Origin of the sequence: Nonomuraea sp. NPDC001636 (genome assembly GCF_040298265.1) — a bacterium.
Taxonomy (GTDB): Bacteria; Actinomycetota; Actinomycetes; order Streptosporangiales; family Streptosporangiaceae; genus Nonomuraea.
This window is the reverse complement of the sequence record NZ_JBEOZT010000038.1, coordinates 1-54877: the sequence shown is the minus strand read 5'-3', so window position 1 is coordinate 54877 and position 54877 is coordinate 1. Positions and strand designations below refer to the sequence as shown.

Annotated in this window: 53 protein-coding genes and 2 pseudogenes (1 of these 55 cut by a window edge); 39 read left to right on the top strand and 16 right to left on the bottom strand. The window is 72.3% G+C overall.

The window, feature by feature from the left end; translation table 11 throughout:
- From ABT158_RS45175 to ABT158_RS45155, 5 genes are all read left to right on the top strand, one after another.
- A protein-coding gene (locus ABT158_RS45175) for a 3-hydroxyacyl-CoA dehydrogenase NAD-binding domain-containing protein (protein WP_352364592.1) crosses the window boundary here: on the top strand, positions 1 to 876 show its 3' portion. The gene continues 72 nt to the left of window position 1, outside the view; 876 of the gene's 948 nt are visible here — the last part of the coding sequence; its start codon lies off the left edge, out of view; its stop codon occupies positions 874 to 876.
- 17 nt (positions 877 to 893) lie between these two features.
- Positions 894 to 1790, top strand: coding sequence for an amidohydrolase family protein (locus ABT158_RS45170; RefSeq protein ID WP_352364590.1), 897 nt, complete (start codon positions 894 to 896; stop codon positions 1788 to 1790).
- An 81-nt stretch (positions 1791 to 1871) separates the two neighbouring features.
- Positions 1872 to 2801 carry a phosphotransferase family protein gene (locus tag ABT158_RS45165; RefSeq protein ID WP_352364588.1) on the top strand — a complete coding sequence of 310 codons (930 nt, stop codon included), beginning with the start codon at positions 1872 to 1874 and terminating at the stop codon, positions 2799 to 2801.
- A gap of 106 nt (positions 2802 to 2907) precedes the next feature.
- On the top strand, positions 2908 to 3120 hold the full coding sequence (locus ABT158_RS45160; RefSeq protein WP_352364586.1) for a hypothetical protein: 213 nt from the start codon (positions 2908 to 2910) through the stop codon (positions 3118 to 3120).
- Positions 3108 to 3464 (top strand): hypothetical protein, encoded by a 357-nt coding sequence (locus tag ABT158_RS45155; RefSeq protein ID WP_352364584.1) that lies wholly within the window; start codon positions 3108 to 3110, stop codon positions 3462 to 3464. The genes ABT158_RS45160 and ABT158_RS45155 overlap by 13 nt, the downstream gene beginning before the upstream one ends.
- Before the next feature lie 218 nt (positions 3465 to 3682).
- Here the strand turns inward: ABT158_RS45155 and ABT158_RS45150 are convergent, their stop codons facing one another.
- Both ABT158_RS45150 and ABT158_RS45145 read right to left on the bottom strand, forming a co-directional pair.
- Complete coding sequence (locus ABT158_RS45150; protein WP_352364582.1) at positions 3683 to 6397, bottom strand: outer membrane protein assembly factor BamB family protein; 2715 nt, start codon at positions 6395 to 6397, stop codon at positions 3683 to 3685.
- On the bottom strand, positions 6361 to 7245 hold the full coding sequence (locus tag ABT158_RS45145; protein ID WP_352364580.1) for a hypothetical protein: 885 nt from the start codon (positions 7243 to 7245) through the stop codon (positions 6361 to 6363). Before ABT158_RS45145 ends, ABT158_RS45150 begins: the two co-directional genes overlap by 37 nt.
- 506 nt (positions 7246 to 7751) lie before the next feature.
- Here ABT158_RS45145 and ABT158_RS45140 point away from each other — a divergent pair.
- A complete protein-coding gene (locus tag ABT158_RS45140; protein ID WP_352364578.1) occupies positions 7752 to 8252 on the top strand; it encodes a tellurite resistance TerB family protein in 501 nt (166 codons plus the stop codon).
- A 116-nt stretch (positions 8253 to 8368) separates the two neighbouring features.
- Here ABT158_RS45140 and ABT158_RS45135 read toward each other — a convergent pair whose 3' ends face one another.
- Positions 8369 to 9202, bottom strand: a complete 834-nt coding sequence (locus ABT158_RS45135) for an ABC transporter permease (protein ID WP_352364576.1) — start codon at positions 9200 to 9202, stop codon at positions 8369 to 8371.
- Positions 9199 to 10092: an ABC transporter ATP-binding protein gene (locus tag ABT158_RS45130; RefSeq protein WP_352364574.1), complete on the bottom strand. Its 894-nt coding sequence runs from the start codon at positions 10090 to 10092 to the stop codon at positions 9199 to 9201. The genes ABT158_RS45135 and ABT158_RS45130 overlap by 4 nt, the downstream gene beginning before the upstream one ends.
- Positions 10093 to 10463: 371 nt before the next feature.
- On the opposite strand from ABT158_RS45130, the gene ABT158_RS45125 reads away from it, so the two are divergent.
- Both ABT158_RS45125 and ABT158_RS45120 read left to right on the top strand, forming a co-directional pair.
- Complete coding sequence (locus tag ABT158_RS45125) at positions 10464 to 11972, top strand: alpha/beta fold hydrolase (protein WP_352364572.1); 1509 nt, start codon at positions 10464 to 10466, stop codon at positions 11970 to 11972.
- A 29-nt stretch (positions 11973 to 12001) separates the two neighbouring features.
- Entirely contained in the window at positions 12002 to 12832 is an 831-nt protein-coding gene (locus ABT158_RS45120) for a S1 family peptidase (RefSeq protein WP_352364571.1), read from the top strand.
- Positions 12833 to 12857: 25 nt separating this feature from the next.
- Here the strand turns inward: ABT158_RS45120 and ABT158_RS45115 are convergent, their stop codons facing one another.
- Positions 12858 to 13793, bottom strand: a complete 936-nt coding sequence (locus ABT158_RS45115; RefSeq protein WP_352364569.1) for a DUF2332 domain-containing protein — start codon at positions 13791 to 13793, stop codon at positions 12858 to 12860.
- 32 nt (positions 13794 to 13825) lie between these two features.
- The gene (locus ABT158_RS45110) at positions 13826 to 15085 is read right to left on the bottom strand and encodes an MFS transporter (protein WP_352364567.1); all 1260 of its coding nucleotides are present in this window, start codon (positions 15083 to 15085) and stop codon (positions 13826 to 13828) included.
- Between the two features lie 58 nt (positions 15086 to 15143).
- Here ABT158_RS45110 and ABT158_RS45105 point away from each other — a divergent pair, with 58 nt between their 5' ends.
- Together ABT158_RS45105 and ABT158_RS45100 are read left to right on the top strand one after the other, a co-directional pair.
- Positions 15144 to 16127, top strand: coding sequence for a helix-turn-helix domain-containing protein (locus tag ABT158_RS45105; protein ID WP_352364565.1), 984 nt, complete (start codon positions 15144 to 15146; stop codon positions 16125 to 16127).
- Positions 16128 to 16262: 135 nt separating this feature from the next.
- The gene (locus ABT158_RS45100) at positions 16263 to 16505 is read left to right on the top strand and encodes a DUF6289 family protein (RefSeq protein ID WP_352364563.1); all 243 of its coding nucleotides are present in this window, start codon (positions 16263 to 16265) and stop codon (positions 16503 to 16505) included.
- Here ABT158_RS45100 and ABT158_RS45095 read toward each other — a convergent pair.
- Together ABT158_RS45095 and ABT158_RS45090 are read right to left on the bottom strand one after the other, a co-directional pair.
- Positions 16502 to 18880: a glycoside hydrolase family 65 protein gene (locus ABT158_RS45095; protein ID WP_352364561.1), complete on the bottom strand. Its 2379-nt coding sequence runs from the start codon at positions 18878 to 18880 to the stop codon at positions 16502 to 16504. The two genes, ABT158_RS45100 and ABT158_RS45095, sit on opposite strands and share 4 nt — an antisense overlap.
- Positions 18877 to 19641 (bottom strand): beta-phosphoglucomutase family hydrolase, encoded by a 765-nt coding sequence (locus ABT158_RS45090; RefSeq protein ID WP_352364559.1) that lies wholly within the window; start codon positions 19639 to 19641, stop codon positions 18877 to 18879. Before ABT158_RS45090 ends, ABT158_RS45095 begins: the two co-directional genes overlap by 4 nt.
- A gap of 153 nt (positions 19642 to 19794) precedes the next feature.
- On the opposite strand from ABT158_RS45090, the gene ABT158_RS45085 reads away from it, so the two are divergent.
- The 5 genes and pseudogenes from ABT158_RS45085 to ABT158_RS45065 all read left to right on the top strand — a co-directional run bounded on the left by ABT158_RS45085 (position 19795) and on the right by ABT158_RS45065 (position 24044).
- On the top strand, positions 19795 to 20019 hold the full coding sequence (locus ABT158_RS45085; RefSeq protein ID WP_352364557.1) for a tautomerase family protein: 225 nt from the start codon (positions 19795 to 19797) through the stop codon (positions 20017 to 20019).
- A gap of 84 nt (positions 20020 to 20103) precedes the next feature.
- Positions 20104 to 20517, top strand: a pseudogene (locus tag ABT158_RS45080) (alpha/beta fold hydrolase); the annotation flags it as partial.
- Positions 20518 to 20527: 10 nt separating this feature from the next.
- A complete protein-coding gene (locus tag ABT158_RS45075) occupies positions 20528 to 20653 on the top strand; it encodes a hypothetical protein (protein WP_352364553.1) in 126 nt (41 codons plus the stop codon).
- A gap of 109 nt (positions 20654 to 20762) precedes the next feature.
- Complete coding sequence (locus tag ABT158_RS45070; RefSeq protein WP_352364551.1) at positions 20763 to 21515, top strand: hypothetical protein; 753 nt, start codon at positions 20763 to 20765, stop codon at positions 21513 to 21515.
- Positions 21516 to 21641: 126 nt separating this feature from the next.
- Entirely contained in the window at positions 21642 to 24044 is a 2403-nt protein-coding gene (locus ABT158_RS45065) for a glycoside hydrolase family 5 protein (RefSeq protein WP_352364549.1), read from the top strand.
- A 25-nt stretch (positions 24045 to 24069) separates the two neighbouring features.
- Here ABT158_RS45065 and ABT158_RS45060 read toward each other — a convergent pair whose 3' ends face one another.
- Positions 24070 to 25008 (bottom strand): MBL fold metallo-hydrolase, encoded by a 939-nt coding sequence (locus ABT158_RS45060; RefSeq protein ID WP_352364547.1) that lies wholly within the window; start codon positions 25006 to 25008, stop codon positions 24070 to 24072.
- Between the two features lie 75 nt (positions 25009 to 25083).
- Between ABT158_RS45060 and ABT158_RS45055 the strand changes: the two genes are divergently transcribed.
- The 7 genes from ABT158_RS45055 (at position 25084) to ABT158_RS45025 (ending at position 31565) form a co-directional block, all read left to right on the top strand.
- Positions 25084 to 25755, top strand: coding sequence for a TetR/AcrR family transcriptional regulator (locus tag ABT158_RS45055; protein ID WP_352364545.1), 672 nt, complete (start codon positions 25084 to 25086; stop codon positions 25753 to 25755).
- Positions 25756 to 25855: 100 nt separating this feature from the next.
- Positions 25856 to 26437, top strand: a complete 582-nt coding sequence (locus tag ABT158_RS45050) for a DUF998 domain-containing protein (protein WP_352364543.1) — start codon at positions 25856 to 25858, stop codon at positions 26435 to 26437.
- Complete coding sequence (locus tag ABT158_RS45045) at positions 26434 to 27534, top strand: sensor histidine kinase (protein ID WP_352364541.1); 1101 nt, start codon at positions 26434 to 26436, stop codon at positions 27532 to 27534. The genes ABT158_RS45050 and ABT158_RS45045 overlap by 4 nt, the downstream gene beginning before the upstream one ends.
- Positions 27531 to 28193 carry a response regulator transcription factor gene (locus ABT158_RS45040; RefSeq protein ID WP_352364539.1) on the top strand — a complete coding sequence of 221 codons (663 nt, stop codon included), beginning with the start codon at positions 27531 to 27533 and terminating at the stop codon, positions 28191 to 28193. Before ABT158_RS45045 ends, ABT158_RS45040 begins: the two co-directional genes overlap by 4 nt.
- Positions 28194 to 28336: 143 nt before the next feature.
- Positions 28337 to 28804, top strand: coding sequence for a SigE family RNA polymerase sigma factor (locus ABT158_RS45035; protein WP_352364537.1), 468 nt, complete (start codon positions 28337 to 28339; stop codon positions 28802 to 28804).
- Positions 28801 to 30072 (top strand): TolB-like translocation protein, encoded by a 1272-nt coding sequence (locus ABT158_RS45030; RefSeq protein ID WP_352364535.1) that lies wholly within the window; start codon positions 28801 to 28803, stop codon positions 30070 to 30072. Before ABT158_RS45035 ends, ABT158_RS45030 begins: the two co-directional genes overlap by 4 nt.
- A gap of 158 nt (positions 30073 to 30230) precedes the next feature.
- Entirely contained in the window at positions 30231 to 31565 is a 1335-nt protein-coding gene (locus ABT158_RS45025) for an erythromycin esterase family protein (protein WP_352364533.1), read from the top strand.
- Positions 31566 to 31720: 155 nt separating this feature from the next.
- Here the strand turns inward: ABT158_RS45025 and ABT158_RS45020 are convergent, their stop codons facing one another.
- Positions 31721 to 34057: a hypothetical protein gene (locus tag ABT158_RS45020; protein ID WP_352364531.1), complete on the bottom strand. Its 2337-nt coding sequence runs from the start codon at positions 34055 to 34057 to the stop codon at positions 31721 to 31723.
- Positions 34058 to 34142: 85 nt separating this feature from the next.
- Between ABT158_RS45020 and ABT158_RS45015 the strand changes: the two genes are divergently transcribed.
- The 7 genes from ABT158_RS45015 to ABT158_RS44985 all read left to right on the top strand — a co-directional run bounded on the left by ABT158_RS45015 (position 34143) and on the right by ABT158_RS44985 (position 41792).
- On the top strand, positions 34143 to 35378 hold the full coding sequence (locus ABT158_RS45015) for an ROK family transcriptional regulator (RefSeq protein WP_352364529.1): 1236 nt from the start codon (positions 34143 to 34145) through the stop codon (positions 35376 to 35378).
- Entirely contained in the window at positions 35375 to 36598 is a 1224-nt protein-coding gene (locus ABT158_RS45010; protein ID WP_352364527.1) for a 6-phospho-beta-glucosidase, read from the top strand. The genes ABT158_RS45015 and ABT158_RS45010 overlap by 4 nt, the downstream gene beginning before the upstream one ends.
- On the top strand, positions 36595 to 37599 hold the full coding sequence (locus ABT158_RS45005) for an N-acetylglucosamine kinase (protein WP_352364525.1): 1005 nt from the start codon (positions 36595 to 36597) through the stop codon (positions 37597 to 37599). The genes ABT158_RS45010 and ABT158_RS45005 overlap by 4 nt, the downstream gene beginning before the upstream one ends.
- Positions 37600 to 37676: 77 nt before the next feature.
- Complete coding sequence (locus ABT158_RS45000; RefSeq protein ID WP_352364523.1) at positions 37677 to 38903, top strand: beta-N-acetylglucosaminidase domain-containing protein; 1227 nt, start codon at positions 37677 to 37679, stop codon at positions 38901 to 38903.
- Positions 38897 to 40135 carry an ABC transporter substrate-binding protein gene (locus tag ABT158_RS44995; RefSeq protein WP_352364521.1) on the top strand — a complete coding sequence of 413 codons (1239 nt, stop codon included), beginning with the start codon at positions 38897 to 38899 and terminating at the stop codon, positions 40133 to 40135. The genes ABT158_RS45000 and ABT158_RS44995 overlap by 7 nt, the downstream gene beginning before the upstream one ends.
- Positions 40132 to 40989: a carbohydrate ABC transporter permease gene (locus tag ABT158_RS44990; RefSeq protein ID WP_352364519.1), complete on the top strand. Its 858-nt coding sequence runs from the start codon at positions 40132 to 40134 to the stop codon at positions 40987 to 40989. The genes ABT158_RS44995 and ABT158_RS44990 overlap by 4 nt, the downstream gene beginning before the upstream one ends.
- Positions 40986 to 41792, top strand: coding sequence for a carbohydrate ABC transporter permease (locus ABT158_RS44985; protein ID WP_352364517.1), 807 nt, complete (start codon positions 40986 to 40988; stop codon positions 41790 to 41792). The genes ABT158_RS44990 and ABT158_RS44985 overlap by 4 nt, the downstream gene beginning before the upstream one ends.
- Positions 41793 to 41810: 18 nt before the next feature.
- On the opposite strand, the gene ABT158_RS44980 is transcribed toward ABT158_RS44985, so the two are convergent.
- Positions 41811 to 42467, bottom strand: a complete 657-nt coding sequence (locus ABT158_RS44980) for a TetR/AcrR family transcriptional regulator (protein ID WP_352364515.1) — start codon at positions 42465 to 42467, stop codon at positions 41811 to 41813.
- 65 nt (positions 42468 to 42532) lie between these two features.
- Positions 42533 to 43333: an alpha/beta hydrolase family protein gene (locus tag ABT158_RS44975; RefSeq protein ID WP_352364513.1), complete on the bottom strand. Its 801-nt coding sequence runs from the start codon at positions 43331 to 43333 to the stop codon at positions 42533 to 42535.
- Between the two features lie 114 nt (positions 43334 to 43447).
- On the opposite strand from ABT158_RS44975, the gene ABT158_RS44970 reads away from it, so the two are divergent.
- Positions 43448 to 44569, top strand: coding sequence for a PucR family transcriptional regulator (locus ABT158_RS44970; RefSeq protein WP_352364511.1), 1122 nt, complete (start codon positions 43448 to 43450; stop codon positions 44567 to 44569).
- On the opposite strand, the gene ABT158_RS44965 is transcribed toward ABT158_RS44970, so the two are convergent.
- Positions 44541 to 45935 (bottom strand): carboxylesterase/lipase family protein, encoded by a 1395-nt coding sequence (locus tag ABT158_RS44965; RefSeq protein ID WP_352364509.1) that lies wholly within the window; start codon positions 45933 to 45935, stop codon positions 44541 to 44543. The genes ABT158_RS44970 and ABT158_RS44965 overlap by 29 nt on opposite strands.
- Positions 45936 to 46051: 116 nt before the next feature.
- On the opposite strand from ABT158_RS44965, the gene ABT158_RS44960 reads away from it, so the two are divergent.
- From ABT158_RS44960 to ABT158_RS44950, 3 genes are all read left to right on the top strand, one after another.
- On the top strand, positions 46052 to 46585 hold the full coding sequence (locus ABT158_RS44960; protein ID WP_352364507.1) for an RNA polymerase sigma factor: 534 nt from the start codon (positions 46052 to 46054) through the stop codon (positions 46583 to 46585).
- The gene (locus ABT158_RS44955; RefSeq protein WP_352364505.1) at positions 46585 to 47517 is read left to right on the top strand and encodes a CU044_5270 family protein; all 933 of its coding nucleotides are present in this window, start codon (positions 46585 to 46587) and stop codon (positions 47515 to 47517) included. The genes ABT158_RS44960 and ABT158_RS44955 overlap by 1 nt, the downstream gene beginning before the upstream one ends.
- Positions 47518 to 47647: 130 nt before the next feature.
- On the top strand, positions 47648 to 48010 hold the full coding sequence (locus ABT158_RS44950) for a nuclear transport factor 2 family protein (protein WP_352364503.1): 363 nt from the start codon (positions 47648 to 47650) through the stop codon (positions 48008 to 48010).
- Between the two features lie 162 nt (positions 48011 to 48172).
- Here the strand turns inward: ABT158_RS44950 and ABT158_RS44945 are convergent.
- Positions 48173 to 48538: pseudogene (locus tag ABT158_RS44945) on the bottom strand (serine hydrolase); the annotation flags it as partial.
- Between the two features lie 177 nt (positions 48539 to 48715).
- Here ABT158_RS44945 and ABT158_RS44940 point away from each other — a divergent pair.
- The 5 genes from ABT158_RS44940 (at position 48716) to ABT158_RS44920 (ending at position 52741) form a co-directional block, all read left to right on the top strand.
- Entirely contained in the window at positions 48716 to 49726 is a 1011-nt protein-coding gene (locus ABT158_RS44940; protein ID WP_352364501.1) for an aldo/keto reductase, read from the top strand.
- Positions 49726 to 50325 (top strand): TetR/AcrR family transcriptional regulator, encoded by a 600-nt coding sequence (locus ABT158_RS44935; RefSeq protein WP_352364499.1) that lies wholly within the window; start codon positions 49726 to 49728, stop codon positions 50323 to 50325. The genes ABT158_RS44940 and ABT158_RS44935 overlap by 1 nt, the downstream gene beginning before the upstream one ends.
- Positions 50326 to 50421: 96 nt before the next feature.
- Complete coding sequence (locus ABT158_RS44930; protein WP_352364498.1) at positions 50422 to 51357, top strand: NADP-dependent oxidoreductase; 936 nt, start codon at positions 50422 to 50424, stop codon at positions 51355 to 51357.
- A gap of 125 nt (positions 51358 to 51482) precedes the next feature.
- The gene (locus tag ABT158_RS44925; protein WP_352364496.1) at positions 51483 to 51944 is read left to right on the top strand and encodes a nucleoside deaminase; all 462 of its coding nucleotides are present in this window, start codon (positions 51483 to 51485) and stop codon (positions 51942 to 51944) included.
- Between the two features lie 263 nt (positions 51945 to 52207).
- A complete protein-coding gene (locus ABT158_RS44920) occupies positions 52208 to 52741 on the top strand; it encodes a DUF2165 family protein (protein WP_352364494.1) in 534 nt (177 codons plus the stop codon).
- Positions 52742 to 52757: 16 nt separating this feature from the next.
- On the opposite strand, the gene ABT158_RS44915 is transcribed toward ABT158_RS44920, so the two are convergent.
- Positions 52758 to 53321, bottom strand: coding sequence for a TetR/AcrR family transcriptional regulator (locus tag ABT158_RS44915; protein ID WP_352364492.1), 564 nt, complete (start codon positions 53319 to 53321; stop codon positions 52758 to 52760).
- Between the two features lie 150 nt (positions 53322 to 53471).
- Between ABT158_RS44915 and ABT158_RS44910 the strand changes: the two genes are divergently transcribed.
- Positions 53472 to 54281, top strand: coding sequence for a nuclear transport factor 2 family protein (locus ABT158_RS44910; protein WP_352364490.1), 810 nt, complete (start codon positions 53472 to 53474; stop codon positions 54279 to 54281).
- Between the two features lie 108 nt (positions 54282 to 54389).
- On the opposite strand, the gene ABT158_RS44905 is transcribed toward ABT158_RS44910, so the two are convergent.
- On the bottom strand, positions 54390 to 54877 hold a 488-nt coding region (locus ABT158_RS44905; protein WP_352364488.1), incomplete at its 5' end, for a proprotein convertase P-domain-containing protein.

The window sequence follows — 54877 nt, the reverse complement described above, 5'->3', positions numbered from 1 at the left end:
TTCCTCGCCCACGGCCTCGACGTCACCGCCTTCGACCCCGCTCCGGACGCCGAGGAACGGTTGCGGGCCGCGCTCGACCTGGCCTGGCCCGCGCTCACCCGGCTCGGCCTGGCCGACGGCGCCTCCCGCGACCGGCTCACCTTCACCGCGACCTCCGGTGACGCCGTCGCCGGAGCGCGGTTCGTCCAGGAGAGCGGGCCGGAGCGCGCCGACCTCAAGCGGGCACTGCTGGCCACGCTGGACGAGGCGGCTCCGCCGAGTGCCCCGATCGCCAGCAGTTCGTCGGGCCTGATGCCCAGCCACCTCCAGGAGATGTGTCCCGCGCATCCCGAAAGGGTGCTCGTCGGACATCCCTTCAACCCCGCCCACCTGATCCCGCTGGTGGAAGTCGTGCCCGGCGAGCGCACCGGCCCCGACATCACCCGCCAGACCATGGACTTCTACCGCTCCCTCGGCAAGCGGCCGGTGCTCGTGCGGCGTGAGGTTCCCGGGCACCTCGCCAACCGGCTTCAGTCCGCCCTGTGGCGGGAGGCGTACTCGCTGGTGGAGCGGGGAGTCGCGAGCGTCGCCGACATCGACGCCGCCATCGCGCACGGCCCCGGCCTGCGGTGGGCCCTGCTCGGCCCGCTGGTCAACCAGCACCTCTCGGGCGGACCCGGCGGGATGGCGCACACCCTGCGCCACCTCGGCCCGCCCGCCCAGACCTGGATGGACGACCTCGGCACGCCGCGGCTCACCCCCGAACTCGCCGGCCTGCTCGTCGACGGCGTGCGCGCCGAGCTCGACGGCATCGACCAGGAAGCCATGGCGGCCGACCGCGACGCGCTGCTCGTCGGCCTGCTGCAGGCCAAGCGCCGGCACCACGACCTTCCCTGACGCACCGAGAAGGAACGATGACCTACACCCCGCGCATCGACCCGGACGCCATCGTGGCCCTGGACGTCCACGCCCACATCGAGGCCGACCACCACGGCCGCCTCTCCCTCGACGCCGAGCTGATGGCGGCCTCGGCGAAGTACTTCAAAGCCGGTCAGGACCGCACCCCGACCATCGACCGCGTCGCCGCCTACTACCGGCAGCGGAACATGGCCGCCGTGGTCTTCACCGTCGACGCCGCCACCGAACTCGGCCACCCGGCCCTGTCCAGCGAGGAGATCGCCCGCCAGGCGGCCGAACACGCCGACGTCCTCATCCCCTTCGGGTCCGTGGACCCGCGCCGCGGCCCGGCCGCCGTCGCCCAGGCCCGGCGGCTCGTGCGGGACTTCGGCGTGCTCGGCTTCAAGTTCCACCCGAGCCTGCAGGGCTTCACCCCCAACGACCCTGCCCACTATCCGCTCTGGCGGGCGCTGGAGGATATGGGCAGCGTCGCGCTGTTCCACACCGGGCAGACCGGCATCGGCGCCGGCCTGCCCGGCGGGCGCGGCATCAAGCTGCGCCACTCCGACCCGATGCTGCTCGACGACGTCGCCGCTGATTTCCCCGGGCTCACCATGATCCTCGCGCACCCGTCCGTGCCCTGGGTCGACGCGTCCCTGTCCATCGCCGGCCACAAGTCCAACGTCTACCTCGACCTGTCCGGCTGGTCGCCGAAGTACTTCCCGCCGCAGCTCGTCCGCCAGGCCGCCGGGCCCTTGCGGCACAAGGTCCTGTTCGGCTCCGACTACCCCGTCCTCACCCCCGACCGCTGGATGGCCGACTTCGCCTCCCTGGACGTCAAGGACGAGGTCAAGCCACTCATCTACAAGGAGAACGCCCTACGCGTTCTCGGCCTGCGCGCGGCGGGCCGATGAACCCGGCCCGTCGTGGCCGAGCACCCAGACGCGGAACGCCTCGTTCGCCGCTTCCGGCCGTCCGTGCCAGCATGATCGATCATGTCGGCATACGAGACGAGTGACGCGACCCTGGCCGCCATCGCCGGCCTGCTCGGGACCACCGCCGAGCACATACGGCCCCTCCCGCAAGGGGTGGCCAACCATGTCCTCCTGCTCGGCGACGACCTGGTCCTGCGCATCCCGCGGACCGAGCAGTTCCTTCCCGACCTGGTCAAGGAGGCCGCGGTCATCCCATACGCCCGGCGCGCCGGCGTACGCACCCCGGAGATCGTCGCCTTCGACGACACCTGTTCGGTGGTGGACGTCCCCTACATGGTGCTCACCCGGACGCGGGGAACGGACGTCGCCTGCCTTGAGCTGCCCGACGCGGACGCCGCACGTCTCTACCAGCAAGTCGGGCGGGAGCTGGGCAAACTCCATCGGCTCACTCCGGACACCGCCCCCGACCTTGTCGGCGTCCCCGCGAACGACGGCAACGCGGACCCCTGGGCACTCACCGGCCGCCTCCTCAAGGACGGCTGGCTCGACGCCGAGACCGCCCGCTGGCTCACCGGATGGTTCGACCGGCTCTCACCACATCTTCCCGCGAGCCCGCCTCCGGTCCTGATCCACGGCGACATCGCCGCCCAGAACCTGCTCGTCTCCCCGGAGACGGCCCGGCTCAACGGGATCGTGGACTGGGGCGACGCCGAATGGTCCGACCCCGCCGCCGACTTCGCCAAGGTCCCCCTCACCGGCATCCCGGCCATGCTCGACGGCTACCGGCAGGAAACCGGCATCGCCACGAGCCCGCCGAGCTGGGAGGCTCGCGTGTTGTGGTTCCACCTCACCTGGGCGCTGGGACGCCTGAAAGATCCCGTCCCGCGCCCGGGCGAACGTCACTGGACCGCCCCTCCCGCCAGCCGACTCCTCAGCCTGCTCCGCTTCTTCACCTCGGCCCCACCCGCCCCTTGGGCCGATCTGACCTGAAAGCCCGCCACCTGGCAGGGCCGCGCCGCTCAGACTCAGCGCCTGGAGGCCATGGCGCGGCCCAGGGCAGCCATCGGGGGGAATTGCTGTTCGCTCGCCTCCTCAGATGCAGCCCCCGGCCCCCGCCCCGGCCGACGGCACACCGGGCCCGCTGCCCGACGTCGCCCAGTACACCGGCATCTACCGGACGGCCCTGGCCGCCGACATGACCGACCTGGGCAAGCTCGGCTCGCTCACCAGCACCGTGACGGTCAGCGCGACCGGCGAGGCCGTGCCTGGTACCAGCCGCCCACGGTGCATCTCGGCGTGCTCGGCGTGAGCCTGACCGTGCTGCTGCTGTCGGCTGTGGGCGGACCCCTCGCACATGCCGTACGCCTCGCGCGCCGCCGCCGCAAGCCCGGCGGATCCAGTGACGGACCCGCACCCGCGGGCGCTTTCGGGGCTGCCGCCGAAGCCGGGCGGACGGCGCACCGGCGGCCGGTTCGCGGGCCACGCCTGGCCGGGCTGCCCACGTGGATCACGGCGGCGCTCGTCACGGCCTCCGCCGGATCCCTCGTAGCGATGTTCGCCGACTTCGACGCCAACCAGGCCGAGTTCTTCCTGGGCGGTCCTCGCCGGACTCGCCTACCTGAGTGGGCCGCCGCCTACGACCTGGTCGGCTGAGAGCCTCCGGAGACTCCCGCCGGACACGCCGGCGGCGCGCGGCCGGGACCGGGGCCCTTGATGCGCCATCGTCGCCTTTGGGAAGCGGTTCAGCGAGTCCAACGGTGGGCGGCGGCGTCGTGTTCGGCGGAGATGCGGGCGGAGGTTTCCTCGCCGAGGCGGATGTAGCGGCCGAGGCTGGCCAGGCGCTGGTGGCGGACGACAGTGCCGGTCAGGCGTCAAGGGGTGAGGCGCAGGGCGTGGATGTCGCCGCCGGCGCTCACATAAAGGAGGCCGCCGGCGGCGACGACACTGGGCGCCCGGCCGCCAGTAGGTATGCGCCATTTGCGCGCGCCGGTCATGCCATCCAGCGCGTGCACGGCGCCGCCGGCACCGGCGTACACGGTGCCGGCGTGCACGATGGGGCCTGAGACTCTGTCGGTGCCCACGGACTGCTTCCACCGTTCCACGCCGGTGACGGCATCCAGGCAGTGAAGGACGCCGTCGCCGTCGGCCAGGTAGACGCCACCCCGATCGACGGCCATCTCGGCGGGGAAGGAGACCGCGCCGGGCGCGAAGGTCCACCGTAGCCTGCCGGTGCGGGCGTCGAGCGCGTACAGGACGCCGCCCGCGCCCCAGGCGTAGACGGCGTCGCCGGCGGGCAACGGGGGGAAGGAGACGTCGGAGCCGACCTGGGTGGTCCACCGTCGGGCGCCGGTGGCGGCGTCCAGTGCGCGCAGGCGACGGTCGCCGCCGATGACGTAGACGACCTTGCCGGCCGGCGCGGTCGCGACACGGTGGCTGCCGGCCTTAGCGGTCCCGGTCCGCACGCTCCACCGGCGGCGGCCGGTGACGACGTCCAGCGCGTGCACAGTGCCACCGGCGTCGTCGATGTAGACGGTTGCCCCGTCAATCATGGGACGAGATCTGGAGAATGTGTCCGCGCTGTGGAAGCGCCACAGCTCGCGGCCGGAGACCGTGTCCAGGCCGACGGCCGTCTCGCCGTCGACGAGGATGACGCGCCGCTTGGCCACCACGAAGGTCGGGTCCTGCCGCACCGGATGCCGCCACCGCCGACGGCCCGTGCGGGCGTCCAGGGCGTGAAGGGCCCCCGGTCCGCCGACGAACACCAGGCCGTCGGTGACCCTGAGCGGCCCGCCGACGAACTCGGCGATCACGGTGGTCCACAGCGGGCGGCCGGAGGAGGCGTCCATCGCGTGGACCCGGCCGGCGGCGATGGCGTAGACGGCTCCGCCTGCCACCACCGGATCGTCGCGCAACTGGCCGTCGGCGGGGAAGGTCCAGCGCAGGTTGGGCAGGGCGGTGGATACGGGGCGGGGAAGCCGGTAGCGGGCCAGGAGTTCGTCCCGTACGAGCGGGGTCAGGAGCCGCAGGGCCGATCGCGAGGCGGAGGCGAGCCGGACGATGACCGGGCCCACGTTGACGAGCACTTCGGGCGCGCCGCCGGTGCCGGTGGCGGTGGACCGGATGTAGTCGAGGAGGTACGCGTCCTCCGTCATCGCGTCGTAGGTCTCCGTCCGCTTGATGTGGGCGGTCTCGGTGGCGAAGATCCGCGCAGCGACAGCGCTGGAGGAGGAGACCCACTCCACCGAGAGGGAGACGACCGGGGCGTCGTCCACGGGCGGTATCCAGTCACACTGGACGGGCTTGGGCAGCCGCTCGCCGAACAGGGTCGGCGTCCGGGGCGTGGGCACGTAGCCGTCCGCGACGGGGCGCAGGTCGGCGGCGGTCAGCAGGCCGCACGCGTCCGGCCAGGCGTCCGCCGGGACCCCGTCGAACAGCTCGTGCCCGCCGGGGACGCCGTACGTCAGGGTGTAGGCGGCGACGCGGCCGGTGGCGGACCGTACGAAGGCCATGCCGGGGGTCGTGCCCACGAGGGAGACGTCGGTGGAGGGCACGTCTAACGGCAGCGCACGCAGGCGGCCGGAGCCGGCGTCGACGGAGACCAGAAACGCCGGAAGCGGCCACAGCCTGGAGGCGTCGCCCCAAAGTGAGCCGTCCCCACCCGTCGCGGCCTCCTGGTTGAGGCGCATCGGCCGGCTCCAACGGCTGTCCCGGGCGGAGCCGGCGGCGCGCAGCGCCTCCTGCCCGGTGGACAGGAGGCGACCGTCGGGCCCGTAGAACGCCGAGACGTCGCCCACCGATATGCCTGTGTACCCGTCGCCGCTGACGACGAGATGGAGCGAGGGGGACCCGCTGTCCGTCAGGGTGCGGGGCGGTGAGGGCAGTGTACGCGTCCAGTTCGGCTGCAGCGTGGACGGGTCCACGGACGCGAGCCGGAGGCGGTTCCCCGCGCAATGGTCGAGCAGCATCACCGACCGGGCTGTGGCGGCGGCCGCCAGGGCGCAGCCCCGTGGACGATCCGTCCTTGCCACCGGCGTGCCCGTACGCGGATCCAGGGTGCGCAGCGCAGGGGGTTCGGCGAGCACGATGCCGCGCTCGGTCACCAGGATCGGCGGCCCTGAGTAGGTCCCGGCGTCCGGCGCCCGGTTCTGCCGTGAGGCAATGGTGACGGAACGCCGCCACAGCAGCGCGCCCGTGCGCGCGTCGTAGGCGTGCAGTCGCTGGCCGCCCGAGCTCTGGTCGTCGGTGAACACGACGACCGTGCCGGACGTCATCCACACGCCGGAGACGGGATCGCGCGAGTAGTTCCCGGACGTCGCCGGCGCCACGGACAGGGTGCGGATGAGCGCGCCGGTGCGGGTGTCGTGCACGCGTACGGTGCCCTGGCCGGCCGCCATGGCCAGCGCCTGCTGCGAGACGCCATAGTTCGGGGTGCCGTGCTCGTAGTTCACGAGGTCCGCCTCGGCGGGCGCCGACCAGGCCATGCGCCACCGGACGGGCGCCGGCCTGCCGTCGGGGGTGTCGGCGGCCGTTCCCGTCAGCAGCGCCGCGGTCAGCAGGACGACGGCGGCGGCGCGGGTGAACAGCATTTGTCCGAGGTCGTGCAGGTCTGGTCGGTTGGCATCGGCACCCAGCCGCCGCCGTAACCGGTCGCGCGGTAGGCGGTGCGGTAGGAGCTCGCGCGGCCCGTCAGCCGGAACGGGACGCCACCGGGCCCGTGGATCACGATCTCTTCCGACTTGTCCGCTGTCAGCACCGTGGCCACGAGGTCGAACTCGTAGTACGCCGTCTTGCCGACTATCGAGAGGCTGAGCGTGACTCGTTCATCCCGTTTCAAGTCAATCTGTTTCGTCCTGAAGTACGGGGTGCGCAATTCCTTTTTCGTGACGAAACGGACCGGCCGCCGATCGAGGTCCGCAAAGAGCTCGACGGTACCGGTCTGCCCGGCGCTCCCCGGGTTCAGGTAGGCGCCCTGCGCCGGCGGTGCCCGGGTGAGCACCCGCGGCTTGATGTCGATGATCCGCAGGCTGCTGCGGTTGCCGACCAGCACCACGGTGGCGGTCATGTCCCCGATCGTGGCGACGTGGTGGCGGGCCAGCATCGCGGTCACGTCGGCGGGGTCGGCCGCCCTGCCCAGCAGGATCGCCCGGTCGGCGGGGGTGGTCACCGGTTCCCTGAGCACGAGGGGCCGTTCGTCGTAGTCGACGGCTACGTGTCCAACCGTCAGCGGCGGTCCCCCGCGGACGCGGTCGATCGTGTCGGGCCCGCTCGCGGTGTACCAGGCGGTGAACACCACGCCGATCGCCGCGATGAGCGTGGCACTGGCGACTCCGGCCGTCCATGCGCGCGCGGCCTTCCAGCCACCCGGGCCCGCGGCCGGCTGAGCGGCGCCCTCCCCGTGGCCGTCGTCGACCGTCGCACCCTTTTTGCCGGTCATACCCGTCTTGCTCCGGCGTCCTTTAGCCATGACTGTCTTCCAGTGGGCCGTGAATGTGCGGATCTTGACCGTGCATCTTGGAGTATGCCTGACCACCGTTCGCGGCGCACCGGAAACGACGCCATGACGGCAGGCGAGCATGAAGGCCGGCTTGAGAAAAGCCTCATGAATATCGGCACGAATCTCCGCCGGCGAATGCGCAAGGGGCGCAAGGCATGCAGCAGACGGAAGGCTTGCTCGATATCTCAGCCCGTTCGACGTTCAGCAGGCCCTGGTGCTCGCCGCCCCACCGGCTGGCGTTGGCGAAGCACGTCCCGGGCAGAACGTGACTGGAGGCCCGGTCGGGCACCGGCCAGATCACCCCGCTGCTGGCCGGCCACTTCGCCGCAGTGGTGGGTGTGGACCTGGGTGACCTCCCCCGCGCCACCCCGTACCGACCTGGGACTGAACGGCCCGGCTCAGGTGACCGTCCACTGGCCGCAACCAACGGAAAGGATCACCACCCGATGACGACGACGGACCTGACCCCTCAGCAACTCGGCGGCAACTGGCTGCTCAAGGCCGAGGCCGACTACGACAGCGCGCCCTCCGGCACCGACTACACCGCCTACGCCAAGGCCGTCATGGTCTGCGCCAAGGGCGACGGCGAGATCTCGACGCCGGAGCGCGACTGGATCCTCGGCTTCTTCGCCGCCCTGGGCGCCACCCCCGAGCTGCTGCGGGAACTGCGTGACTACCAGGCCGACGACTCCTTCGAGTCCCTGGTCGCGACCACCGAGGCCGTCGCGGCCTCGACCCGTGCCCTGCCCTACTACGCCCTGCGTGCCTGCTCGGCCGACGGAGAGCTGCACCCCGGCGAGATCGCCTCGATCCGGGCCATGAACGCCCTGCGCGGCTTCCCCGACGACCTCGTCGACTCCTGGCTGGCCCTGCACGAGGAGGAACAGCGGCTGCGCACCCGCCGTCTCGCCCTCATCTGGCCCGACCCGTCCGCGAAGCCCTACTGATCCCGTACGTGCCGCTGGTCCGGCGGCGCCTGACGGCCTGAAGACCGGCCCCTGACCGCGCGTCCCCGCCGCTCAGGGGCCGTCCCCTGCCGGTCACCGTCGTGCGGTCACGGCTTTCACCCCACCCGGCGCAGGGCACGCTCACGGCGTGCCGCCACCGTGGAGCCGGACTCGCCGCGTGCCATCCGCCGCAGCACGACCGGCGCCACGAGCAGGCCGAGCACCGCCCACGCGCCCAGCACCCCGGCGGTCTCCAGGTGTCGCCAGGACGCGCCGATCTCGACGGCCACCGCCGCGTCCGGCAGCAGGGCCGAGCGCATCCCGAGCCCCATCCAGTAGAGAGGGAAGACCTGGGCGATCCACTGCAGCCACTCGGGCAGCGAGGTGATCGGGTAGAAGATTCCGGAGATCCCGATCAGGGCGAGGAACGGCAGCTGGACCAGCCCTTGGGCGCGTGCAGTGGCGAACACCGAGCCCAGGACGGCGCCGACGGGCAGGGTCGCGACCAGGCCGAGCGCCAGCACCCAGGCCAGTGCGGGCCAGGAGTCCGGGCTGATCCGCAGGCCCTCGACGAGCAGCACCGCGGGCACGAGGAAGATCACCAGGTCGGCCAGCAGACCGCCGGACACCGAGATCACTTTGCCGATCAGGTATGCGGGCATGCCGTGCGGGGTCGCCTTGGCCCGCAGCAGCGTGCCGTCCTCGCGGTCGGCGGTGAGCTGCTGGCTCATGCTGATCAGGCCGGTGGCGGCGTTCATGCCGAGGATGCCGGGCAAGGCCAGGGCGCCGAGGAGGAGGGCGCCGACGGACAGGTCCCGGATGAAGAACAGCGTGGCCACCATCAGGGCGGGCCACAGGAAGTGGGAGAACAGCTCGGCGCCGTTGGTGAACGACTGCCGCAGCTCGATCAGCCCCCGGGACCAGCCCGCGCGCAGTACGGTCGCGTTCATCGGGCCGCTCCCTCGGCCTCGCGCACCAGCGCCAGGTACGTCTGCTCCAGCGAGGCCCGGACGATCTCCAGCTCCTGGACGTCGTCGCCGTGACGGGCGAACAGCTCGCGGGCGAACGCGGTCGAGTCGGGCGTCCGCACGACGTGCCGCCGTCCGTCGCGCACCCAGCGCACCTCGTCCTCGCCGGCGATCCGCCGGGCCAGCCCGGCTGCGGTGCCGTCGGCGACGATCCGGCCGCCGTTCAGCACGAGGATGCGGTCGGCCAGCTTCTCGGCCTCGTCCAGGTCGTGGGTGGTGAGCAGGACGGTGGTCTCGCGGGCGTCGGCCAGGTCGCGTACGAGATCGTGGAAGTCGGACCTGGCCTGCGGGTCGAAACCGGTGGTCGGCTCGTCGAGGAACAACAGCTCCGGGCGCCCCACGAGCCCGATCGCCACGTCGAGCCTGCGTCGCTGGCCGCCCGACAGCGTCTTGAGCTTCTTGCCGGCGTGCTCGGCCAGGCCGATCCTGGCGATCAATTCGTCGGGGTCCCAGGGGCGCGGGATGCCGGGGGTGGCGTAGGGGGCGTAGTAGGCGCCGAGGTGGGCGAGGAGTTCGCGTACCTGCCAGTTGCCGTGGTCGCGCCAGGACTGCAGCACGATCCCGAGCCTGGCCCGCCACGACTCGTCGCCGTGCGAGGGGTCGGCGCCGAGCACGGAGACCCGGCCCTGCGACCGGACGCGGAAGCCCTCCAGGATCTCGATCGTGGTGGTCTTGCCCGCGCCGTTCGGCCCGAGCAGGGCCAGGACCTCGCCGTGGCGGGCCTGGAACGTGACGTCGTGCAGGACGTCGGCCGAGCCGTAGCGCATGCGCAGCCCGTCGACGTCGAGCACGACGTCGGTGCTCGTTGTCATGAGATGACCTCTCTTCGTGATCGGATGACCTCGTGCCGGGGCGAGGGCATGGCACATCGCGGCCCGCAGGGGCCGGAGCGTGGGGGTCAGGGGTGCCGGTTACCGGTTTTCGCGCGTCGAGGTCTCCTCGACGCGAGCAACCTTAGTTGACTATTCGAAGCTTAGTCAACCGGAGTTGCTTAAGAGGGCCACGCAAGCTCGTGGCGGGGGCGGCTTCTGCGCGGAGACACGACGGATACACGGCCGCGCGGTCGCCGATACGAAAGCGCGACGGCGCGGGAACCTTCGTCCTCCAGGGTGGACGACGTACGCCTGACGGCGTGCCCCGCGCACTTGGAGGTGTGCGGGCAGGACCGTCGAAAGATGCGACCATGTTCAGCACCCGTGTATCACCAGGCACCCGTCCGGCACGCATGGCGGTCGCGTGCCTGATCGGCCTGACGAGCTTCGCCGCCGCCGGCGCGGCCGACGCCCGCACCGGCGAAGAGCCTCTGACGTGGCGTGAATGCGCCAGGACGGCCAAGGACTGGCCCGTCGAGAACGACACCAGGACCGAATGCTCCATGCTGACGGTTCCCCTGGACCACGCGAACCCGCAGGGCCGCAAGATCAGGATCGCCGTGAGCCGGATCAGGGCCGCCGACCCGGGCAGGCGCCGCGGCGTGCTGGTCATCAGTCCCGGCGGCCCCGGCATCACCAACATCGACGCGCCGGCGACGTACGCCGCCGGCAAGCTCGCCCCGCTGGCCGCCGACCATGACCTGATCGGGTTCGATCCCAGGGGCGTGGGTTACAGCGGCAAGATCAAGTGCGCCGCGGCGGAGCCGTCGCCCGCCGCGTCCGCCAAGGGCCAGGAGTCGTCCAGCACCTCCCCCAAGGAGGCGGCGAGGGCCGGATTCGCCGAGACGGCCGCGTACAACAAGCGGTGCGCCGCCAGGGATCCCGCCTTCGTCCGGCAGCTGACCACCACGAACATCGCGCGTGACGTGGACGCGCTCCGCGCGGCCCTCGGCGAACCGAAGATCAACTTTTACGGGGTGTCCTACGGCACCGCGGTGGGCGTGAACTACCGGTCGCTGTTCGACGACCGGGTGAACGCCATGTGGCTGGATTCGGTGATGCCTCCCGTCATCGACCTCGCCGCCATGGACGCCACGACGGACGCGCTCTCCGAGAGGCGCTTCAACGCCTTCGTTCCCTGGCTGGCGCGGCACGACGGCGAGTTCCACTTCGGGACGACCGACGCCGAGGTCCGCGAGACCATATTCGGGTTGCGTGACGAGCTGCGCCGCAAACCACGCAAGGTGGACGCGAACACGGTGCTCGACGGCGAGTGGGTCACGCAGCAGCTCGGCGGCGGACCGAGCAGCTGGATCTCCGCCGCCAGGGATCTCGCCACCGTCCGCGAAGGCGGCGTCCCGCTGTCGGCGCGTCCTGCCCCGGGGGCCGCGAAGGTGTTCGGGTTCGACGAGAACCCGCTGGGCCTGAACCTCATCCAGTACCAGGCGATCTTCTGCAACGAGGGTGCCGGCGGCCGCGACTTCGAGCAGATGTGGGCGGCCGCGCAGGCTCGGAGAGCCGCCTTCCCCGCGACCGGCGGCTATTTCGAGCGCAGCGGCTGGTGCGGGGAATGGCCGTGGCCCGCGCGGCCGTGGAAGCCGGTCAGGGGAACCAGCCCCCTGCAGCTGTCCGGCCACACCGACGAAGACGTCACGCCGTACGCCTGGGCGGTGGACACGGCGAAAGCCACCGGCGGGACGTTGCTGACGGTCCAGGACGACGCGCACGCCTCGCTGCGCCGGCTGCCCTGCGCCGCGAAGGTGATCGATTTCTTCCGCACCGGCCGTACCGCCGCGGGCACCTGCCCCGGTACGCGCTGACCGCGGCCCCTCCCATGAACGGACTTGAGATGCGTGTGTTTCGGCGAATCGGCGCGGCACTGGCGGCCGCCGTCCTCGGCCTGACGGCCCTCCCCGCGCGGGCGGCGACCATGGACCTGGCGGGCACCGTCAACGTGGACGGCTGCTCGGGATCGCTGGTGCGGATGCCGGCCGGCACGGCCGACGACCGGGCCTTCGTCCTGACCAACGGGCACTGCTACGAGGGCACCTGGCCGGTGCCGGACGAGGTCCTGGTGGACCAGCCGTCCCACCGCGTGGTCGACCTGCTCGACGGCGCCGGCGAGCCGGTGGCCACCCTGCACGTGGCCAGGGCGGTCTATGTGACCTTGACCGGCACCGACCTCGCGTTGTACCAGCTGGACCTGACCTACCGGCAGCTGGAGCGGGCCTACCGCGTCCGGCCGCTCACGGTGTCGGCGGAGCGTCCCGCACCGGGCACGGACATCCGGGTGCTCTCCGGAAGCACGAAGAAGGTCTTCTCGTGTGAGATCGACACGCTGGTCCACCGGGTGCTGGAGGTGGGCAACGTGACCAAGGACGTCATCCGTTACACGCCGCGGTGCGACACCGGCCACGGCACCTCGGGATCCCCGGTCGTCGACGCCAGGAGCGGCCAGGTCGTCGGCATCAACAACACCAGCAACCACGACGGCGGCCGGTGCACGCTGGACAACCCGTGCGAGATGAACCGCGACGGCGTCATCGGCGTGCGCAAGGGCGCCGCCTACGGAACCCAGACGTACTGGCTCGCCACCTGCGTCGGAACGGGGAACAAGCTCGACCTGGAGCGCCCCGGCTGCCTGCTGCCCCGGCCGGACACGCGGCTCTCCGCACGGTGACCCGCGCCTGGGCCGTCTTCTCGCGTCAGGTGAACCAGACGATCTCCTGGCCGTGCGATCGGGCCCAGGCCAGCGGCCGCCCGTCCAGCGCGAGCACGTGGTGGTTCGCCTCGCCCGGCGGCGGCGGGAGCGTGTCGTAGGGCAGCACGTCGGGGGTCTCGTTCGCGATCCAGTGGCCGGGGAGCTCGCGTACCGCCGCGGCGAACGCCATCCGTCGCGGCGTCGGCACGAGGTACAGCACCGAGCTGTGGAACACCACCAGGGTCGCATCGGGTGGGGACTGCGCGGCCAGGGCCGGCAGGTCGTCCACCAGGTCGCCCCGTACGAGCAGCGGCGGGTCGGCTGCGACGACGGCCGCCGCCGCCCGCAGCCGGGCCCGGCGGTGCGTGTGCTCGGGCCAGATGAGGGCGTCGAGCCAGGCCAGATCCGCCGGGTCGGTCACGTCGAGCGGGTTCAGGTCCAGGCCGGCCCGCCACACCACCTGAGGAAGAGTGGCCGGCGGCGTCATGCCGGCGGCCGTGCAGGCGAGGACCGGGTCGCCGGAGCCGACCAGGTGATCGCCGTAGCGGTAGCCGTACCGGTCGGGGTAGAGGCACAGCCCGGCGGACGCGCCGACCTCCAGCAGCGCGAGCGGCTGCGGGAGCGCGTTGAGCACCGGCAGCAGGACGGCACACCGTCCGGGCTCGTTCGTCTGGGTGGTCCGGGCGCGCATCTCCGCCTCGATCACGGGCCAGTTCGCCACCGTGTACTCGTGGAACGCGGCCGGATCCGCGACCGGCCCGCCGAGCAGCCGGACCACGCCGAACAGCAGGTTCGGCTGCCGTTTGGCCGGCGGAAGCCCGGCGAGCAGGTCCAGGAGGCCGGGATCCCGCGCCACCGCGGAGGCCAGGCGTTCGTAGGTGGGCGACACTCCGTGCGCCTCGCGTGCGGCGAACTCGGCGTAGATCGCAGCGATCGTCATGTTCCGATGATCGCAGCCGGCTCCTGCCGCGCTCAGCCGGGTGCCGTCCCGGACGCCGTGTCCTGAGGGCTGCTGCGGGCATGGTCGTCCTGGGCGTGCGGGAGCCGGCGCACGGCGGCGGAGGCCAGCGGGAGCAGGGCCGCCGCGGCGTAGACGAGGCCGGCGGTCGCGGCCACCCGGAAGCCGTCGAACCTGTCGGCCAGCAGTCCCACGGCGAGCTGCCCGACGGGGATCGCGAGGTAGGACAGCAGGTCGTCGTAGGACGAGACGCGCGAGAGCACGTGTGCGGGAACGTGCTCATGAAGGGAGGTCTCCCAGCTGACGGCCGCGACCGAGGAGCCCAGGCCGGCGACGAAGGCGACCGCGATCAGCCAGGGGGCGTCCAGATGCGCGCCGAGCGCGAGCAGGGGGATCGCGCCGAGCGCGCTCATCAGCTGGCCCAGCCGCAGCAGGCGCCTGACCACCAGCCGGTAGATCAGCGCGCTCATGACCAGCATGCCGGCGCCGCGGGCGCTGAGCACGAACCCCCACGTCTCCTCGCCGCCGAGCTGCCTGGTCAGGACGGGGCCCAGGATCTGCCAGGTGCCGACCTGCACCAGGTTCACCACGCAGAAGCACACGGACACCGTCCAGACCCAGCGGATGCGGCGGAACTCGGTCCAGCCGTCGCGGATGTCGGTCAGCATCCCGGAGGAGGGCCGCGGCGCGGTCGGCGCCGCGGGGAGGGACAGCCGGGCAAGGCATCCCGCGGCCAGGAGGTAGGTCAGTGCGTCGAAGGCGATGGCGGGGCCGCCGCCGACGGCGGCGACCGCGATCCCGGACAGGCTCGGCCCGAGGATCTTCGTGGCGTTCCGCACCGATCCCAGCAGGGCGTTCGCCTGCCGTATCCGGTCCTTGGCGACAAGCTGCGGCACGATGCCGCGCAGGGCCGGCGTGGTGAACGCGGCGAGAGTGCCGTTCAGGAACCCCAGCACGGCCACCGGCAGCAGCGCGTACCTGCCGGTGAGCAGCAGCGCGGCGACGCCGCCCTGGGTGAGGGCCGAGCCCAGGTGGGCGGCCACCAGGACCGTCCGGCGCGGCAGGCGATCGGCCACGGCCCCGCCCACCAGGAGAAAGGCCAGCAGCGGCACCATGTAGGCGGTCAGGACGACACCGAGGTCGCTGGTGTTGCCCGAGGCGTCCAGCACCCCGAACGCCAGCGCGACCGGCGCCATCGAACTGCCCAGCAGCGACACCGCCTGCGCGGAGAGGAACCAGCGGAGATCGGTCTGTCGCAGAAGGGCTGAGAGCATGGGCAGGAGTCTGCAGACGTACCGGATCGCACACTATCGTTTCGGCAGGAGGCGAAAGATGACGCTGCTGCGGTTGAGCACCCTGGCCCTCTCGCGGTCGCGGTTCGCGCTGTCGCCGCTCGCCGAGACGCTGGGGTCGCTGATGGTGCTCGACAAGCCCTGCACCGACCCGTGGCTGGCGTCCTGGTACGGCCGCCACCGCGGCGCGTTCCGCGCCGTCCTGGAGGCCGACCCCTTCGCCGCGGGCCTGGTCAGACTGCTGAGCTCGACCAAGTGGCTGCCGAGCCACGTGGTGCTCCCGCCGGCAGGTGGCATGCGCACCACTCTGGAGAGCGAGCTCGCGTCGGTCGCGCAGGTGCCCGACGAGGAGGTGGGGGCCGAGCTGGCGGAGTCGGTGGCGCACAGCTGGAAGCAGCACGACCTGGCCTGGCTCACCGGACGCGGCTGGGCGGCCCGTACCGCCGACCTGCTCAGGTACGTGTGGGACGCGCATGTGGCCCCCGACTGGCCGCGCCGGCGGGCGCTGCTGGAACGCGACGTCACCTACCGGGCGGGGTTGCTGGCCGCCTACGGGTGGCCGCGCGCGCTGCAGCACATGAGCCGCCGCAGCGCCTGGGTCGGCGACGACGCCATCCGCTTCAGCGACCAGCCCTCCCCCGACCGGGTCGTCGGCGACGAGGGCATGCTGTTCGTCCCGGTCAGCGTGCTGAGCAGCGGCACGTGGCTGTGCGAGGCGCCGCCGACGTCGTACGCGCTGGTCTATCCGGCCCGCGGATCCGCCGGCGGCACGGCGCGCTCCCCGCGCGCCCGGTCGCTGGAGCGGCTCATCGGCGCCGGTCGAGCGGCCATCCTGGACGAGCTCGAACACCCCGCGACCAGCAGCGAGCTCGCCGCACACCTCGGCCTGTCCCTTGGCACCGTCGGCGGCCATCTGGCCGTCCTGCGGGACGCGGACCTCGTCGTCGGCACGCGGGCCGGTCGGCGCGTGGTCTATCGGCGCACCGAGACCGGTCACCTGCTCGCCGGCCGGGGAGAGGGCTGAGCAGGACGGGCGGGGTGATCCTCTTGCGTTTTCCGCCCACGAGACGGATCATTCGTGCGCACCGTACACCCGGACAGATCCGACACCCTGCAGCTGATTCCCCCCGGCTTCCCTGCGAATCAGGAAGGACGATCCATGATCCGTCGCGTACTGGCCGTCGCGGTCCTGGCCGCCGCCACGCTCGCCACCCTCCCGGCCACCGCGCAGGCCCTGCCTGCCTGCCCGGTCGGTTACCTGTGCAACACCCAGTACTTCTCCGACGCCGCGCGCACCAACCTGGTGGGCGTCAGGACGCAGTTCTGCGACCGTTCGGTCTCGACCTGGGGCACGCTCAGCGGCTACGTCACCTGGTCCTCCAGCCCCTGCAACGAGCCTTAGCCACTCGCCCTCCTGCCGGAGCTCCGGGGACGGCGTGGGCCCGGTTCGCGGCCGGGCGGCTGGTGGATCCGCTGCTCCGGCGCCGGTCGCGACGGGTTGGGCCGGGTGACCGCCGTCCCGTCCAGGAGGATCTGCTCGCCGTGGTGGATCACCGTGATCGACGGCCCCCGCAGCAGCCGGTAGACCGTCGTCTCCGGGGCGACGCCGACGCTCAGCAGGCTGCCGCGGTAGCGCAGCCGGAAGGCGAGCCGGGTGATGCCGGGCGGGAGTGACGGGGCGAAGCAGATCCGTCCCTGACCCGCGCGCATCCCGCCGAAGCCCGAGACGAGGGCGATCCACGCCCCGGCCAGCGACGCCATGTGCACGCCGTCCATGGTGTTCTTCTCCAGGTCCGCCAGGTCCATCAGCGCCGCCTCGCCGAGGTAGCGGTAGGCGAGCTCCAGATGGCCCACCTCGGCGGCGATCACCGCCTGGGTGCAGGCCGACAGGGACGAGTCCCGCACGGTCAGCGGCTCGTAGTAGGCGAAGTTGCGGGACTTCTGCTCCGGGGTGAAGGCGTCACCGCGCAGATGCATGGCCAGCACCAGGTCCGCCTGCTTGACCACCTGCTTGCGGTAGAGGTCGAAGTACGGGAAGTGCAGCAGCAGCGGATACTGGTCGGGCCTGGTGGCCGCGAAGTCCCAGACGGCGTGCTGGGTGAAGCCCTCGCACTGCGGATGGACCCCCAGCCGCTCGTCGTAGGGCACGGACATCGCCTCCGCCGCGTCCCGCCAGCGGCGGATCTCCTCGGCGGTGACCTGGAGCCGTTCCGCCGGGCCCGGATGGCGGTCCGCGGCCTCGGCCGCCGCGCGGAGGTTCAGCTGGGCCATCAGGTTCGTGTACACGTTGTCGTCGACCACGGCGGTGTACTCGTCGGGGCCGGTCACCCCGTCGATGCGGTAGCGTCCGGCCGGGTCGTGGTGGCCGAGGGCGCACCACAGCCGGGCCGTCTCGACCAGCAGCGGCAGGCCGGTCCGCTGTTCGAACGCCAGGTCCTGGCTGGCGTCCACGTACTGGATCGCGGCGTGCGCGATGTCGGCGTTGACGTGGAAGGCCGCGGCTCCGGCGGGCCAGTAGCCGGAGCACTCCTCGCCGTGGATGGTCCGCCAGGGGAAGGCGGTGCCGTGCAGGCCGAGCTGCTTCGCGCGCTCGCGAGCCGGCGGGATCGTGGTCCGCCGCCAGCACAGCGCGTCCGCGACGGCCGCCGGATGGGTGTACGTGAGCACCGGCAGCACGAAGATCTCGGTGTCCCAGAAGGCGTGCCCGTCGTAGCCGGAGCCGGTCAGGCCCTTGGCCGGGATGGCGCGCTCCTCCAGGCGCGCGGCCGACTGCAGCAGATGGAACAGCCCGAAACGCACCGCCTGCTGCACCTCGGCGTCGCCCTCCACCTCGACGTCCGCGCCTTCCCAGAAGTCGTCGAGGTAGCGTCGCTGGTCGGCGTGCAGGCCGTCCCAGCCGTCCAGGCGGGCGGAGGCCAGCGCGGCGGCCACCTGGTCGTGCAGCGCGGCCCGCGAGCGCTGCGCCGACCAGCCGTAGGAGAAGAACTTGACCAGCCGCAGCGTCTGCCCGGGCGACAGGTGGGTGGCCACGGTCAGCCGGCTGACGTCGTCGCTGCCCTGCGCCTCGACCCGGGTGCCGTCCGGCCCGTCGATCTCGTGGCACATCCCGGCGGCCACGCGCAGGCCGCTGGCCCGGGTGCGGTGGACCATGATCGCCGTTCCGTCGCTGCTCGGGACGTTCTCCTCCGCGACCAGCGGCGCGTGCAACGGGGCGGCGGCGCGCGGGTCGCCGCTCTCGTAGGTCTGGGTCTCGTTGGCGATCAGCTCCGACTGGAGGACCACGCGCAACGGCCGCTCGACGGCCTCGACCTCGTACAGGATCGCGGCGACCGCGCGGTGGGTGAAGGACACCAGCCGGGTGGACGTGATCCGGACCGGGGCCCCGGTCGGGGAGCTCCAGTGCGCCGTGCGCGTCAGGGTGCCGGCGCGCAGGTCGAGGACCCGCTCGTGCCGGTGGAGCGTCCCGTACCGCAGGTCGAACGGCTCGTCGCCGACCAGCAGCCGGATCACCTTGCCGTTGGTGACGTTCACCACGGTCTGTCCGGATTCCGGGTACCCGTAGCCCGCCTCCGCGTACGGCAGCGGCCGCACCTCGTAGAACCCGTTGAGGTACGTGCCCGGCGCCCCGTGCGGCTCGCCCTCGTCCAGGTTGCCGCGCAGCCCGATATGGCCGTTGGACAGCGCGAACACCGACTCGGTCTGCGCCAGCACCCGCAGGTCGAGATGCCGCTCCCGGACCGCCCACGGCTCGACGGTGAACGCCGGATGCCGGATCATCCGGCCTCCCGGGACGGCGCGCCCCGCTCCAGCAGGTCGGCCAGATCGGTCACCACGACGTCGGCGCCGTGCTCGCGCAACGCGTCCGCCTGCCCCGCCCGGTCCACGCCGACGACGTAGCCGAACCCTCCCGCCCGGCCGGCGGCGACCCCGGCCAGGGCGTCCTCGAACACCGCCGCCTCCGACGCCCGCAACCCCAGCGCCTCGGCGCCCGCCAGGTACATGTCCGGAGCCGGCTTGCCGGCGAGCCGCCGATCCCGGGCCACGACGCCGTCGATCCTGGCCTCGAACTGCCCGGCGAGCCCGGCGGCGGCGAGGACCTGCTCGGTGTTGGCGCTGGAGGACACCACCGCGCGGCGCAGCCCCGCGTCCCGGACCGCGGCCAGGTAGCGGACGGAACCGGGGAACACGCCCACGCCGTCCCGGTCGATGATGGCCTGCACCAGGGCGTTCTTGCGGTTGCTCAGGCCGTACACGGTCATCGTGCCGGGCGGGTCGTCCGGCGTCCCCTCGGGCAGGTGGATGCCTCTGGCGTCCAGGAAGCCGCGCGCGCCGTCCGCCCGTTTCCTGCCGTCGACGTAGCGGTCGTAGTCGGCGCCCGCGTCGAAGGGGACGAACGCGGCCCCCGTCTGCTCGCTCCAGGCCCGCAGGAAGTCGTCGAACATCGACTTCCAGGCCCTGGCGTGCACGGTGGCGGTGCGCGTCAGCACGCCGTCCATGTCGAACAGGCACCCCCGAATGCCGTCAGGCAGCCCCAGCATGGATCCCCCGTTCCCCTCTCACACCAGCCCCCACCTGCGCATACCCGCCGCCTTCGGTCCTCACCCGCGCCGGCGTCCAGGCGGAGTTTGTCCACTTCGCCCAGGGGCATGTCGGCTGGACGGCGTGAGGTGCCGTCGGGGGAAGGGGAACCCATGCCACTCGTCAACGTGAAGGTGATCGAGGGTGTGTTCAGCGCCACCCAGAAGGCCGAGATGGTGCGGAAGCTGACCGACGCGATCGTCGCCGTCGAGGGTGAGCACATGCGTCCCCTGACCTTGGTCGTGATCGAGGAGATCAAGAGCGGCGACTGGGGTGTGGCGGGACAGCCGGTGACGGCCGCGGAGGTGAAGGCGCTGGCCTCGGGCGGGCCCGGCTGAGGTGGCCGGCCGGGAGCCGGTCCGCGTTCACGTGCAGGGGCTGGGCGCGGCGGCGGCGCCGTACTTCACGACCGGCCCACCGCCTTCGGCTACACCATGGAGGAGCACGCGGACGCGCTGGCGACCGCGTTGCGGGCGGCGGACGTGCGCGCGGCGCGGGTGGTCGCGCACAGCATGGGCGGGACGGTCGCGGTGCACCTGGCCGAGCGGCATCCGGAGCGGGTGGCCGAGCCGGTGCTGGTGGACGCCGACCTGGACCCGGCCGAACCCGCGCCGTGGCCGGGCAGCTCGGGCATCGCCGCCTACACCGAGGCGGACTTCGTCCGGCACGGCTGGGAGGAGACGCTGACCCGGGTCGGACCGCACTGGGCGGCCACGATGAGGCCCGCCGGAGCCGAGGGGGAACGGCACGGCGCTCGTGGACGTCAGCCTCGACGGCGGCCGGACCTGGGCGAACGTCTGGAAGAAGGCCGGCTACCCCGGGGCCCGCGGGCCTGAGCTGCAGGTCGTGGAGCTGCCCCAGGCGATCGGCCGGAACGCGGTGCGGGTCCGGTTCACCTTCCTCGGCCAGCTGTCCGGGTGGTGGGGGATCGACGACGTCTTCCTCGGCCACCGCACCTGCGAGAAGAAGTAGCCGCTCTGGGGCCCGTCCCTGACGGGCCCCAGAGAACGACGTGGCGGGCGGGCATAGCCGGATGATCTCTGTAGACCGTGCCAAGCTCCTGCCCCTAACATCCCGCTTCATGATGATCCGCGTGCTGGCTGCCACGGCGGCCGGACTGATGGCGTTCTCCGGTACGGCAGCCGCCTACCCGATCCAGGGCGTTCCCGAGCTGACCCACAACGCCCTGTACAAGAAGGGCAAGCTCCCCAAGATCAGCTGCAAGCTGGACAAGGGCACGACGAAGTCCTCGACCACCAAATATCTGAACACCCTCGTCGGCTGTCTGAACGATGCCTGGGGGCCGTTCATCCCCGACTTCAAGCCGGTCAAGACCGATATCAGAGCCACCTACGAAGAGGGGCCCTGCTACAACGGGATAGAGATCACCGGCTCGTTCGTCACCACCTGCTACTCCCAGCTCCAGGTCCAGCTCGCCGCCGACTGGATCGGCGCCAAGGACGAACTGCCGATCCGCACCCAGGTCGTCCAGGCGTGGAGCGGCGTGGTCATGGGCCAGACAGGCATCGGTGCGGCCTACTGGGCCATGCCGAACGACGCCGACGAGAAGCAACTCGACGAGCAGGAGCGTCGCTTCGACATGCAGCGGCTGTGCCTGTCCGGCGTGACGCTCAAGGCCCTGGGCGCGAAGTCGAAGAACTGGAAGGCCACGCTGAAGGCCGAGGAGCCCACGCCGAAGGACAAGCGCTGGCGCGACCGCTTCAGCAAGGACAAGCTCAGCGCCAACGATCTCCACTGGTTCACGCAGGGCTACACCAAGGGCACCCCGGGCGCGTGCAACACCTGGAAGGCGCCGGAGTCCAAGGTCGCCTGACGAGCTCCCCCGCCGCGCTCTCGCAGGCGGCGGGATTCGCGTCGCACAACCCCGAGCGCGGCCGCGCGTTGGCATGGATCTTGGCTCTTCATTTGTGAGCGATGCTCATGTATGGTCGCCGTCACTATGAGGAACCGCTGGTTGTCGCCGATCGCCGTCGTGGTGCTGGCCGCCGTCATCGCACTGGGAGCGGTGTTCGACCCTTCGGGGCTGGCCGCGCCGTACACCTGGACCGGGGCTGATCTGCTGCCCGTCGCCGGGCTCTGGCAGGTGGCCGCCCCGGCCGTCTACGTGCCGCTGCTGCTGGCAGGGGTCGGCGCGCTGGCGTGGGCGGTCGCCCCCGGACGTGCCCCGCTGCGTACGGCGCTGCTGGTGTGGGGCGCGGTGGTGTGGTCGGCGATGGCGGCGAAGCTGCTGATGTCGCTGGCGATGACCTTCGATGACGTGCTCTACCTGGTGTGGGCCACCGGCTTCACCGGCGTCAAGGCGGCGGTCTTCGGCCTGCCGGTGGCGGCGGCGGCCTGGCTCGCCCAGCTCCTGCACCGCCGCCGGGTCCCGCTCTCTCCCACCTCGGCGTCCGCGGGGCCCGCCGAGGGCTCGGGGGCGTCGGCGGCGGGATGGGCGGCGGCGGGAGTGGCCGTGGTCCTGGCCGCGTCGGTCGGCGGGGTGTGGTGGGGCGGCTCGCCCGTCGGCTATGCGATCGGCGACTCTCCGCTGGCCCCCGCGCCCGAGGCGGGACCGCTGGGCTGCCTGGCCGCCGTCACCCTGCTCGGCGTGCTGACCTGGGCGTCGCACCGCCGGCTCAGCGCCACCAGCTCGCCCAGGGCCGTCGTGGCCGGGCTCTCCGCGCTGGCGGCGGCCGGGACGCTGGGCCTGGTCGAAGTGGCCGTCGGGATCCCCGGCGACCTGGCGGGCGGCGGCCTGTTCTGGGTGCCGGCGATCATGCTTCGCCTCGCCCCCGCGCTCTCCTTCGGCGCCCTCCTCGCCCTGGCGACGGCACTGCTCGTCGCCGTCCTCGACGCCCCCCGTCCGGCGCGCAAGGGCGTCGCCCTGGCCGCGCCGATCCCGATGGCGGTGGTCGTGGCCGCGGCGGCGCTCGCCTTACCGCTTCTGCAACCCGGCGCCACGACCGCGCCGCCGCCGCGCACCCCGGGGCTGACGCTCTCGGCCGACCGCAGGATCATCGACGCCGACGGCAACGAGGTGCTGCTGCGCGGCGTGAACGTCAACCAGCTCGAAGACTATTTCCAGCAATTTCAGGACAAGGCGGTGACGCGACCGCTCACCGAGGCCGACTTCGCCGGCATGGCGCGGATGGGCTTCAACGTCGTCCGTCTCGCCCTGTCCTGGTCGGCACTGGAACCCCGGCCCGGCCACTACGACCCGGCCTACCTCGCCAAGATCTCCTGGGCCGTCGAGACCGCGGCCCGGCACGGCCTGCGCACGGTCATCGACATGCACCAGGACGCGTGGGGAAAGGGCGTCGCCGCCGCCCCCGGCACCGCCTGCCGGAACGGCTCCCCGATGCACGGCTGGGACGGCGCCCCCACCTGGGCCGACCGCTTCGACGGCGCCCCCAGGTGCGAGTTCACCGGACGCGACATCTCCCCGGCCGTCGCCCGCGCCTTCACCAACTTCTACCAGGACCGGGACGGCATCCAGACCCGCCTGGTCGCCGCCTGGGGCATGCTGGCGGAGCGGTTCGCGAACGAGCCGATGGTCGCCGGATACGACCTGCTGAACGAGCCCGGCTTCGGCGAGGCGCCGCCGGTCACCTCCGGCGTCCTGCTCGGCCGCTACTACGACCGGGCGATCAAGGCCATCCGGGCGGGCGAGCGGCGCGGCTTCCCCCACCTGGTCTTCTTCGAGCCGTCCGTGCTCTGGTCGGGGCTCGGCTTCGAGGTCCCGGTGCCCAAGGACTTCACCGACGACCGGCTGCTCGTCTTCGCTCCCCACCTCTACAACGAGTCGATCACCATCGAGCAGGGCACCGGTCTCACCGTCACGAGCATCGAGCGCGGCTTCGAGCTGGCGAGCCGGGCGGCGAAGTACTACGGCGCCGGGCTCTGGTCGGGCGAGTGGGGCTGGTTCGGCGACCCCGCCGCCGCCCCGATCGCGAGATACACCGACCAGGAGGACCGGCACCGCATCGGAGGCGCGTTCTGGGTCTGGAAGCAGTCCTGCGGCGACGCCCACGCCAGTGCCGGCGCCATGACCGGCGGCAACCTCGTGATCGAGGACTGTGCCACCGGGAAGGACCTGCCGCCGCCCGCCGAGTACGTCGCCGAGCTCTCCCGCCCCTACCCCCGCTCCACCCCCGGCCGTCTGACCGGCCTGACGTCGGACCGCGCGAGCCTCACGGCCCGGGGCGAGGGCAGCGGGTGCGGGCTCGACGTCTGGTTCCCGGGCGACGCGCGGCCGTCCGTCCGCGGCACCGGGCTCAGCGGCGTCGCCGTCCGGCAGGCGCCGGGCGGCTGGCGCGTCACCGGCTGCACCTCGGGCTCCTACAGCGTGACGGCGGACGTGTAGCGCTCCCCCGGCGCGACCGGTCAGGTCAGCGGTGGTCGCCGGCGTAGAAGGCGCGGGCGGCGAAGCCGATCCACTCGGGGCGTTCCCAGGTGCTCCAGCGGGCGCGCGCCTGCTCGTCGATCCGCGCGGCCGTCTCGTCGGCGGAGGCTCCGGCCGCGCGCAGCCGTGCGACCTCGCCGTGCACGTAGCCGAGGTAGTCGCGGACGTCGCGGATCAAGGAGACGCCGCCCACCTCCCCGTGGCCGGGCACGACGATCTCGGGCGCGCCGGCGATCAGGTCGTCGAGCACGCCGATCCAGCCGGGGCCGTCCACGTCCACGTCGTACGGCGGGAAGTACGGCGCGATCGGGAAGATCCGGGTCTCGATCAGGTCGCCGCCGAACAGCACCCGGTCGTCGATGACGACGACCTGGTCGGAGCCCGTGTGCGCGGGCCCGACCGCCCGCAGCGCCGCCTTGCGCCCGCCCAGGTCGATCTCGGCCCGGCCCTCGTAGACCAGGTCGGGATCGACGAGTTCGACGCCTTCGAGCTCGGCCGCCGCGGCGGCGCTCAGCCCCTTGAACATCTCGACGTAGGCGGCGCCCTTACGGTGCAGCTCCGCGCGCTGGGCGGCGTTGTAGACGATCGTCGCGGCCCCCTTGAACGCCTGCGCCCCGAACCCGTGCTCGGGGTGGAAGTGCGTGATGGTCAGGTACAGCCGACGGTCGCCGGCCAGGCGCCGGGCCTGCTCCAGGACATGGTCGCCGTTGCGGGGGCCCAGGCCGGTGTCGACGACCAGCGCGGCGTGCTCGCCCACGACGATGCCGACGTTCGGGACGAGTTCGACGCGGTTGTCGGGGATGACGTACACGCCGTCGGCCACCTCGACGGGCTCGCCGCGCACGACCGGCGGCGGGCTCGTCCGCACGTCGGGCAGGTCGTCCAGGTCAGGGGACGGGTTCGGCGTCACATCGGCGGGGCACATGGTCCGGCTCCAATCTGAACACTGTTGAGATGCTGGCGAGCGTAGCAGAGATCTGATCAGTGTTAAGATCGGGCGATGGCGAAAGGGCGATACCACCACGGTGACCTGCGCAGCGCGCTGCTCGACGCCGCCGAAGCCCTCGTGCGCGAGCGCGGCGCCGACGGCTGGTCCCTGCGCGAGGCCTCGGCGCGCGTCGGCGTCAGCCCCAGCGCCGCCTACCACCACTTCGCCTCCCGCGACACGCTGGTGCGCGCCCTGTCCGAGCGCACGCTCGCCTGGCTCGGGGAACGCCTGCGAGAGCACTGCGAGCACGCGCCCGGCCAGGCCGGCGACCCGCAGCTGCGGCTGATCGCCCTGGGGTGCGGCTATGTGCGCTGGTCGCTCGACGACCCGGCCGTCGCCCGGCTCGTGCTGCGCGGCGGCGCCACCGCCCCCGACTCCGCCATCTCCCCCCACCCGCACGACGTCCTCACCGCGGAGCTCGACCGGCTCGCCGCGGCCGGCGGCCTGCCCGAGCCCGCCCGCGAGGGGGCGGAGTTCGTGGTGTGGGCCGCGCTGCACGGACTGGCCGTGCTGCTGGCCGATGGCCTGGTGCACTTCGACGACCCGCGCGCGGTCGATCTCCAGACCGCGCGCGTGGTCCGTACGACGCTCAACGGCCTGGCCCAGGAGGCGTCGCACGCGGCGGGCCGCCCCGCGGGCCGCTCGGCGCACACCGAGCGCCTGGCCCGCCGCCCTCGCGGCTGACCCCCGCAAGGGGCACCTGCGCGTACACCGATCGGTGTATGCGCAGGTGTCTGCGCATGGACGACGCCGGGCACCAGAGGCCGCTCATAACGTCTGGGCCGTGAAGAAGACAATTCTTGCCGGTGTCGGCATCGGCGTCGCGGCATTCGCCATCTCGGACGTGGTCAACAGGGAAATGAGCCCGATCGGCGAGACGATCAGCAGGTTCGTCAACACGAGGGCCGGTTGGCTGGTGCCGCTCGGGTTGGTCGCCCTCGCACTCGGCGCGGCGGCGCTGACGGTGGCGGTTGCTCGTACTCGCACCAGCCGCGCGGGCACCTGGCTGCTGGGCGTCTGGTCGCTGGGGCTGCTGCTGGCCGCGATCTTCCCCGCCGACCCGCCGGGACGGTGGGACGACCCGTCGGTCTCGGAGAGCGTGCACGGCTTCTCCGCCTGGGCGGCCTTCGCCGCCTTCACCGCCGCCGCCGTGGTGCTGACCAGGGCGTGGCCGCGGGACGGCCTGCTCGCCGGTGCGACCGTAGCCTTGATGTCTGGAATGATCCTGTTTGTGGTCACTCTTGTCGATGTCATGGTCTCCCGGTCATTTCCTCCCGTTGTGGGACTGACCGAGCGCATCGCCATCGCCGCCGCCCTCGGCTGGATGGCACTGGCCGCCGTCCGTCTGCCCCGCACCGGCCGATGATCTCCGCTGTCCTGGCCGTCGTGCTGCCGGGGGTGCTCACGACCATCGCCGTCCTGACCGGGACGGCGGCGGTCGGCGCCCCGCTCGGCTGGCCCGTGGTCACGATGGCGCTCCTGCTCGGCGGGTTGCTGGTGGCGCGGCGGCGCCGGCCGGTCGGCGTCCTGCTGGCCTCGGCGCTGGTGCTGGTCGCCTTCCAGGGAGCCGGGCTGTTCGAAGGCGGCTGGGTGTGGCCGCTGACCGCGGCCGCCTACACCGTGGCCGCGGCCGGCCGGACCCGCTGGGCCGCCGGCGTGGGACTGTTCCTGCTGCTGTACGCGCCGGCCTGGGACTGGGCCGTCGCGGGCGGCTCGCCCGCCCGCGCGCTGGCCTCCGGCGGCGCCGAGGTGCTCTGGCTGGCGCTGGTGCTGGCGGTCGGCAACGCCCGCCACCTCCAGGCGCGCTGGCGGGCGCAACTGGAGCAGGCACGCGAGGCGGACGCCCGCCGCCGGCTCGCCGAACAGCGGCTGGAGATCTCCCGCGAGCTGCACGACATCATCGCCCACACCTTGGCCGTGGTCGGCGTGCATCTCAACGTGGCCGCCGACGCGCTGGACGACTCTCCCGAGGAGACGCGCGCGGCCCTGCGCACCGCGATGGACGTGCGCGGCAAGGCCATGGCCGACCTGCGCTCTCTCATCGGCGTGCTGCGGATCGACGATGATGCCGCCCCGCAGCCGGACCTGGGCGGCATCTCCGAGCTCGTCGCCGCCGCCCGGGCCGCCGGCCTGAAGGTGGAACTGCACGAGGAGGGCGATGCCGCCACGGTCACCGGCCCGCAGGCCGTCGCGGCCCACCGGCTCGTCCAGGAGGCGCTGACCAACACCATCAAACACGCCGACGCCACCCGGGCGTCGGTGCGGCTGCGGTATGCGAGCGACGCGGTGACGGTCGAGGTGGCCGACGACGGCCGCGGCGCGACCGCCCCGGCCGATGGCATCCTGGCCGGGGGCCACGGACTGACCGGCATGCGCGAACGTGTCACCGCCCTGGGCGGCACGCTGAGCATCGAAGGGAGCGAGGGGTTCGCCGTGCGCGCGATCATCCCCATGGCAACATGACGATCAAGGTGCTGCTCGCCGACGACCAGGCCCTCGTCCGAGCGGGTTTCCGCAGCCTGCTCAACCGCTCCAAGGACCTGACCGTGGTCGGCGAGGCCGCCACGGGCGACGAGGCCGTCCGACAGGCGCGCGCCACCGAGCCCGACGTGATCCTCATGGACATCCGCATGCCGGGGATGGACGGCATCGAGGCCACCCACCGGGTGCTGGCCGAACGCCCGGGGACCAAGGTCATCATCCTGACCACGTTCGACACCGACGACCACGTCTTCGCCGCGCTGCGCGCCGGTGCCAGCGGGTTCCTCACCAAGGAGGTCGAACCGGCCGAGCTGCGCCACGCCGTGGCCGTGGTGGCCGCGGGCGAGGCACTGCTGTCGCCGAGCGTCACCCGGCGGGTCGTCCAGCAGTTCGCTCACCGGCCCGCCCCGCTGAGCGGCGACCGGCTCACCGCGCTCGCCGTGCTCACCGATCGCGAACGCGAGGTCGTCCGTCTGGTGGCGGAGGGGCTGTCCAACGACCAGATCGCCGCCAGGCTCGTGATCAGCCCGCTGACCGCCAAGACGCACATCACCCGCGCCCTGATGAAACTCGGCGTCCGAGACCGGGTGCAGCTGGTCATCCTCGCCTACGAGACCGGCCTGGTGCAGCCGGGCTCCTGATCGCGGCCTCCGCCGAAGGCGGCTCTCCATTGTCTGACGCAACCGGAGGCACCTCGTGGACGCGGGGCACGAGCCGGCCAACTGGTGAGGCACTCCCGAGAGCGTCGTGCAACAGTAGGGCCTCCGTCCTGATCCTTGGTTTCGTGAAAGATTTCGACGAGTTCGTCCGAGCACGGGGGGACGCGCTCCTTCGGTACGGCTACGTGCTGACAGGCAACTCCGAGGACGCGGCCGATCTCGTGCAGGAGGCGCTGGCCCGCCTGGGGGACGCCTGGCCACGGGTGCGCAGGAAGGACGACCCTGAGGGCTACGTCCGCACGACCATGGCCAGGCTGCACATCAGGTCGTGGCGTCGGCGTGATCGCGAGGAGCTGGTCGCCGCCGTCCCCGACCACGGCAGCCTCGACCAGTACGGCGACGCCGCCCTGTGGGCGGGGCTGCAGGAGCTGCCGCGCCGGCAGCGGGCCGTGCTCGTGCTGCGCTACTACGAGGATCTGCCGGATCAGGAGATCGCCGAGATCCTCGGCGTCGCCCGCGGGACCGTACGGAGCCAGGCCGCCCGCGCGTTGGACAAGCTCCGGATCAAGCGCGTGTTTCAGGAGGCACGATGAGCGACGAACAGGACCTGATCCGGACGCTGCGCACGGCGGCGGAACAGGTGGAACGCCGCGACCTGGTGGGCGGCGTGGCCCGGCGGCGGCGTGCCCGGCGTACCAGGCAGCGGGTGCAGGTCCTGCTCGCGGCGGTCGCGGTCGTGGTGATCGCGGGCGGCACGACCGCGGTCCTGTCGGGCGAGGACGGGCGGGACGCCCCGCCCGCCGTGCAGATCACGCCTTCCCCCTCCCTGCCCGCCGCGCGGCCCGCCGCCGAGTTGTGGCCCGAGGCCGTCGTCAAGGTGCCGGCGAAGGACTCGGAGGGGCGGCGCATGCATCCGGTGACCGGCCTGAGCGCGACGGAAGTGCTGCTGGTCGCGGACACGGCCTTCGAGAAGGCCGGTCGGCTGGAGGTGCACGACTCGGCCTCGGGGGTGACGCGGGTGCTCGGTGACATCCCCAGCCCGCGCAAGAAGTACTACCCGCAGCTCTTCACCGCCAGCCGCGAGTACATCGCCTGGTTCGGCGCGACCCCGCAGGACAGCGTCCCCTGGACGGACTTCTGGGTCATGCCCGTACAGGGCGGCAAGGCCAGGCGCGTGGGCGAGGTCGACGCCGACGTGGACAGGATCGCCCTCACCGGCGACTCGCTCGTGTGGTCGGTGAAGGAGGGCGGCGTCTATCGCATGCCGCTGACCGGCAGCGCTCCCGAGCGGCTGCCCGGCACCGACGGGCTGCACCTGACGGCCTGGCCGTGGGCGGCCGGGCTGAGCGACGACCAGCCGCTCGCGAACCACAACCGGGTCGTCGACCTGGAGACCGGCCGCTCGGCCGACGTCGCGCTGCCCGACAGGGCCGAGGGCGTGCAGTGCGACGCGCAGTGGTGCGTCGGGATGCTGGACGGACACGCGTTCGTGCAGCGGATCGACGGGTCCGAACGCAGGCCCCTGCCCGAAGGGCTGCGGCCACGGCCCCGGCGAACGCTGCTGGGCGGCTCGTACGCGCTGTTCGAGGTCTACGACCCGGACCGCGACAAGAGCGGCGTGCCGATCGCCCTGCTCTACGACCTGACGACGGGCGCGATGGCCGGGATCGGGGAACGTTCCGTGGGCGTGTCGTCCGGGAACGTGGGTTCGGGGGCGTCCTCCTCCGCACCGTCCACCACCATCTTCTGGGACGCCGACGAGAAGTCCTACGAGCGGTGCGCGAACGGGGGGTGCCAGGTCAAGACCCGCGGCGGCGGCAAGGAGTACACCGTGCTGAACCTGGAGGCCGTCCCCCGGTGAGCACGGCCTGCGCGAGGGCGGCCCCGGTAGGGCTGGCCCTACCTGTCCCGGGCAGTACGTACGCCTAAAAATGCGCAGGTCAGCGGCATCGTCCGGGCACCCGGGCGCGTCATACGGTTCTTGGCGTCAAGCAGGATCGATACCAAGGAGCAAATGACATGACCGTTGGCCGGAAGATCGCCGCCCTCGCGGCGGGCCTGACCCTCGTGCCCGTCCTGGCCCAGGCGGCCTTCGCGGCCGAGCCCGCCGCGCCCGCCGCGCCCGCCGAGCCCGTGCGAGCTCTGGAGGCGGCGGCGCACGAGCTGCGCTCGACCGAGCCGGGCGCGGAGTCCGGCGACCTGAGGGCCTTCGACCGGATGGTGGGCGACGCCCGGGTCGTCGGCATGGGCGAGGCGACCCACGGTTCGCATGAGTTCTTCACGGTGAAGGAGCGGGTCTTCCGTCATCTCGTGGAGACGAAGGGTTTCACCACGTTCGCGCTGGAGGCCAGCTGGTCGGGAGGGCTGCGGCTGGACGAGTACCTGCGGACGGGGAAGGGCGACCTGCGGGCCATCGCCAAGGAGGTGCTGCGGGCCTCGCCGTGGGAGCGTGCGGAACTCGTCGGGATGCTGGAGCGGATGCGCGAGCACAACCGCCGGAACCCCGGCCGCCCGCTGCACGTCATGGGCGACGACCTCGGCGCGCCGAAGGTGGGCGAGGAGGTCTTCGCCCGCGTCGCGCAGTACGTCCGGGGCGCCCACCCGGACTCCGCCGCTCCCCTGGCCGCGCTGTACGAGGGATTGCGCCCGCTCGACGACGTCTTCGCCTACCTGAACCGGCCGCTGGACGAACGGCGGCAGCTCGCCGCCAAGGCTCAGCAGGCGCTCGACCTGCTTGTCAGCCTGGGCGGGCCGCAGGCGTCGGCCGCGTACGACAGCGCCGTCCAGGATGCCCGGTTCATCGCCCAGACCGCCAAGTTCGCCGGCTACGACCTGGCCGACAAGTCCTGGCTGAGCGTCGTCGAGCGCTACCGCGACCAGGTCATGGCCGACAACACCGTCTGGTGGCTGCGACACCACGGCGGCAAGATCCTCATGTCCGCGCAGAACACCCACGCCGGTTACGTCTCCGGCGACCCGGCGCTCTACCCGAAGACCCAGGGCGCCTACCTGCGCGACATGCTGGGCAAGAAGTACGTCGCCGTCGGCTTCACCTTCGACCGCGGATCCTTCCTGTCGAAGGACGCCGCGCTGGGCGGCGACTGGAAGCAGTTCACCGCCGGTCCCGCCGAGCCCGGCAGCAACGAGCACACCCTCGACCGGGTCCGCTACGACGACTTCTACCTCGACATGCGCACCGCGCCGGCCGCCGCGCGCGACTGGCTGGCGGTGGCTCGCCCGACCCGCAACATCGGCACGCAGTACCCGTACCCGCTGCACGACACCGCCCTGTCCCGCGCCTTCGACGTGCTGGTCCACCTGCACGAGGTGCGTTCGGCGCAGATACTCAAGTAGCCAGGCAGTCGGCGGGGCCCGCGGCGGACGCCCCGGGCCTCACCTCATTCAGGGTGGATCTCCCAACCGGCGAGGTCCTGCTGCCCGGTCGCCGCCCCGGCGACGTCCTGGAGCAGGTGACGATCCCGCTCGGGCGCTCACCGTTGTCCATGGGCTCACTTCTCGGCGATGAACCCGTGGTACCGGCCCATCCAGTACGGCAGCAGGTACGAGGTGCCGTCGTTCTCGCCGTGGCCGTCGCCGCCCTGGTCCAGCTTGTACGGGTCGTGGTTCCAGTGGCTGATCACCCGCTCGTCGATCGGGAGCACGGTGCCGCTGCGGAGCAGGCCGAGCTTCTTCGGGTCGGCGTCGGGCCGGATGTGCCGGCCGAGGTTGACGATGTCGAGGCGCTGGCTGTTGCTCTGCTTCCAGTCGATCATGTTGATCGGGAAGCGCTTCAGCGTGTCGATCGACTGCTCCAGCCAGGGGCCGGTCATCTCCAGCGGGAAGGGTCCGTAGGCGTCGGTCCAGACCTGGTCCTTCAGGGTGAGGCCGGCGATGAAGTTGAAGAACGGGTTGAGCTCGTACTGCTCCTGCTGCCAGTAGTCGTAGAGGGAGCGGGCCCAGGTGGCCTTCAGGTCGGCGTCCTGCTCGTAGCGGAGCAGGTGGTAGTAGTTCATGAACGCCATCTCGTCGTCGGACTGGTTGCCGCCGCCGACGCCGGGGGTGACCTTGGGCTGCTGGGTGTTCAGGTCGTAGCCGTGCTCGTCGATGAGCTTGGCCTTGGCCTGCGCATATTTTTCTGGATTTTTCGCGACATGCTGGGCGATGGTGAGGAACGTGATGATGGTCTGGCTGTTGAGGCCGCGCTCCTCCCTCCGCCACGGGTTGCCGTTGAGCTCCTTCGGGTTGAAGAAGCCCCAGCGGGTGGGCTTGCCGTCATGGTCGACCAGGGAGAAGTCGTGGTCGATCAGGTGGTCGGTGAGCCTGGTCACGACGCCCGCCACCTCGTCCTTCTCCGCGCCGGTCGCGACCAGGTCGTAGTAGAGCGCGTAGAGGAAGTAGTGGCCGACCAGCTCGTCGGAGCTGGCGTCGGTCTTCCAGAACCACTTGCCGTCGGCGCTCTTGGGCCAGCGCGGGACCAGGATCTTCCAGTACGCGTCGCCCTTCTGCTTGTCGCGGTCGTGCTGCTCGTCGTCCTTGATGTTGGGGTCGGTGGCCGTGGTCTCCAGGATCGTGCGGGCGATGAAGCCCTTGGGCGCCGGGTTGGTGCCCGCCTGGGTGACGTCGCCGAGGAACTTCAGCGCCTCGAACGCCTTGCGCGCGTTGGCCTTGGCCGTGCCGTCCTTGGTGGCGGCGTACCTGAACGCCTCGGCCGCGCCGTACATGCCCGTCCAGAGGCCGTCGTTGTCGCTGGCGCCCTGGCCGTACTGGGTCAGGTCGCCCGGCCTGGCCAGCCCGATGCCCTCGACGAAGCCGTACGGGGTGCGCTTGTGCCGGGCGTCGATGGCCTGCTCGTAGACGGCCGCCTTCGCCGCCAGCGTGGTCCGGCGGGCCTCGATGACGGCGGCGGCCGTGGCGGTGCCGAAGTAGGCGTTGGCGTTCCCGTCCACGGTGATCGCGGCGACCGCGTCGTCGGGCAGCCAGCGGCGGCCCTGCCGGTACTCCCAGGTGACGCCGTCGAAGTGCACGGCGCCCTTGGCCGTGCCGAGCCAGACGTCGCCGCCGGCGCCGGGGGCGATCGCGGTGAAGCCGAGCATGGGCAGCCCTTCGGCGGGGCCGTACTGCCTGAGCGTGGCGCCGTCCCGCAGCGTGAGGCCGGTGGGGCCGGCCAGCCAGAGGCGGCCCTTGGAGTCGTAGGCCAGGTGGGTGGTGCCGGGGGCGGGTGAGATCTGGGCCCACGAGCGGCCGGTGTGCTCGAAGACGCCGGTGGCGGTGGCCACGGCGACGGCCCCGGATCCGGCGCGGGCGGCGGCGGTGGCCTGCCCGGGCAGCCGGTCGGGACGCCACGAGCCGCCGGGCCCCTTGCGGTAGAGGCGGTCGCCCTGGACGAGGATCACGTCGTCGCCGCCGAGCAGCAACGCCGTGGCCGGATCGACGCCCGGCGGCAGCCGATCAGCGCCCTTGGCGAGGTCGTCGCGCTCCCCCGCCTGCCGGCCGGCCTTCGCCGCGTTCCTGATCGTCAGCAGGCCGCCGGCGGTGAGGGCGACGAGGTCGTCGCCGCGCCAGACGACCTTGTGGGCGGCGGTGACCGGCAGGGAGGTCCAGGCGCCGGCGGCGTACAGGGCCAGGCCCTTGTCGTGGGCGGCGGCGACGACGCCACCGGGGCCGGCGGCGAGTGCGGTGATCCTGCCTTGCAGAGCCGGCAGCGTGGCGCCGACCTGGAGGACGAAGGGATCGACGACCGTGGCGGCCGTGGCGGGTGCGGTGGCCGTGGCGGGTGCGGCGGTGACGGCCGGTCCCGCGCCGAGCGCGACGGTCGCGGCGAGCAGGAGGTTCTGGAGTCGTGCCATGGGGTTCCTCCGGATGAGGGGGCTGCGAGATACAGTAAAGAGTCTTTATTGCATCCGGGCAAGAGTCTTTACTAGAATTCGGGCCATGTCCCAGCATGCGACGCTCACCACCCTGCGCGAGATCAACGCATCCGTGGTCCTGGAGGCCATTCGAGCCGACCCGCCGATCTCACGGGCCGAGGTGAGCCGCCGCACCGGCATGACCAAGCCGACGGTGGCCAACGCCCTCGACCTCCTCGCCTCCGCCGGTCTGGTCCGCCAGGCCGAACCGCCCGGCGAGATGCATTACGGCGCCGTCTACTTCGAGCCGGTCCACACGCTGGCCCACGTCCTGGCCCTGGACATCGGCACCCGCTTCGTCCGCGGCGCGCTGTGCGACCTGCGCGGCACGATGCTGGCCAGGCACGACGAACGCATCGACGACTCCGACCCGGCGACGATCCTGCGCGCCGCCGTGGCCGTCCGCGACACCCTGTCCCCCGGCGGCCCGCCCGAGGACGGCCCGGCGGGCGGCGGGGGGATCGAGCTGGTCGCGGCCGGGGTGCCCGGCGTGGTGGATCCCGAGGAGGGGGTCATCCGGCAGAGCAACCGGCCCGCGCTGGAGGGCATGGCGATCCGGTCCGGGCTGGAGGCCGCGCTCGGCGTGCCCGCCGAGGTCGAGACCGACGTCAACCTGGCGGTCATCGGCGAGCACGCCCTGGGCGCCGGGCGGGGGGTCGCCGACTTCGCGTTCCTGTCCATCGGCGCCGGCGTCGGCGCCGGGCTGATCCTGGGCGACCGGCCCCATCGAGGGCATCGGGGGGCCGCCGGCGAGGTCGACGACCCCGCCCCCGGCGAGGACGAACTGCCCGACAGCCCCTCGGGCGACGCGCTGATGAAGTGGGCCCGCGCCTGGATCGCGGCAGGTCTGCGCGACGGCGACACCACGCTGCGGCTCGACGCCACTCCGGAGGCCATCTTCGCCGCCGCGTCCCGGGGCGACGGGCTGGCCTCGGCCATCGTCGCCGAGGAGGCCCGGCGGATCGCGTCGCGGATCGCCACCATCTCCCGGGTCGCCGACGTCGAGCTGGTCGTGCTCGGCGGCGGCATCGGGCTGGCCTGCGCGAGCATCCTGCCGGAGATCGGCGCCGCGCTGGCGGGCATGCTGCGCCACCCGCCCGCCGTCGAGGTCTCGGCGCTGGGCAACGCGCCCGTGCTGACCGGCGGCCTGGCCCACGGCACGCGCCTGCTCAGGGAGTCGGTCGCCACCCGCCGCATCTCGGCCGCGGCCAAGGTCTCCGCGGCGGCCAAGGCCGCCGGTTCCGGGGCGGAGGCCCGATGAAGGTCACCGTCGTCGGCGGCGGCTCCACCTACACCCCCGAGCTCGCCGGCGGCCTGGCCGCCCTGGAGCTGGACGAACTCGTCCTCATGGACCCCGACCGGGAGCGCCTCGCCGTCGTCGGCGGCCTGGCCGCCCGCATGCTGCGCGGCAGGGCCGGACGCGTCCGGCTCACCACCGGCCTGGACGACGCCGTCGAAGGCGCGGACGCCGTGCTGCTGCAGTTACGCGTCGGCGGCCAGCGGGCGCGGCACGGCGACGAGACCTGGCCACTGGAATGCGGCTGCGTCGGCCAGGAGACCACCGGCGCGGGCGGCCTGGCCAAAGCCCTGCGGACGATCCCCGAAGTGCTGCGCATCGCCGAACGGGTCCGCGCCCTCGCCCCCGGCGCCTGGCTGATCGACTTCACGAACCCCGTCGGGCTGGTCACCCGCGCCCTGCTCGACGCCGGTCATCGCGCCGTCGGCCTGTGCAACGTGGCCATCGGGTTCCAGCGGCTGTTCGCCCGGCTGCACGGCTGCGCGCCCTCGGAGCTCACGCTCGGACATGTCGGGCTCAATCACTTGTCGTGGGAGCGTTCGGCGTGGGTGGACGGGGTCGACGTGCTGCCGGAGCTGATCGAGCGGCACGTCGCCGAGCTGGCCGCCGAGTGCGAGCTGCCCGCCGGGTTGATCACCGCTCTGGGCGTCGTGCCCTCCTACTACCTGCGCTTCTACTACGCCCACGACCAGGTGGTGGCCGAGCAGCGCGGGCGTCCTACGCGGGCGCAGGAGGTGCTGGAGCTGGAGCGGCGGCTGCTGGCGATGTACCCGGCGCTGGACGACAAGCCGGAGCTGCTGGAGCAGCGGGGCGGCGCGTTCTACTCGACGGCGGCGGTCGACCTGCTCACCTCGCTGCTCCATGATCGGGGGGATGTGCAGGTGGTCAACGTCCGCAACGAGGGGACCCTGCCCTTCCTGCCCGCCTCGGCGGTGATCGAGACGCCGGCGCGGATCACCGCCGCCGGGGCCGTGCCGCTGGCCGTGCCGGCGGTGGAGCCCTTGCAGGCGGGGCTGATCGCGCACGTCAGCGCGTACGAGGAGCTGGCGGTGCGGGCGGCGTCCTGCCCTGATCGGGCGCACGTGGAGGCGGCGCTGCTGGCCCATCCGCTGGTGGGGCAGTACGACCTGGCGCAGGGGCTGGCCGACCGGCTGCTGGCGGCCCACCAGGTCTGGGCCTCGTGACCGGGCAGCCCGCGGTCCTGGCGATCGACGCGGGCAACAGCAAGACCGACGTGGCGCTGGTCGGCGTCGGCGGCGAGCTGCTCGCCTGGGTGCGCGGCGGCGGGTTCCAGCCGCACGGGCCGCGCCTTCCCGCCGCGATCGGCCTGCTCGCCGACCTCGTGACGGCGGCCGTACGGCAGGCGGGCCCGCCTCAGGAGAGCGGCCGCCGCGGGTTCGTGGCCGAGCGGGTGTCGGCGTTCCTGGCGCACTGCGACCTGCCGGTCGAGCAGGAGATCCTGCAGCGGGCCGTCGAGGCGCGGGGGTGGGCGCCCGAGGTCGTCGTGGACAACGACACCTTCGCGATCCTGCGGGCGGGGGCGGACGTGCCGTACGGCGTGGCGGTGGTGTGCGGCGGCGGGATGAACTGCGTGGCGCGCGGCCCCGGCGGCCAGGTCGCGCGGTGGCCGGCGCTGGGCCGGCGCTCGGGCGACTGGGGCGGCGGGGAATGGCTGGGCGAGGAGGTGCTGTGGTGGGCCGTGCGCGACGAGGACGGCCGCGGGCCGCGCACCCTGCTGCGCCAGGCCGTGGCCGCCCGCTTCGGCCTGCCGGACGTCACGTCGGTGTGCGTGGGGTTCCACCTCGGGCACCTGCCCGAGGAGCGGCTGCACGAGCTGGTGCCGCTGCTGTTCGAGGTGGCGGGAGCAGGCGACGCCGTCGCCGTGTCGCTGGTGGAGCGCCTGGGCGATGAGGTCGCCGCCTGGGCCGGCGCGGCGATCGAACGGCTGGACTGGGACGGGGTGAGCGTGCCCGTCGTGCTCGGGGGCGGGGTGCTGACCGGCCGGGACGCCCGGCTGCTGGCCCGGATCGGCAAGGGCCTGCCCGGGGTGGACGTCCGGGTGCTGGACGCGCCGCCGATCGTGGGGTCGGCCCTGCACGGGCTGGACCGCCTCGGCGCGACGTCCGAGGCGGTGGAGCGGCGGCTCAGAGCCGGATTCGCCACCCGGCGGCCGTCAGGCCCATGAGCACGACCGTGTCCTCCCGTTCGAGAAGTCTGGTAAAGACTCTTGCCTAGATGAGATAAAGACTCTTTACTGTCTTCATGAAGTCAGCAGGCTTTGCGGTCCGCGGGGTCATCGAAGGGTTCTACGGCCGTCCATGGAGTCACGAGCAGCGGCTCGACCTGCTCGGCTTCCTCGGCGCCCGGGGCATGAACACCTACGTCCACGCCCCCAAGGCCGACCGCCCGTCGTGGCGGGAGGCCGGCGTGGAGGGGCTGGGCGAGCTGGCCGCGCGCGGCAGGCAGGCGGGGGTGGACGTCGTCTACTGCCTCTCCCCCGGCCTGTCCCTGCGGTACTCCGACGCCGGGGACGTCCAGGCGTTGTGCGTGGCGTTCGAGCGGGCCATGGAGGCCGGGGCCGCCGGCGTCGGGCTGCTGCTCGACGACATCCCCATGCGGCTGCGGCACCCGCGGGACGCCGCCGCCTTCGACGACCTCGCCGCCGCGCAGGTCGCGCTCATCGAGGCCGTCTTCGCGCGCACCGGACGGCTGGTCGTCTGCCCCACCGTCTACTGCGGCACCGGCGACGACCCGTACGTCCGGGCCCTCGGCCTGATCGACGCCCGGATCGACCTGTTCTGGACCGGCCGGAGCATCTGCTCGGCCACCATCGACCTGGCCGACGCCGCGGCCGTCGCCCGCACGCTGAACCGGGCCCCGCTCTACTGGGACAACTACCCGGTCAACGACGTCGCGATGGGCCACGAGCTGCACATCGGCCCGTACCGGGGCAGGGACCGGCACCTGTACCGGTTCGCCACCGGTGTCGTGGCCAACGGCATGGAGCTCTACGAGTCGTCGAAGATCGCCTTCGCCACGGTCGCCGACTACCTGCGCGACCCTGAGGGCTACGACCCGGAGGAGAGCTGGGAGCGGGCCCTGGCCGACGTCGTCGGGGACGGCGCGGATCTGGCCGCCTACCGGCTCTTCGCCGACAACGTGCGCGGCTCCTGCCTGGAGCCGCACGACGCGCCCAGGCTCACGGGGGTGCTGGAGCAGTGGGCGTTCGAGCGCGGGTCCGGCGACGCCGCGGCGGCCGACCGGCTGCTGGCCGCGCACGCGGAGGAGCTGCTGGCCGCGGCCGGGCACCTGCTGCGCGGGCCGGTGCGGCGCGGCGCGCTGGTGGCCGAGGCCCGGCCCTGGCTGGAGGAGTTCGAGCGGGGCGCGCTGGCGCTGCTGGCCACCGCTCGTCGAAACGTACGACCGCACCCCCGTCGCCCCGCACCCAAGCGGGTGTTCGGCGACTGTCTTGAGGAGTTCTCATGGTGAACAGGACGGCCGGGGCGCTCGCCCTGATGCTGCTGGTGTCGGCCTGCGGTGGCGGCGGGCAGAGCGCGGCCACCGACAATGTGTTACGGATCGCGATGAGCTCCCCCGGCGAGGAGCAGATCAAGGTGTGGAAGGACGTCGCGGCCCAGTACGAGAAGGCACACCCGGGCGCCAAGGTCGAGCTCAACTTCCAGGAGGACGACCTCTACCAGACCATCGGCCTGCAGAACCTGCTCAACGGCCGGCAGGCGCCCGACGTCTACTTCGAGTGGGCGGGCGACCGCCTGCGCACCCGGGTCAAGGACGGCTTCGCCGCCGACATCTCCTCCCAAGTCACCACAGGTCCCCTCAAGGGCCTCATCCCGGACGAGGCGTACAAGCGCACCACGGTCGACGGCAAGACGGTCATGGTGCCGTTCGCGGCCGATGTCACCAACGTCCTCTGGTACAACACCAAGATCCTGGCCGACGCCGGCGTGCAGCCGCCCAAGACGTTCGAGGAGCTGCTCGCGGCCTGCGACACGCTCAACGCCAAGGGCGTCACCCCGATCGCCTCGGGCAACAAGGACCTGTGGGCCGCCGGCAACTGGCTGTCCCACCTGGTCTCCCGGGTCGTCGGCGAGCAGTCCTACCAGGACGTGCTGTCGGGCAAGGCCCCCATGACCGACCCCGCCTGGGAACGCGCGCTCGGCTACGTGGCCCAGCTGCACGACCACAAGTGCGTCAACAGCAGCGCCAACGCCGCCAACGACAACGAGGGCGCACAGCTGTTCTTCCAGGGCAAGGCGGCCATGCACCCGATCGGGGCGTGGCTGGTCAGCTGGGCCCTGGACGAGGCCCCGAAGCTGGACTTCGACTACGTCAACCTGCCGGCGATGACCGGCGGCGCGGGCGACCAGGAGAGCGTCATCGGCGTCGTCACCGGTTACGTGATCAACGCCAGGAGCAGGAAGGTCAAGGAGTCGGCCGAGTTCCTGGCGCTGCTGAACTCCCCGGCCAACGCCGCCGCGTTCGTCAAGGCGGGCACGGTGCCCCAGGCCAGGGCGGCGGGCGCCGGGCAGATCGACGCGCGCACCACCCGGCTCAACGACCTGCTGGCCGACGCCAGGACCGTGGTCTCACCGCCGGACACCGGCTATGACCTCAAGCGCGCCGACGCGCTCTACCGCGCGCTGGCCGCGGTGCTCGGCGGGGTGAAGTCTCCCAAGGAAGCGCTGGCCGTCGCGGGATGAGACGCAAGCTCACGCCGTACCTGTTCGCCGCCCCGGCGCTGCTGGTGTTCGGCTTCGCGGTGCTCGTGCCCGCGCTGGCGACCGGGGCGTTCAGCCTGACAGAGTGGACCGGTTTCGGGCCGATGGAGTTCGTCGGCCTCGACAATTTCCTCAGAGCAGCCCAGGACACGATTTTTCTGGATTCGTTCGTCCATGTCGGCATCTACATTGTTGTGACCATCGTGCTGGAGGTCGCCGTGGGCCTCGTCCTGGCCGGGCTGCTGGTCACCCGGCGCGGCGGGGCGCCCTGGTTCCGCGTCGCCCTGTTCACCCCGGTCATGTTGCCGATGGTGGTCGTGGCCGTGCTCTGGGCGTTCGTCTACAACGCCGACTTCGGCCTGGTCAACGCCTTGCTGGGGCTGGTCGGCGTGCCGGGCGAGGTCTGGCTGGGTGACGAGGGCACGGCGCTCCTGGCCGTCTGCGTCGTCTCCGGGTGGGTGTACGCCGGGTTCTACATGGCGATCTTCTACGCCGCCTTCGCCCAGATCCCGTCGGACGTGGTCGAGGCCGCCCGCCTCGACGGCGCCGGTGAGCCGGCCATCTTCCGCCGGATCAAGGTGCCGATGATCAGGGACGCCGTCGAGGTCTGCCTGCTGCTCTGCGTCACGGGCGGCTTCCAGACGTTCGACCTATTCTACGTCATGACGGGCGGCGGGCCGTACAACGCGACGGAGATCCCCACCACGTACCTGACCCGGGTGGTCTTCCGCGACGGCGAGGTCGGCTACGGCTCGGCCATGGCGGTGCTGATGACCGCGGCCGTGGTGCTCATCGGCCTGGCGTTCATGCGCCTGCGCAGGAGGTCGGCCCGATGAGACGGCTCTCGACCGTGCTGCTGGCCGTGGTGTCGGCGGCGTTCTTCCTGCCGCTGCTGTGGATGGTCGCCTCCAGCTTCAAGTCCAACGCGCAGATCTTCGCCGACCCGTTCGCCCTGCCCGAGGCGCTGGACTTCGGGCGCTGGGCCCAGGCGTGGGAGGTCGGCGGCATCGGCGGGTACGCGCTCAACAGCGTGATCGTGACCTCGGTGTCGGTGCTGCTGATCCTGGCGCTGTCGTCGGCGGCGGCGTTCGCGTTCAGCCGCTTCGACTTCCGCGGGCGGGGGCTGTTCATGGGCCTGCTGGCGCTCGGGCTGCTGCTGCCGCTGCAGTCGTACTTCATCGCCCAGAGCACGATGTTCACCGAGCTGGCGCTGAGCGACACCCGATGGGCGCTGATCATCCCGTACACGGCCATGGGCCTGCCGCTGGCCACGTACCTGATCAAGGTCTACCTGGACGCGCTGCCACGGGAGCTGTTCGAGGCCGCGCACATCGACGGCGCCTCCGACCTGCGGGTCTACCTGCTGATCGCGCTGCCGCTGCTGCGGCCGGGGCTGGCGACCGTGGCGGTGTTCTCCGCGCTGTCCTGCTGGAACGAGTTCCTGCTGGCCCTGCTCTACATCCAGGACGACGCGCTCAAGACGATCCCGACCGGCCTGCTGGCCTTCTCCAGCCGCTACGTGACCGACTACGGCCTGCTGTTCTCGGCCCTGTCGATCATCACGCTGCCGATGATCGCGGTCTACGTCGTGTTCAACCGTCAGGTGGTGAGCGGCATCACGGCGGGCAGCCTCAAGTAGCCCGGCGCCGTTTCGCCGTCAGGGGCTCCCCCCGGTGATGCGCAACGCGAAGTCCGCGTAGGTGTCCGCAACTTCGTACGGTTCGTACGGCAGGGCGGAGTCGTACCAGTTCGCCACGCGCATCCCCATCCCGCTGATCGCGGTCACCGCGAGAAAGGCGTCGGGCACGGCGAAGACGCCCGCGGCGATGCCCTCGTCGATGATGTCGATGAGCAGTTGCCGGCCGGCCGCGCGCAGCATGAGCGCGGGGCCGGCCAGCTCGGGAGACAGGGCGTGCAGCTCGTTGTCGGCCACGACGGCCAGCATGGGGAACTCCGCGTGCGCCAGGACGTGGGCGCGCACCACCCGGCGCAGGCGCGAGGCGGGATCCGCCGGGCCCGCGGCGGCCGCCTCGGTCAGCCGCCGGTGGTGTTCCTCGTGACCGATGCGCACCAGCTCCGCCAGGACGTTCTCCTTGGTCGGGTAGTGGGAGTAGAGCGTCGCCGAGCGGATCTCGCAGGCCACCGCGAGGTCGCGGATGGAGGTGCCGTAGAAGCCCCGCTCGGCGAAGAGCTGCAGCGCCTCGCGCAGGATCCGGCCGGAGGTGCCCTGGAGCAGGATGTGCTCGGGCAGCCGGATGTCGGAGGCGGCGATCCGGCGCTGGGTCGCCAGAGCGGCCGATCGGTCGTCAGTCACGCGCTCATTCTGCCAAGACGCCGCTCCGGCCGGTCTCCTCGCACCTCAGGACGCCGACGGGGCCGTCACTGCGGCACGAGCGCGTTGCGGCGTACGTCCGACCAGGTGCCGTGGTCCAGGCAGATGCCGCAGTCCGGGCCGTAGAACAAGGACCTCGCCTCGGGGTCGTCCATGAGCTGGAAGCGCCACCAGGCGGTGGTGGGCGCGGCGAACGGCCCGGGGTCGCCGATGACGGTGAAGTGGTCGGCGCCGCGCACCTCGCCGTAGATCGCCGGGACGTGGTCCGCGTCGTCGTAGAAGGACCTGACCAGCCAGGGCCAGACGATGGAGTCGTTCTGGCCGGCCATGAGGAAGGCGGGCCCGTGGACGCCGTCGATGTCGGCCAGCGGGCCGGGCTGGATGGGCAGGACGGTGTCCACCCGGGCGTCGGCGCCGACGACGATGGCCGCCGCGCCGCCCTGGGAGTGCCCGGAGGCGCCGACGCGGGTCAGGTCGACCTTGCCGTGGAAGGGGCTGGACGGGTCGGCGTCGCGGCGGGCGAGCGCGTCGATCCCGGCCCGCATGGAGACGCCGAGGTTCGACATCGGGGTGTTGGCGGCCGAGACGATGAAGCCGTGGCTGGCCCACTGCAGCAGCAGGTCGCGGTAGACGAGCGGGGCGCCGCCCGTGCCGTTGCCCCACACGATCACCGGGTGGCGGCGGTCGCTGCGCGCGATGTCGCGCGGGTAGTAGAGCGTGTTGACCACGCCGACCTCCACGGCGGTCGCGTAGGGGCCGGGCGCGCCCCAGTCCGTGGTCGCGGCGTGGGCGGGAGCCGTGCCGAGGGCGTACACGACGAGCAGGGCGGTGAGCAGGCGTCGGAACAAGGCGGCCTCCTGACTGGGGGGTTTGCACGAATCCTGGACACGACGGAGGCCGCCGTCTCTCCGCATTCGGGCCAAGAATTGACGCGCCGGTTTGGGCAATGTGACGATCACGGGATGTCCGACCTGCACAGCCGGATGCAGCCGAGAGTGCGCGGGCTCACCGCCGCGGTGATCGCCCGGTGCGCCGCCGAAGTGCCGTTCTACCGGGAGCTGCCGCCCGAGACCCTGCGCGGCGAGGTGGCCGGCTCGGTCTCGGCCGTCCTGACGATCCTGCTGCGCGCGCTCAGCCGCCCCGACGCCATGGGCCCGGCCGACCTGACCCGGGTCATCGAGTGGTCCGCGCGGCGCGCCGAGGACCACCTGCCGCTGGACGCGGCGGTGACCGCCTACCTCATCGGCGCCGAGGTCTGGTGGCAGGCGCTGACCGAGGAGGCCGCGCCGGAGGAGCTGGCCGCGGCCGGCCGGCGGCTGCTCGGCTGCCTGCGCACGGCGATGCCCGCCGTCGCCCTGGCGCACCAGCAGGCCCAGGAGGACATCAGGAGCGAGGACAAACGGGCGCGCCGCGCGCTGATCGGCGCGTTGCTGAGCGGCCAGCCGTACGAGGGCCTGGCCGCGGCGGCGGGGGTCGAGGTGGGCCAGGAGCACGAGGTGCTGCTCCTCGACCTGGGGCAGCCCGCGCCGCCGGCCCGGCTCGTGCAGTCGGCGCTGGACGCGCACACCGGGACGCTGGTGCTGATGGACCACGTCGAAGGAGTCGCGCTGCTGCCCGGCGGGCACGCCCTGGACGCGCTCCCGGGCCGGCTGGCCGAGGCCGTGGGCCGCCCCGTGCCGGCCGCCGCCGCCCGCGCCGCGGCGCCCGCGGCGATCCCCGACGCGGCGCGGGAGGCCCGCGAGGTGCTGGACCTGGTGCGCAGGCTCGACCGGCCGCCCGGCCTCTACCGCCTGGACGACGTGCTGCTCGAACACCAGCTGGCCCGTCCGGGCGCGGGGCTGGCCCGGCTGGCCGCCAAGCTCGCGCCGCTCGACGGCCATCCCCACCTGCTGGAGACGCTGCGGGCCTTCGTCGAGCGCGGCCACAACCGCCGCCGGACCGCGCTCGACCTGCACATCCACCGCAACACGCTGGACTACCGGCTGCGCCGGGTGAGCCTGCTGACCGGGCTCGACCTCGCCGAACCCGCGCAGGCGCGGCTGCTGGCGGCGGCGATCACCGCGCGCGAGCTGACCAGACCCTGAGCTCGGCGTCGCGCGGCGCGTGCACGACGCCCGAGCCCGGGGAGTCGAAGACCATGACGGGCCGGGAGGAGTCCCACGGCTGCCAGCCCGGATCGCCGGTCGCGGCGAAGGCGACCCAGGCCCGGTGCATGGCGTCGGCCAGGTCCTGCGGCGGCTCGTCGCCGGCCAGCTCGCGGGCGTGCCGCAGGTTGTCGAAGACGAAGCCGATCTCCAGGGCGTGGCAGGCGCGCAGGTCCATGACCTTCGTCCGCCACGCGAACTCGTAGACGTGGGCCCGCTGCACGCTGTCGGCCAGGCGGTTGACCGGGGCGCGCAGCAGCAGGTCGGTGGCCATCTCGCCGAGCAGCTCACCGGGCGTGGCGCCGGGGCGGGCGGACCGGTAGAGCCGCAGGGCCCGTCCCGGGACGCGCAGCTTCAGCAGGGCCAGGCGGAGCATGAGCCGGCCGACCCGGTCCACGGCTCCGCTGGGGACGAACCAGAGCCGGTACTCCTCCCGGTTGGCGCCGACGAGCAGGTCTGCCTCGACCGGACCGGCGTCCGGCTCGGTCACGATGTGGAAGCCGGGGCCGCCGGTGATCGGGTCCGCGCTGCCGACCACCTCGGCCTGGACGTCGAGCAGCCGCTCCCGGTCGATCGCGGCGAACGCCTCGGCCGTGGCCGGCACCTTGAGCCGGTCCGCCATCAGCCGCACCGTCCGCGCGGCCTCGGCCCGCGTCACGGTGTGCGGCGGACCGCTCTGCATGATCGCCCGGCGGAACAGGCCCCTGGCGCGCGGGCTGGTGAGCAGCGCGCCGATGCTGACGGCGCCCGCCGACTCGCCGAAGACGGTGACGTTGCCGGGGTCGCCGCCGAAGGCCGCGATGTTGTCGCGCACCCATTCCAGCGCGGCGATCTGGTCGAGCAGGCCGCGGTTGTCCGGCGCGTCGGGGAAGACGCCGAAGCCCTCGACGCCGAGCCGGTAGTTGATCGAGACCAGGACGACGCCGTCCCTGGCGAAGGCGTGGCCGTCGTACAGGGGCAGGCCGGCGGAGCCGTTGCGCAGGGAGCCGCCGTGGATCCACACCATCACGGGACGCGCGCCGCCGGCCGCGCCGGGGGTCCAGACGTTCAGGTTGAGGCACTCGTCGCCGGGGATCTGCTGCTCGGGGATGAGCCGGTCGAGCGGCGGCCGGTAGGGCCGTTGGGGGGCGGTCGGGCCGAACTCCGCCGCGTCACGGACGCCGTCCCAGCGCTCGACGGGCGCGGGGACGCGGAAGCGGTGGGCGCCGAACGGCGGCGCCGCGTAGGGGATGCCCCGGAAGACCTGGATCCCGTCGTGGAGTCGGCCGCGCACCTTGCCGTGCCGGGTGGCCGCGATGATGTCCATGCGCCGGATCCTACCGATCGATCGGTCGGCAGCCGAGGGCCGAAACTCGCGTGGAAGGGTGGGCGGCGACCGGGCAATCAGTAGTGTCCGACATCCCCGGCGAGAGAGACCCGTGCATGACCACGTTCCTCGACGGAGCGGTCGCCGATCCCGAGCGATTCTCCGCCCTCTTCGATGCCCACTACGAGGAGATCCGCAGCTACATCGGCCGCCGCCTCGACCTCGACGTCGCCGAGGACCTCGCCGCCGAGACCTTCCTGATCGCCTTCCGCCGGCGGGCCGGATTCGACGCCGCCAAAGGCGGCATCAGACCTTGGCTGTACGGCATCGCCACCAAGCTCATCGGCCGGCACCGGCGTGCCGAGCTCCGGCGCTACCGGGCGCTGGCCAGGTCGGGGCCGCCCGCCGAGGAGGACAACCACGACCAGCGGGTGGTCGACCGGGTCGCGGCGCGGGTGACCGTACAGCAACTGTCGGCCGCACTGGCCGGGCTGTCGCGCGGTGAGCGCGACGTGGTGCTGCTCGTCGCCTACGGCGAGCTGACCTACGACGAGGTGGCGGCGGCGCTCGGCATCGCCTACGGCACCGTCGCCTCCCGGCTCAGCCGGGCCAGGACCAAACTTCGTGACGCGTTGGGAGTTGAGGTGTGATGAAGGAATTCCAGCTCATCGACGAGGTGATGCCGCAGGTGCCGCCCGCCGGCCACGCCGCCGTGACGGCCGCCCGCGCCCGGATGACCGGCGCCGCCCGGCGGCGGCGCCGGCCGGTCTGGCCCAAGGTGACGCTCGCGGCGGTGGCGGTCAGCGCGGTGCTGGCCGGTGGTTTCGTGGCGGTGCCCCTCCTGGGCGGGACGGACGTCCGGACCGCGACGATCCCGCGGGCCGACGCGGTGCTCGACGCGGCGGCCGGCCGGCTGGCCGCGCAGCCGCCGGGCACCGGGGCGTGGTGGCGGCGGGAGATGACGCAGGTGCTGCGGACGAAGCCCGCGACCTACACCGTCGAGCAGCGGGTCAGGGACGTGCTGTGGGCGGGCCGGGACCGGAAGGCCGGATACCGGACGCAGCGCGGGCCCGTCTCCGCCGAGCCGCTCACGCCCGCCGACGAACAGGCGTGGAAGGCCGCGGGCTCGCCCGACCTGTGCGACGGCTGCCAGTTGGGAAAGACCTACTTCACCCCGCTGAAGTTGACGAGGAAGCCGGTGACGGAACTGCCCGCCGAACCCCGGGCGCTCAAGGCCGAGCTGCTGGCGGCCAACGACGAGAAGGACCCGGAGGCGTGGTTGTGGGGGGCGGCCAAATGGCTGCTGCTCGACGTCGAGAGCACCCCGGCCACCAGGGCCGCGCTCTACCGCGTGCTCGCCGGACTGCCGGGGGTGCGGGTGGAGAACGACGTCACCGACATCGACGGCCGTACCGGGGTCGCGCTGACCTACGGCCAGGCGCCCGCGCGTCAGCAGATCATCATCGACCGGGACAGCGGGCAGCTGCTCGCCGTCCAGGAGGCCGGCGGCTCCTCGGCGTACGTGGTCGAACGCCTGGGCTGGACCGACGACCCGGCCCCGAAGCAGTCGACCTTCTCGTGAGCGACGCAGCAGCAGGACCCCCCGGGTCCGCTCGCGACGCCATGCCCCGTGCCCCCTGGACCGGGCTGCGAGGATCAGCCGAGCGTGAACGTCCTGGCGCGGAAACGGCGCCGGCTGGGAGGGTGGGATCATGATGGAGGAATTGCGGGACGCCGAGCGCCGGCTCCAGGCCGCGCAGCTCGCCGGAGATGTCGAGGCGCTGGATCGGCTGCTGGATGATCGGCTGATCTTCACCTTCGGTGCGAACGTCGCGACCAAGGCGGACGACCTGGAGCTGCACCGCACTCGGACGCAGGTGCTGACGAAGGTGGCCGAGGAGGAGTTGACCGTGCTCGCCGATGGGCGCACCGGGGTGACGTGGTTTCTCGGCACCCTCGAAGGGACCGTCTCCGGTGCGCCGTTCGCGGCCAGGATGCGCTACACCCGTACTTGGCTGTACGACGAGACGCACGGCTGGCGAATCATCGCCGTGCACGCCGGCACGACCGATTGACACAACCGGCACGTCGTCTTGACACAGCTGGCACGTTGTCCGGCGACCGGCCGGCCGGATGGTCGCCGGACGACGTGCCACGACCCGGAGGCGAGCCGTCCGGCTCCGGGCTCGTCCACACGAACGAGCCCGAAGCCGGGCGCGGCCCCGGATGTCGCCGCCGTGGCCCCACGCGTGGCCGCCGCAGCTCAGCTTGATCTTCATCAGGCCGAGCCCGTACCCCCAGGCGGACGGGAGCGCCGGCGACTCGACGGTCTGCTTCATCTTCTTCAGCTGGGCCGGCTTGAGCAGGTCGCCGCCCAGCAGCGCGCCGAGGAAACGGGTGACGTCGCTCGGGGTGCTGACGAGGTTGCCGGACGTCCAGCCCCAGGAGGGGTCCATCTCGGTGAACTTCACCAGCTTTCCGCTCTTGTCGGCGTGGTAGCCGTTCGGGTGGTCGCCAGGTGCGGCCGCCGATGCGTACCGTCCCGTCGGCGGGCACCTTGGCACGCGTCTCCAGGTCCGCCACGCCGGCGGTGAATGCAACATTCTGACGCTGACCAGCATGGCGGCGGAGACATATCCCAAACAGACCCGCATACCCGATTTGTCTACCGGGGCAGGCCGACGGAGGGCCGATTTGAAGAGGCTGCCACCCCCTGGACCTGCCAAGGGATCAAGTTACAGATTTTGACATCTGTTACCAGCCCGCTTAGCGTTTCTCGTATGGAGCAGAGAACATTGGGCGCCGACGTCTGTGTGGGGGCGGTCGGGCTCGGTTGTGCGGGCATGTCCGGCACGTACGGACGCCGCGCCGACGACCAGAGCATCGCGACGCTTCGCCACGCGCTCGACGCCGGGATCACGTTCATCGACACGGCCGACCACTACGGGATGGGCCACAACGAGACGCTCATCGGGCAGGCGCTGCGAGCCGCCGATCGCGACCACGCCGTGGTGAGCGTCAAGTTCGGCGCGTTGTTCGGTGTGGACGCCAGCGTGCGCGGCGTCAACGGCCGGCCGGACGCGATCCCGAACTACCTGGGCTACTCGCTGCAGCGGCTGGGCACCGACTACGTGGACATCTACCGCCCGGCCAGGCTGGACCCCGCCGTCCCGATCGAGGAGACCGTCGGCGCCGTCGCCGAGATGGTGCGGAAGGGCTACGTGCGCGGCATCGGGCTGTCCGAGGTCGGCGCCGAGACGATCCGCCGCGCCCACGCCGTGCACCCGATCACCGACGTCCAGATCGAGTACTCGCTGTTCAGCCGCGGCGTCGAGGACGAGATCCTGCCCACCTGCCGCGAGCTGGGCATCGGCGTCACCGCCTACGGGGTGCTCGCCCAAGGACTGCTGAGCGGGACGTGGCGGCCGTCGGCCGGCGACGCACGGCATCGCGGGCACCTGCCCCGCTTCGCCGCCGGCAACATCGAGGCCAACCTCGCGCTGGTCGAGCGGCTGCGGGAGATCGCCGCCTCCCGCGGCGTCACGGTCGCGCAACTCGCGATCGCGTGGGTGCTGGCGCAGGGTCGCGCGCACCAGGACGTCGTCGCGCTGGTCGGGGCCAGCAGGCCGCGCAGCGTCACCGAGGCGGTGGACGCCGCCGGCCTGCGGCTGACCGAGGACGACCTGGACGCGATCGAGCAGGCCGTCCCCCGAGGGGCGGTCGCGGGAGAACGCTACGCCCCCGCACTGCTCGCACTGCTGGACAGCGAGCGGACGGGCGGCGGGCGCTGATGCCCGCCCGAACCCCGCTGGACGCGAACGCCATCCTGGCGGCCACCGAGGACATCCTGCGCCGCCACGGACCGGACAAGGCCACGGTCGTCGACGTCGCCCGGGCACTCGGGGTCAGCCACGCCGCCGTCTACAAGCACTTCCCCTCCAAGCAGGCGCTGCGCGAGGCCGTGACCCGGCGCTGGCTCGACCGCAACCGCGACGCCCTCGCCGTCATCGCCGCCGACGGCGCGGTCCCGCCGGCGCGGCGGCTGCGTGCCTGGCTGCACGCCGTGCTGGCCGTGAAGCAGGCCAAGATTCGCGAGGACCCGGAGCTGTTCGCCGCCTACGGAATCCTCGCGGCCGCGCACAGCAGCGTGGCCACCGACCACGTCGCCGACCTCTTGGGCCAGCTGACGGCCATCATCGCCGACGGCGCCGCCGACGGCAGCCTCCGCACCGACGACGCGCAGGCCACCGCCCACGTGGTCTTCAACGCCACCGCCAAGTTCCACCACCTCGCCCACGCGGCCGAATGGCAGGACCCCGGCATCGGCGCCGAACTCGACGACGTGTGCAGCCTGCTGCTCGAGGGCCTTCACGCCCCCACATCGCCGTAGCCGAACCGGGCCGGCCACACGCCGCGACTCGTCAGCGGCGCGCCCGGCCCCGCCCGCCGCCACCCAGGCGGCAACGAACAAGGAGGACGAACGACCATGGTCCAAGCAATCGGAGTGACGCGGCCAGGCGGACCGGACGCCCTCGGAGAGCTCGACCTGGTGGCCGAGCCGATCGGCCCCGGTCAGGTCAGGATCCGGGTGAGCAGTGCCACGGTGAACCCGGCCGACGCGATGATCCGTTCTCGTCCGCGGCAGGACGAGGCGGACGCGGTGCGGGTGCCGGGCATGGAGGTGGCCGGCGTGATCACCGAGATCGGCCCCGCCGTCGACCGCCCGTTCACGATCGGGGACGCCGTCATGGCCGTCGTGGTGCCCTCAGGTGCGCACGGCGGCTACCGGGCGGACCTCGTCGTGCCGGCACGCTCGGTCGCGAAGATCCCGGCCGGGCTCTCGGACGTTCAGGCCGCCACCGTCCCGATGAACGGGCTCACCGCCCGGCTCGCCCTCGACACGCTGGCGCTCCCGGCCGGCGCGACGGTCGCCGTCACCGGCGCGGCCGGCACCGTCGGCGGGTACGTCGTCCAGCTCGCCAAGCAGGCCGGGCTGGTCGTCGTCGCCGACGCCGCCCCGCAGGACGAGACCTTCGTGCGCGAGTGCGGGGCCGACGAAGTCGTGCCGCGGGGGGACGACTTCGCCGCGATGGTCCGCCGCCATCACCCGGGCGGGGTGGACGGGCTCGTCGACGCCGCCGTGCTGGAGGCCGCGGCGCTCCCTGCCGTCAAGGACGGCGGCGCCGTCGTCACCGTCCGCGGTTACCGGGGCGACGGGACCGGCCGGGTCCGCGTCGTCCCGATCTTCGTCCGCGACTACGCCGAGGCCGCGGCCGAGCTCGACCGGCTCGCCGAACTCGCCGGTGAGGGACGGCTCACCGTCCGCGTGGCCGGCGAACTGCCGGCCTCCCGGGCCGCCGACGCGCATCGCTCGCTCGACCGGCGCGGCGTTCGCGGGCGGTTCGTCCTGCGGTTCGGCTGACCTCGGTATCCGCGCGATCCCCGCCCGCTGCCGTTGTTTTCCTGCGCCCAGCCTTCTCCAAGACCGTGGACGGGGATGACACCTTCCAGCAGACCGGACCATCACCTTCGCTGGGAGGGCACGTCATGAAGGACAGGCCGCCATGGCCGAACGACGACGCCATGATGCAGATCGCGATCGAGCAGGCTCAGACGGGGTTCGATCAGGGCGGGATCCCCGTCGGCGCGGTGCTCGCCACCCCCGCCGCCCTGCTCGGGGCGGGTCACAACGAGCGCGTCCAGCGAGGTGATCCGACGGCGCACGGCGAGATGGCCTGCCTGCGCGACGCGGGATCGCGATCCTCCTACGCCGGCACGACGCTGTACACGACGTTGTCGCCGTGCCCGATGTGCAGCGGAGCGATCATCCTGTTCCGGATCCCGCGGGTGGTCATCGCCGAACGGGTGACCTACGCGGGGGACGTCGGCTTCCTGCGCGGACACGGCGTCGACGTCGAGGTGCGGGCCGACGAGCGGTGCATCGCGCTGATGTCGGAGTTCCAGCGGCGCTCGCCCCGGCTGTGGAGCGACGACATCGGCGGCCGGTGAGCCGCGTCCGGGACCCGTTGCGCCGTTCGGCGCGAGCGCCCCGCCTTTTATGCGTGCTTTGCGGAGTCGGCTACTATAAGTCACGTTGTTCCACCTCAGGCTGAGGGGCCCGCGACGTCACCACCAGTGACGGAGCCAGTGGAGCGGCCCGGCGAGTTCCTCCACGCCGGGCGAGCGGGCCCCGTGGATCTTTCCCCTTTGCAGGACACCTCCTCTGGGCTCGTGTGCTCATTCGATTTTCAGAGATGTCAAAGGAAAGAACCTTGGCCCGCTTCGACACCATCGTCGCTCTTCGCCTGGCGAAGGCGCTGCTCACCTTCACCGTCGGCGGCTTCGCGCTGCTCGTCGTGTTCGGCAACCTCACCGACTACGGCACGAACTTCGAGTTCGTCCGGCACGTGCTGGCCATGGACGCGCAGAAGCCCGAGCTCGCCGCGGTCAGCCAGATCAACTACCGCGCCATCCCCTGGACGTGGGCGCATCACGTCGCCTACGTCGGCGTCATCCTCACCGAGGCGGTCATCATGGTGACCTGTCTCGTGTCGGCCTGGCAGCAGGTCAGGGCCGTCGGCCGCGACGACGCCGCCTACCATCGGTCCAAGCGCTGGGGCGTCGTCGGCTGCACGGTCGCCCTGCTGCTGTGGTTCTTCGGCTTCCAGGCCATCGGCGGCGAGTGGTTCGGCATGTGGATGAACGGCACCTGGAACGGCATCCCCGACGCGGTGCGGCTGTGCACGTACATCGGGATCGTGCTGGTCTTCCTCAGCCTGCGCAACGACGCCCGCGAGAACGCCTGACCGGGCGCCGGTCCCGTCATGGCCGGACGTCGCCGTGACGGAGTCCGTTCAGCAGGAGGGTGAGCAGGCGGTCGGCGCGAGCCGGGCTGTCGGGGGTGTCCTGGGCGGCCCAGGCGATCGCGCCGACCATCCTCAGCACGTCCGCGTCGTCCGCCTCGGCGGCGATCACGCCTGACCGCCGCGCCCGGGCCAGCAACGCGGCTCCCACCTCGAACATCTGCGCATGCCAGTTCGCCACCGGGCCGGTCTCGCGATCGAGCGCCGCGTTCATCACGGCCGCCGACAGACCTCGATAGGTCAGGCCGTGCGCGAGCGCGGCACGCAACCACGCGGACAGCGCGTCGAACGCGTCCTCGGCCGCCAGCAGGCGGTGGCCGAGGTCGACCAGGTCGGCCATCTGCCCGGCGAGCACCGCCTCGATGAGATCCAGCCGGGTGGGGAAATGCCGATAGAGCGTCCCGCTGGCCACGCCTGCCCGCCGGGCGATCTCATCGAGGGAGGCCTCGACGCCGGACTCGGCGAACGCGATTCTCGCCTGCTCGACCAGCTGCTCGTAGTTGCGCCGGGCGTCCGCGCGCATCGGACGCCCCTCGCGGGATCGTGGATCGTGGCCTGCCGTCACCGTCACCCATCCTTGCTTACCGGGGACACAGTCCGCTACCGTGCCGACATAACCGGACTATGCCTCACCTTACTGGCGCGGCTCACCCGGAGCATGGAGGCCGCCCTCATGGCGCTGACCGAACAAGACAGAACCGACATCACCGACGTGATCCATCTCCACGGCCACCTCACCGACGCCGGCGAGCTGGACCGGGCCGACGAGCTGTTCACCCCGGACGTCGTCTACGACCTGGACGACTTCGGCCTCGGCTCCTTGCACGGGATCGCCGCCATCCGCGCGGCCGCGCTCGCGGCGGGCGACGCCAACCCGGTCGGCCATCACGTCACCAACATCCTGATCATGCCGATCGACGGTCGTTCGGCCCGCGTCCGGTCCAAGGGGATCGGCGTCAAGGCCGACGGAACGGCCGGCAGCGTCGTCTACGACGACGTCCTGATCCGCCAGGCCGACGGCTGGCGGATCAGCCGCCGCAGGGTGACCGCCGGGCGGGCGGCGCTCGACGAGCGGGAAGCCGGTCCGCGCGCGGTGCTGGAGCGCTGGCGCCGAGCCGCCCTCATGCGGTCCCCCGAAGACCTGCGGCGCCTTTACGCCCCCGACGCGGTCCACGAGTTCCCGTTCACCGGCCCGGGTCTGCCGTCGCGGCTCGCGGGCCGGGACGAGATCGTGAACTGGATCACCGCGGGCTGGCGCGACCACCCGCTGACGTACGAGCGCTACCGCACCCTCGCCATCCATGACACCGGCGATCCGGGAACGATCGTCGTCGAGCAGGAAGCCCTCGGGACCAGCGCGGCCACCGGCGAGTTCGCACTGCCCAACCTGCTCGTCCTCACCGTTCGCGATGGGCGGATCACCCGTCTGCGCGACTACGTCAACCTCCCGGCAGCCGCGGCCGCCCTGGGCGGGGACGCCTGAACGGCGGCCCGCCCGGACGAGCCCGGAGCCCGGCGCGCGTCACGGGACGACGTGAAGGAGCCCCGGCCGGAGAACCGGCCGGGGCTCGCTACCCCTGATCTCCGACGCTCAGAGCGTGATGCTCCAGGTGTCCAGGAAACCGGTGTCACCGGCGTAGACGTCCCTGATGTCGAGCGTCCAGGTGCCGGCGGCCTGCTGGGTGACCGGGACCGAGAAGGTCCTGGTGCCGTACTGCGTGCAGCTCGTGCCACCGTAGGGGTCGACCAGGTAGAAGGTGCCGTTCGGGCCGCGGAGCCGGATGTTCAGGTCCTCGGCGCAGGTGTGGCTGATCGTGATGGACAACTTCACCGGGGAGACCGCGGTGCCCGTCGCGTTCGACGTGATCGAGCTCTGGGTCGTGGTGTAGTCCCTGATCTGGTAATCGGTGTTGTTGGTGAACGTCCGGCCGCCCGAGGTGCCCACCGTGAGGGTGTAGGTCGCGGTGTGCGTGGTCGAGCCGGTGCCGGTGCCCGTGATGGTGATCGGGTAGGTGCCCTGGGCCGTGGAGGCGCCGACGGACAGGGTGAGGGTGGAGGAGTTGCCGGAGGTCACCGAGG

What these genes read in the sequence shown, in the direction of transcription:
- ABT158_RS45170 (WP_352364590.1), top strand. Translation starts at nt 894, where the DNA reads ATGACCTACACCCCGCGCATCGACCCGGACGCCATCGTGGCCCTGGAC.
- ABT158_RS45165 (WP_352364588.1), top strand. Translation starts at nt 1,872, where the DNA reads ATGTCGGCATACGAGACGAGTGACGCGACCCTGGCCGCCATCGCCGGC.
- ABT158_RS45160 (WP_352364586.1), top strand. Translation starts at nt 2,908, where the DNA reads ATGCAGCCCCCGGCCCCCGCCCCGGCCGACGGCACACCGGGCCCGCTG.
- ABT158_RS45150 (WP_352364582.1), bottom strand. Translation starts at nt 6,397, where the DNA reads ATGCTGTTCACCCGCGCCGCCGCCGTCGTCCTGCTGACCGCGGCGCTG.
- ABT158_RS45145 (WP_352364580.1), bottom strand. Translation starts at nt 7,245, where the DNA reads ATGACCGGCAAAAAGGGTGCGACGGTCGACGACGGCCACGGGGAGGGC.
- ABT158_RS45140 (WP_352364578.1), top strand. Translation starts at nt 7,752, where the DNA reads ATGACGACGACGGACCTGACCCCTCAGCAACTCGGCGGCAACTGGCTG.
- ABT158_RS45135 (WP_352364576.1), bottom strand. Translation starts at nt 9,202, where the DNA reads ATGAACGCGACCGTACTGCGCGCGGGCTGGTCCCGGGGGCTGATCGAG.
- ABT158_RS45130 (WP_352364574.1), bottom strand. Translation starts at nt 10,092, where the DNA reads ATGACAACGAGCACCGACGTCGTGCTCGACGTCGACGGGCTGCGCATG.
- ABT158_RS45125 (WP_352364572.1), top strand. Translation starts at nt 10,464, where the DNA reads ATGTTCAGCACCCGTGTATCACCAGGCACCCGTCCGGCACGCATGGCG.
- ABT158_RS45120 (WP_352364571.1), top strand. Translation starts at nt 12,002, where the DNA reads ATGCGTGTGTTTCGGCGAATCGGCGCGGCACTGGCGGCCGCCGTCCTC.
- ABT158_RS45115 (WP_352364569.1), bottom strand. Translation starts at nt 13,793, where the DNA reads ATGACGATCGCTGCGATCTACGCCGAGTTCGCCGCACGCGAGGCGCAC.
- ABT158_RS45110 (WP_352364567.1), bottom strand. Translation starts at nt 15,085, where the DNA reads ATGCTCTCAGCCCTTCTGCGACAGACCGATCTCCGCTGGTTCCTCTCC.
- ABT158_RS45105 (WP_352364565.1), top strand. Translation starts at nt 15,144, where the DNA reads ATGACGCTGCTGCGGTTGAGCACCCTGGCCCTCTCGCGGTCGCGGTTC.
- ABT158_RS45100 (WP_352364563.1), top strand. Translation starts at nt 16,263, where the DNA reads ATGATCCGTCGCGTACTGGCCGTCGCGGTCCTGGCCGCCGCCACGCTC.
- ABT158_RS45095 (WP_352364561.1), bottom strand. Translation starts at nt 18,880, where the DNA reads ATGATCCGGCATCCGGCGTTCACCGTCGAGCCGTGGGCGGTCCGGGAG.
- ABT158_RS45090 (WP_352364559.1), bottom strand. Translation starts at nt 19,641, where the DNA reads ATGCTGGGGCTGCCTGACGGCATTCGGGGGTGCCTGTTCGACATGGAC.
- ABT158_RS45085 (WP_352364557.1), top strand. Translation starts at nt 19,795, where the DNA reads ATGCCACTCGTCAACGTGAAGGTGATCGAGGGTGTGTTCAGCGCCACC.
- ABT158_RS45070 (WP_352364551.1), top strand. Translation starts at nt 20,763, where the DNA reads ATGATGATCCGCGTGCTGGCTGCCACGGCGGCCGGACTGATGGCGTTC.
- ABT158_RS45065 (WP_352364549.1), top strand. Translation starts at nt 21,642, where the DNA reads ATGAGGAACCGCTGGTTGTCGCCGATCGCCGTCGTGGTGCTGGCCGCC.
- ABT158_RS45060 (WP_352364547.1), bottom strand. Translation starts at nt 25,008, where the DNA reads ATGTGCCCCGCCGATGTGACGCCGAACCCGTCCCCTGACCTGGACGAC.
- ABT158_RS45055 (WP_352364545.1), top strand. Translation starts at nt 25,084, where the DNA reads ATGGCGAAAGGGCGATACCACCACGGTGACCTGCGCAGCGCGCTGCTC.
- ABT158_RS45045 (WP_352364541.1), top strand. Translation starts at nt 26,434, where the DNA reads ATGATCTCCGCTGTCCTGGCCGTCGTGCTGCCGGGGGTGCTCACGACC.
- ABT158_RS45040 (WP_352364539.1), top strand. Translation starts at nt 27,531, where the DNA reads ATGACGATCAAGGTGCTGCTCGCCGACGACCAGGCCCTCGTCCGAGCG.
- ABT158_RS45030 (WP_352364535.1), top strand. Translation starts at nt 28,801, where the DNA reads ATGAGCGACGAACAGGACCTGATCCGGACGCTGCGCACGGCGGCGGAA.
- ABT158_RS45025 (WP_352364533.1), top strand. Translation starts at nt 30,231, where the DNA reads ATGACCGTTGGCCGGAAGATCGCCGCCCTCGCGGCGGGCCTGACCCTC.
- ABT158_RS45020 (WP_352364531.1), bottom strand. Translation starts at nt 34,057, where the DNA reads ATGGCACGACTCCAGAACCTCCTGCTCGCCGCGACCGTCGCGCTCGGC.
- ABT158_RS45015 (WP_352364529.1), top strand. Translation starts at nt 34,143, where the DNA reads ATGTCCCAGCATGCGACGCTCACCACCCTGCGCGAGATCAACGCATCC.
- ABT158_RS45010 (WP_352364527.1), top strand. Translation starts at nt 35,375, where the DNA reads ATGAAGGTCACCGTCGTCGGCGGCGGCTCCACCTACACCCCCGAGCTC.
- ABT158_RS45000 (WP_352364523.1), top strand. Translation starts at nt 37,677, where the DNA reads ATGAAGTCAGCAGGCTTTGCGGTCCGCGGGGTCATCGAAGGGTTCTAC.
- ABT158_RS44995 (WP_352364521.1), top strand. Translation starts at nt 38,897, where the DNA reads ATGGTGAACAGGACGGCCGGGGCGCTCGCCCTGATGCTGCTGGTGTCG.
- ABT158_RS44990 (WP_352364519.1), top strand. Translation starts at nt 40,132, where the DNA reads ATGAGACGCAAGCTCACGCCGTACCTGTTCGCCGCCCCGGCGCTGCTG.
- ABT158_RS44985 (WP_352364517.1), top strand. Translation starts at nt 40,986, where the DNA reads ATGAGACGGCTCTCGACCGTGCTGCTGGCCGTGGTGTCGGCGGCGTTC.
- ABT158_RS44970 (WP_352364511.1), top strand. Translation starts at nt 43,448, where the DNA reads ATGTCCGACCTGCACAGCCGGATGCAGCCGAGAGTGCGCGGGCTCACC.
- ABT158_RS44965 (WP_352364509.1), bottom strand. Translation starts at nt 45,935, where the DNA reads ATGGACATCATCGCGGCCACCCGGCACGGCAAGGTGCGCGGCCGACTC.
- ABT158_RS44960 (WP_352364507.1), top strand. Translation starts at nt 46,052, where the DNA reads ATGACCACGTTCCTCGACGGAGCGGTCGCCGATCCCGAGCGATTCTCC.
- ABT158_RS44955 (WP_352364505.1), top strand. Translation starts at nt 46,585, where the DNA reads ATGAAGGAATTCCAGCTCATCGACGAGGTGATGCCGCAGGTGCCGCCC.
- ABT158_RS44950 (WP_352364503.1), top strand. Translation starts at nt 47,648, where the DNA reads ATGATGGAGGAATTGCGGGACGCCGAGCGCCGGCTCCAGGCCGCGCAG.
- ABT158_RS44940 (WP_352364501.1), top strand. Translation starts at nt 48,716, where the DNA reads ATGGAGCAGAGAACATTGGGCGCCGACGTCTGTGTGGGGGCGGTCGGG.
- ABT158_RS44935 (WP_352364499.1), top strand. Translation starts at nt 49,726, where the DNA reads ATGCCCGCCCGAACCCCGCTGGACGCGAACGCCATCCTGGCGGCCACC.
- ABT158_RS44930 (WP_352364498.1), top strand. Translation starts at nt 50,422, where the DNA reads ATGGTCCAAGCAATCGGAGTGACGCGGCCAGGCGGACCGGACGCCCTC.
- ABT158_RS44925 (WP_352364496.1), top strand. Translation starts at nt 51,483, where the DNA reads ATGAAGGACAGGCCGCCATGGCCGAACGACGACGCCATGATGCAGATC.
- ABT158_RS44915 (WP_352364492.1), bottom strand. Translation starts at nt 53,321, where the DNA reads ATGCGCGCGGACGCCCGGCGCAACTACGAGCAGCTGGTCGAGCAGGCG.
- ABT158_RS44910 (WP_352364490.1), top strand. Translation starts at nt 53,472, where the DNA reads ATGGCGCTGACCGAACAAGACAGAACCGACATCACCGACGTGATCCAT.